The organism is Nocardioides sp. 503, assembly GCF_004522095.1.
Lineage (GTDB): Bacteria > Actinomycetota > Actinomycetes > Propionibacteriales > Nocardioidaceae > Nocardioides.
This window is the reverse complement of record NZ_SPUI01000004.1, coordinates 167,786-225,456: the sequence shown is the minus strand read 5'-3', so window position 1 is coordinate 225,456 and position 57,671 is coordinate 167,786. Positions and strand designations below refer to the sequence as shown.

Below are 57,671 nucleotides of genomic sequence, written 5' to 3'. Positions count from 1 at the left end.
GTTGTTGAAGTCGGTGCGAGCGTCCGCCACCATTCCAGCGGCGCGGGTGAGTACACCTTCGCCTTGGCCGAACTCGTTGGAGTTTTCCGACATGTCGCCTGCTCCTTCATGTGTGGCGGCATGTCGCCGCGCATCGTGGGTTCTCTTCGTGTGGCAGTGGTGCCAGGTGGTTCGTGGTCCTTCTCGGCGTGCGATCCGGACAAGCAGGTGTCTACCCGGAGGCAGGACCCCTAAACCTCAGCCTGTCAATTCCCACAGCTGCCGGAAGAGCCCCACGGCGACGACGAGCGAGCCCACGGCGAAGGACCCGCAGACCGACTCGGCGACCTCGCCCCGGCGCGACCACCAGGCCGAGCGCCACCCCCTGCCGAGAGCCACGGAGACCAGCAGCAGCAGGGCGGCGACCACGACGGCCAGGATCCCCACCACCAGCAGCGTGTCGGTCTGCAGGACGTCGAAGAGGAGGACCAGCAGCGCGAGCCCGCACACCAGGCCCGCCACGCGCAGCAGCGCTCGGGCCGCGACGTGACGGTAGGTGCGCGCGACGAACAGCAGGGAGCAGCCGGCGAAGCCCACGAGGCAGCGCGCGCCGAGGGCGTCGGGGCGCTGGGTGGCGGTGGCCAGCAGCAGGGGCGCCGACACCACGGTGACCGCGAGGATCGCGGCCGACGACGCGGTGACGATGCGGGTGCCGCGCACGGCCACGACCTCCACCGCACGCGGGGGTACGACGATCCGGCCACGGCGTCCGGTGGGTCGGTCGCGCGCCGACCAGGCCGTGACGGCCAGCCGCTCCAGGTCGATCAGGAACTGGTCCGGCACGTCGATCGCCAGCATCGGCACGAACCGCGCGGCGAGCATGGCCGCGACCAGCAGCACGGCCCACGCCACCTGGGGCCGGAGGTCGAGGAGCGCGGCGCCGCAGGTCACCACGAAGACGCCGATGCCCACGGACACCCAGACCCGCAACGCCTCCTCGGAGTGGCGGTCGAGGGCGCGCGCCACCGCGGCGGTGACCGCGCCGGTGAGGGCGGCGACACCGACGATCGTGGGCAGCCGCTCGGGTGCGGGGTCCCACGCCACCACGAACGCCGCCGCCGCGGCGAAGGCGGGCGCGGCGAGGATCCGGTGCGCGGCGTAGCGACCGACCGGCAGCACCCCGATCGCGGCGGCGACGCCGAGCAGGACGACGGTGGCGGTGCGCTGTTCGGAGGGCTCCTGCTGCGAGGCGAACCAGCCGGCGAGCAGCGCGGCGGCCGTGCTGACGCAGAACCACAGCACCGAGAGCGCGCCCGGCGGGCTCTGGCGTGGCGCCGGTCCTGTCGTCGCCCGGCGGCGGCGGCCGGTCACGGTGGGGCGGGCGGCGGACTCCGCCAGGGCGACCACGAGGGAGCCGGCGCCGATGCCGGCGCTCTCGAGGGTGGCGTCGGGGGCGAGCGGGTCGCCCACCCGCGTGTGGATCGTCGGCGGGGCGCTGACGCCGGCCTGGGCGGCGTACTCGAGGGCCACGTCGTGGGCCGAGGCACCGGCCGGCACCAGGAGGTCGAGCGCGCCGGAGGGACCGAGCACGGTCAGCGCGACCGCGTCGGCCGCACCCGCGGCCGCCCCGTTGCCCGACCCGCTCACGTCGCCTCCCGAAGGGTCCGGACGAGCCCGTCCGGTCGTGGGCAGCCTAATCGTTGACGTACGCCTATCATCAAGCCACCGCTGAGAGCGGTGCCCGGCCCTCTCGGGCACCACCGGTCGACGGCAAGGGGACGGTTGAGCGTGAGCACGACGCTTCGCGGGGCACGGGTGGACGAGCCGGAGATGCCCACCGGGCAGCTGGTCCTGCAGCCGCCGCCCCAGATCCAGCCCGCCGAGGGCGCCGCCGGCGTCATGATGAACGCCATCCCGATGCTGGGCAGCCTCGGCTCGATCGTGCTGGTCGCGACCATGGGCGCGCGGACCGGCAGCAGCAACGGCATCCGCTTCATCGCCGCCGGCATGTTCCTCTTCGCCACCGTCGGCTTCATCCTCGTGCAGGTCGACCGTCAGCGGAAGCAGCGCGCGCAGCAGGTCACCGGCTCCCGCACGGAGTACCTGCGCTACCTCAGCAACGTCCGCAAGGTCGCGCGCGAGTCCGCCGACCAGCAGCGCCGCGCGCTGACCTGGCACCACCCCGACCCGGCCTCCCTGCCGGCGATGGCCGAGGAGCGCTCCCGCATCTGGGAGCACGTCTCGAGCGACCCGCAGTTCCTGCACGTGCGCTACGGCCTCTGCGCGCAGCCGCTCGCCCTCGAGCTGGTGCCGCCCGAGAGCGCCCCGATCGACGAGGTCGACCCGGCGGCCGCCTCCGCGCTGCACCGGCTGCTCGTCGTCCACCGGCTCCAGCCGGACCTGCCGGCCTCGATCGACCTGCGGGCCTTCGACCGGGTGGAGATCTGCGGCGACGAGGAGGAGGCGCGCAGCCTCGCGCGCGCCATCATCTGCTCCGCCACGGCGTTCCACTCCCCCGACAACCTGGTCCTGGCCGTGCTGTCCTCGGAGATGCACCTGGCCCACTGGGACTGGATCAAGTGGCTGCCGCACGCCCTCAGCGCCGAGCAGAGCGACGCCGTCGGGCCGATGCGGATGGTCACGACGTCGCTGGCCGACCTGGCCAACCTGCTGCCGCCCGACCTCAGCGACCGTCCGCGCTTCGGCGCCGACGAGCGGCCGGCCACGCCCCACATCCTGCTCGTGACCGACGGCGTCGAGCTCCCGCCGGGCAACCACGTCATCCCGCCGGACGGCCTGCACGGTGTGACCGTGCTCGACCTGCCCGCGCGCTGGGGCGAGCTCGACGACCCCAGCCGCCTGCGCATCCAGCTCGACGGCCCGGCGATCGACGACGAGAACAAGGTCCCCGTGGTCGCGCTGCGGCTGCGCGAGGAGGAGATCCGCGCCAAGGGCGACCAGTGCGACCTCGCCACCGCCGAGGCGTTCGCGCGCCGGCTGACGCCCATGCACACCGTGAGCTCCGGCGCCCCGGAGGCGGTGAGCACCGGCGAGATCACCGGCCCCACCGACTTCATGGACCTGCTGGGCCTGGGCGACGTACGCCGCTTCGACCCCGCCGCCGCCTGGCGTCCGCGCCCGGCGCGCGACCGGCTCCGGGTGCCGATCGGCCTCGGCGAGGGCGGCGGCCTGGTCCACCTCGACATCAAGGAGTCCGCCCAGCAGGGCATGGGCCCGCACGGCCTGGTGATCGGCGCGACCGGCTCCGGCAAGTCGGAGTTCCTGCGCACGCTCGTCCTCGGGCTCGCGATGACGCACTCCCCCGAGCAGCTCAACATGGTGCTCGTCGACTTCAAGGGTGGCGCCACCTTCGCGGGCATGTCCGAGATGCCTCACGTCTCGGCCGTCATCACCAACCTCGCCAACGAGCTCACGCTCGTCGACCGCATGCAGGACGCCCTGTCCGGGGAGATGGTGCGCCGCCAGGAGCTGCTGCGCGACGCAGGCAACTACGCCTCGATCCGCGACTACGAGAAGGCACGGGTCGCCGGCGAGGAGCTGGACCCGATGCCGTCGCTGTTCCTCGTCGTCGACGAGTTCTCCGAGATGCTGTCGGCCAAGCCGGAGTTCATCGACCTGTTCGTCGCCATCGGTCGCCTCGGCCGCTCGCTCGGCCTGCACCTGCTGCTCGCCTCGCAGCGCCTGGAGGAGGGCCGGCTGCGCGGGCTGGAGTCGCACCTGTCCTACCGCGTCGGTCTGCGCACCTTCAGCGCCCAGGAGTCGCGGGCGGTGCTGGGCGTGCCCGACGCCTACGAGCTGCCGGCCGTGCCGGGCCTGGGCTTCCTCAAGCCCGACCCGACCTCGATGACGCGGTTCAAGGCGGCGTACGTCTCGGGGCCGCCGGCCACCGGGCGCGTGCGGGTCCGGCGCGACGAGGGCGGGCACCTCCAAGGCATCTTGCCGTTCACGATCTCCGAGGTGCACAAGCTCGAGGTCAACGAGCCCGAGCCGGAGGTCCAGCCCGAGGTCGAGCCGGACAGCCAGGAGACGCTGCTCGACCTGGCCGTCGAGCACATGGTCGGCCACGGCCCGGCGGCGCACCAGGTCTGGCTGCCGCCGCTCGACGTCCCCGACACCCTCGACGAGCTGATGAGCGACCTCGGCGAGGACCCCGAGCTGGGCCTCGTCTCGCAGCAGTGGCGCGCCCTCGGCGGGCTGGTCGTCCCGCTCGGCACGGTGGACCGCCCGCGCGAGCAGCGCCGCGACACCCTGACCATCAACCTGAGCGGCGCCTCGGGGCACGTGGCCGTCGTGGGCGGCCCGCGCAGCGGCAAGAGCACGATGCTGCGCACCATCGTCACCAGCATGGCGCTGACCACCACGCCGCAGGAGTCGCAGTTCTTCGTGCTCGACTTCGGCGGCGGCACGTTCGCGCCGCTGACCCGGCTGCCCCACGTCTCGGGCGTGGGCACGCGCTCGGAGCCCGACGTCGTACGCCGGATCATGGCGGAGGTCTCGGGCGTGGTGGACCGGCGCGAGGCCTACTTCCGCGCCAACGGCATCGACTCGATCGAGACCTACCGGACCCGCCGCGCGCAGGGCCGCGTCGACGACGGCTACGGCGACGTCTTCCTGGTGATCGACGGCTGGAGCACGCTGCGCTCGGACTTCGACGACCTCGAGCTGGAGATCCAGCAGCTCGCCTCGCGCGGCCTGACGTTCGGGCTCCACATCGTCACCGGCGCCGCGCGGTGGGCCGACTTCCGCGCCGCGATGCGCGACCTGTTCGGCACCCGGCTGGAGCTGCGCCTGGGTGACGCGCTCGACTCCGAGATCGACCGCAAGATCGCCCAGCTGGTCCCGACCGGCCGGCCCGGACGCGGCCTGGTGCAGAGCAAGCTGCACTTCCTCGGCGCACTCCCGCGCATCGACGGCGACCCGGACGCCGCGTCGTTGGGCGACGGCGTCGACGAGCTGATCAGCCGCGTCGCCACCGCCTGGCGCGGCCCGGCCGGACCCAAGCTGCGGCTGCTGCCCGAGCGCATCGAGCTGGCGCAGCTGCGTGAGCTCGCCGGCGTGGCCGCAGGCCCCGTGGCCGACGAGGAGCGCGACGGCACCGAGGACCTGCGCCTCGTGCTCGGCATCAACGAGAAGGAGCTGGCCCCGGTCGCCCTCGACCCGGACGCCGAGCCGCACCTGCTGATCTTCGGCGACGGGCAGTCCGGCAAGAGCTCGATCCTGCGCACCTACATCCACGAGGTGATGCGGACGCGCTCGGCCAAGCAGGCGCAGCTCGTCGTGGTCGACTACCGGCGCTCGCTGCTGGGCGAGGTGCCCGAGGACTACCTGCTCAACTACCTCACGTCCGCGACGCAGGCCACGCCGGCGATCAAGGACCTGGCGACGTACCTCGAGAGCCGCATCCCGGGCCCGGACGTGACGCCCGAGCAGCTGCGCAACCGGACCTGGTGGACCGGGGCCGAGGTGTTCGTGGTGGTCGACGACTACGACCTCGTCGCGACCCAGCAGACCTCGCCGGTCGCGCTGCTCCAGCCGCTGCTCGCGCAGGCGCGCGACGTCGGGCTGCACGTCGTCGTGGCCCGCCGCTCCGGTGGCGCGTCGCGCGCGCTCTACGAGCCGGTCATCCAGTCGATGCGCGACCTCGCCATGCCGGGACTGCTGCTCTCCGGCAGCCCCGACGAGGGTCCCCTGCTCGGCAACCTGCGCCCGATCCCGCTGCCCGCCGGCCGCGGACGCCTCATCACCCGCGACCGCGGCACCGAGGTCATCCAGACCGCCTGGACCGACCCCACCCTCTGAGTCAGCCCTCGAGGTAGTCCCTGACGTTCGTGTCGTCTGAGGGCGCTCTTGATGACACGAACGTCAGGGACTACCGCTCAGGTGTGGGTGTGCACGCCCGGGCCGTTGATCTTGAGGCTGGGCAGGTCGTCGAGGTTGTAGGAGAGCTCGAAGGTACGGCGGTAGCCGGTGTGCGCGACCCGCCAGCCCTCCGGCGTACGCACGTAGCGATCGGAGTAGAAGGCCGCGCCCTCGAGCATGAAGCGGAAGGCCTCGACGATGACGCGGTCCTCGAGGTACCAGCGCGCCGTGGCCTCGTCGCCCTCGACGGTGATCTCGGGGTGGTGCACCTGGTGCATGGTGATCATGCCCTCGCCGAGGTTCTCCTTCATGTAGGAGACCAGCGCCGCCCGGTCGTCGAAGACCAGGCCGTTGTAGTCGCCCGTGGCGTCGGGCTGGAAGCAGGCCTCGAAGGCTTCCCAGTCCTTCGTGTCGAGCGTGCGCAGGTAGCGGTACTTGAGCTGGCAGATGTCCTCGTAGTCGGTCACAGCGAGCAATGTAAGCCGGATCACGTCGCCGCGGGGCTCATGAGACCTCGTTGTAACTCGGGGTCAACCTCCCGGGCATCTTGCGCAGCCACAGTGGTCTCACCACCCGCAGCACCGAGAGACAGAGGGAGACCCCCGATGGCAGACAACATCGTCACCGCCGAAGAGACCGATGCCGCCCGCGAGCGCCGCGACGCCTTCAAGCTGCGTCACGCACGCGGCCTGACCGCCCTGATGGGCGAGCGCGAGGACCTGCGCGGCGTCCACGCCCTGGCCGACCTGGTCGACGACGCCGTCCGCTGGACCGCGTGAAGCGACTTCGTCGCTTCATTGGAAGTACTCGCTAGCGCTCGTACTTCCGGTGAAGGGGGAGCGACTTCGTCGCTCCCTTGGGAGTGCTCGCTGGCGCTCGTACTCCCGTCCCGGCTTGATCTCCGGGGCTAGCGCCGGCCGGTCTTGAACATGCCACGGGCGATCTCGCGGGCGGCCGTGCGCATGAAGTCCTTGAACGCACCCGACTGCACCACGTCCCGGACCAGGCCGCCCTCCTCCTGCTGAGAGGTACGGCGTGAGGTCCGGGCGGGTGCGTCGGGGCGCGGGCGGGTCGACCGGCCCGCCCTCTGCTGGGTCTTCTCCTCGGCCTGCTGGGCCTTGGCCGCCGCGGCGGCCTCCTGCTCGGCCTCGCGCTTGCGCGCTCCCTCCTCGAGCCGGACGGCGAGCTTCTCGCGGGCCGACTCGCGGTCGACCGCCTCGGCGTACTTGGCGTGGCGGGGGCTGGCCGCGACCGCGGCCTGCATGGCGGCGGGGTCGCTGGGACCCATGAGCGACTCCGGCGCTCGCAGCCGGGTCCAGGCGACCGGCGTCGGGGCGCCGCGCTCGTTCATCACGGTCACGACCGCCTCGCCGATGCCGAGGCTCGTGATCACGCCGCCCAGGTCGTCGTAGGCGCTGGTGGGGTAGGTGTTGACGGTCGCCTTGAGCGCCTTGGCGTCGTTGGGCGTGTGGGCGCGCAGCTGGTGCTGGACGCGCGAGCCGAGCTGGGCCAGCACCTCGTCGGGCACGTCGGTGGGACTCTGGGTCACGAAGAAGACCCCGACGCCCTTGGACCGGATCAGCCGGACCGTCTGGGCGACCTGCTGCAGGAAGTCCTTCGAGGCGTCGGCGAAGAGCAGGTGGGCCTCGTCGAAGAAGAAGACGAGCTTGGGCTTGTCGATGTCGCCGACCTCCGGCAGGTCGTGGAAGAGGTCGGCCAGCAGCCACATCAGGAACGTCGAGAAGACCGCGGGCCGGTCCTGCAGGTTCGGCAGCTCGACCAGCGAGATCAGCCCCCGGCCGTCGGCCGCCACCTGGAGCAGGTCGGCCGACTCGAACTCCGGCTCCCCGAAGAACGCATCGGCGCCCTGGTCCTGGAACGAGATCAGCTCGCGCAGGATCACCCCGGCCGTCGAGGAGGACAGCCCGCCGAGGTCCTTGAGGTCGGCCTTGCCCTCGTCGCTGGTGAGGTGGCCGACGACGGCGCGCAGGTCCGCGAGGTCGAGCAGGGGCAGCCCGGCCCGGTCGGCGTAGTGGAAGACCAGCCCGAGGCTCGACTCCTGGGTGTCGTTGAGGCCCAGCACTTTGCTCAGCAGCGTGGGCCCGAAGGCACTCATCGTCACGCGCAGCGGGATGCCCGTGCCCTCGCCGCCCAGGGCGTAGTACTCCACCGGGAAGCCCGTCGCCTGCCACTGCTGCCCCACGGAGGCGGCCCGGGCGGTGATCTTGTCCCCGGGCGCACCGGGGGTCGCGAGCCCGGACAGGTCGCCCTTGATGTCGGCGGCGAAGACCGGCACCCCCTGGGCGCTCAGCTGCTCGGCGAGCAGCTGGAGCGTCTTGGTCTTGCCGGTGCCGGTGGCGCCGGCCACCAGGCCGTGGCGGTTGACCATGGCGAGCGGGATCCGGATCCGGACGTCCGAGAGCGTCTCGGCGTCCAGCATGAGCCCTCCCAGCTCGAGCACGGCCCCCTCGAACGCGTAGCCGGGCGCCACTGCCTGGGCCACCGCTCCGTCGACGGCACTCGGCGGGGCGGCGTCCTCGGGGGTCTGCGTCATGCCGCCAATCTAGGGCGTGGCTCGGCGCCGTTTATAGTCGCGGCGTGATCTTCAAACGCGTGGGCGACGGGAGGCCGTACCCCGAGCACGGCCTCTCGACCCGCGCGTGGGCGGCCGTGCCACCGCGCCAGGTGCGCCTCGACGAGCTGGTCACCACGAAGGACACCCTCCAGCTCGCCACGCTGCTCGACGAGGACTCCACGTTCTACGGCGACCTGTTCGCGCACGTCGTGGAGTGGCACGAGGAGTACTACCTGGAGGACGGGCTGCACCGCGCCCTGCGCGCGGCCCTCCAGCAGCGCAACGTCCTGCACGCCCGCGTCCACCGTCTGGAAGGCTGAGATGCCCGCCTTCGCGCTCGCGCGCTTCCGCACCGCGATCACCCTCGGGGTGCTCGCGCTCCTGCTGCTGCTGGGCGTCGCCTGGGGCTGGGGGGCGGTCACCGAGCCGTTCACCACCTCCGAGGAGGTGCCGGTCTGCCGGCCCACCGACATCCCCGCCGAGACCAAGGTCTACCCCGACCAGGTCACGGTGAGCGTCGCGAACGCCGGCACCCGCGAGGGCCTGGCCGGGCGCACCATGCAGCTCTTCACCGAGGGCGGCTTCGGGCAGGGCGGCATCAGCAACGCCCCCGACGGCACCGACGTCCCCTTCGCCGAGATCTGGACCGACGACCCCGACAACCCGGCCGTGCGCCTGGTCAAGAGCTACCTCGGCAAGCGCGCCAAGGTCGTCCGCACCGAGAGCGGCCTGCCCGGGGTCAACGTCATCGTCGGCGACGACTTCGTCGAGCTCGCCCAGGGCCGCAAGGCCGTCCAGTCCGACCAGGACAGCGAGATCTGCAGCCCGCCCGCCGAGGCCGACGCCGACACAGGCGTGGTCGAGTAGCTTCGTCCGTCCCGGGGGTTGAGGAGGTTGCGCAGCAACCGTCTCGAAACCCGGTGACCCGGCCGACGACCTAGTCCCGGACGTCCGGCTCGTCGAGCCACTGGGCCAGGCGGCCGCCCCGGCTGACCTGGCGCAGGCGCTCCTCGGTGCGCTCGCGCAGCTTGCGCGGGGTCACGACGAGCACCTCGTCGCCGTGGCGCAGGACCGAGCGGCGCTCGGGGACCTTGGCCTCGCCCTCGCGGATGATGAGTGACACCGAGGCCCCGGGCGGCAGTCGCAGCTCGCCCACCTCGACGCCGTGCATGAGCGACGCCGGGCTGATCGTGATCTGCAGCAGGTCGGCCGCGACCCGGTCGAGCGGTGCCGCCTCGAGCTCGAGGTCGCGGGGCTCCGACCGCCGGGCCACGCGGAGCACCCGCGCCACCAGCGGCAGGGTCGGTCCGGTGAGCAGGGTGTAGATCACGACCATCACGAAGACGATGTCGAAGAGCTGCTCGGCGTCGGCGACGCCCTCCGACAGCGGGATCGTGGTGAAGACGATGGGCACCGCGCCGCGCAGGCCCGCCCAGGACAGGAAGCCCAGGTCCCGCCACGGCATCGGTTGCACCACCGCACTCGCGAGCACCGAGAGCGGGCGGGCGACGAAGGTGAGGATCAGGCCGGCGGCCACGGCCAGGCCCACCGTCTCCAGCGAGATGCGGCCGGGTGACAGCAGCAGCCCCAGCATGACGAACAGCCCGATCTGGGCCACCCAGGCGATCCCCTCCGAGAACGAGCGCGTCACCCCGCGGTGCGGGAGCTCGGAGTTGCCGAGCACCAGCGCGGCGACGTAGACCGCGGCGAATCCGGAGACGTGCACGGCGGCGCCACCGGCGTAGGCGAGCATCGTGAGGCAGATGACCGCGATCGGGTAGAGACCCGACGAGGGCAGCGCCGCGCGCCGCATGACCCAGGCGCCGCCGAAGCCCACGGCGAGCCCCAGCAGCACGCCGCCGGACAGCTCGAAGAGGATCTCCAGGAGCATCCGCCAGATGCCCTCGTCGGCGGCCGCGCCCGTCGACACCAGCACCACCAGGACGACGGTGGGAGCGTCGTTCAGCCCGGACTCCGCCTCCAGCGAGCCGGTCAGCCGCCGTGGCAGCGGCACCGTGCGCAGCACCGAGAACACTGCGGCGGCGTCGGTCGCGGACGTCACCGCGCCGAGCAGCACCGCGGTCTCCCAGGACAGCCCGAGCAGGTAGTGCGAGCCGAGGGCGACGACGCCGACCGACACCGCGACCCCGATCGAGGCCAGGGAGACGCCGATGCGCATCGACGGCTTGATCTCGCGCCAGCTGGTCGTGAGCCCGCCCTCGGCCAGGATCAGGACCAGCGCGGCGAAGCCGAGTGCGTGGGCGAGCTCGGCGTCCTCGAAATCGATGCCGAGGCCCTGCTCGCCCAGCAGGACGCCCATGAGCAGGTAGATCAGCAGGCTGGGCAGGCCGGCGCGCGAGGAGAGCCGCACCGCGAGGACGGCCAGCAACGTGACGCCCGAGCCCAGCAGCAGGAACGTGTCGAGCTGGTGGACGTCGAAGCTCATGTCACCTCGTCCTGCTTTGGCGGGGCGGCGGAGACGCAGTCTATCGGTGCGGCGCCCCTCGCCCGGACCGGTCGCCGTCGCGTGAAACTGGAACATGTTCTACCTTTGCTCCATGAGCACCAAGGGCACCGCCGTCCCCGACGTCCTGCCTGCGGGCGACCTGCCCGCCGACGTCGCGTCGTACGACGTCGTGGTGGTCGGCTTCGGGATCGCCGGTGGCTGCGCGGCGCTGGAGGCGGCCCGCGCCGGTGCCTCCGTGCTGCTGCTCGAGCGGGCGGCCGTGCACGGCGGCACGTCGTCGATGTCCGGCGGCCACTTCTACCTCGGCGGGGGCACCGCGGTGCAGCAGGCGACCGGCCAGGAGGACTCGGTCGAGGCGATGTACGACTACCTGCTCGCCGTGTCGAAGGACCCCGAGCCGGACAAGATCCGGGCCTACTGCGACGGCTCGGTCGAGCACTTCGACTGGCTGGAGGCGCTGGGCTTCGAGTTCGAGCGCAGCTTCTACCCCGAGAAGGCGGTGATCCAGCCCGGGACGCAGGGGCTGATGTTCACCGGCAACGAGAAGGTCTGGCCATTCCGCGAGCAGGCGCGCCCGGCTCCACGTGGCCACAAGGTCCCGGTGCCCGGCGACACCGAGGGCACCCGGATCGTCATGGACCTGCTTCGCGACCGGGTCGCGGAGGCGGGCGTCACCGTGCGCTACGAGACCGGCGCGACCAACCTGGTGGTCGACGACGCCGGCGCGGTCGCCGGGGTCGCCTGGCGCTCCTTCGACGAGACCGGCTTCGTCGCAGCCGCCGCGGTCGTCATCGCCGCGGGCGGCTTCGTGATGAACCCCGACATGGTCGCAGAGCACACCCCGGCCCTCGGGTCCAAGCTCTTCACGCTCGGCTCGACCTACGACGACGGGCTCGGCATCCGGCTGGGCCAGTCGGTCGGCGCCGAGCTCAAGCACATGGACGAGCCGTTCATCACCGCGCCGCTCTACCCGCCGTCGGTGCTCGTGAAGGGCCTGCTGGTCAACCAGGAGGGTCGGCGCTTCGTGGCCGAGGACAGCTACCACTCGCGCACGTCGCAGTTCGTGATGGAGCAGACCGGCTCGGCGGCGTACCTCATCGTCGACAGCGAGCACGTGGAGTACCCCAAGATGCCGCTCGTCCCGCTCCTCGACGGGTTCGAGACGGTCGCGGAGATGGCCACCTCCCTCGGTGTCGCGGAGACGACGCTGCAGGAGACGCTCGACCGCTACAACGAGCACGCCGCGCGCGGCGAGGACCCCGACTTCCACAAGGCGCCCGACTGGCTGGCGCCGCAGTCGGTCGGCCCGTGGGCGGTCTTCGACGTGCGCCTGGGCCACGCCCTCTACGCCGGCTTCACCCTCGGCGGCATCCGGGTCACCGTCGACGGGGAGGCCCAGCGCCCCGACGGCTCGGTCGTCCCGGGCCTGTACGCCGCCGGCGCCTGCGCCTCCAACCTCGCCCAGGACGGCAAGGGCTACTGCTCCGGCACCCAGCTCGGCGAGGGGTCGTTCTTCGGTCGACGGGCTGGTGTGGCCGCCGCCCGTCGCGCCGCCTCCGGCGGTTGAGGAGGTTGCGCAGCAACCGTCTCGAAACCCGGTGAGACGAACGCGGCGTCGGGGACACCTCCGGGGGTTTCGAGACAGGCGCCAGCGCGCCTTCCTCAACCCACGGGGGGTTAGCCTCACCTCCGTGACCGACCGCCTCCTGGTGGCGCAGCGCGCCAACGTGCCGCCGTTCCACGTGATGGACCTGCTGGAGGCCTCCGCGCGGCGCCAGCGCACGCACGGCGACGTGCTCAACCTCCTCGCCGGGCAGCCGAGCAGCGGGGCGCCGGCGCCGGTGCGCGACGAGGCGGTGCGGCTGCTGGGCAGCGGCGACCCGCTCGGCTACACGCCGGCGACCGGGATCCTCGAGCTGCGCGAGGCGATCGCGGGTCACCACCGCCGCACGCACGGCATCGAGGTCACCGCCGACGACGTCGTGGTGACCACGGGCTCGAGCGGTGGCTTCCTGCTGGCGTTCCTGGCGGCGTTCGAGGTCGGCGACCGCGTGGCGATGGCGCGGCCGGGATACCCCTGCTACCGCAACGTCCTCAGCGCCCTGGGCTGCGAGGTCGTGGAGATCGCGACCGGTCCCGGGACCCGCTTCCAGCCGACGGTGGCCCGGCTCGCCGAGGCCCACGAGCGCACGCCGCTCAAGGGGGTCGTGGTCGCCAGCCCCGCCAACCCGACCGGGACCATGCTCCTGCCCGCCGAGCTCGCGGCGATCGCGCGGTGGTGCGACGACAACGCCGTCCAGCTGATCTCCGACGAGATCTACCACGGCATCGAGTACGCCGGCCTCGACGGCGGCGAGACGCTCGCGCGCTCGGCGTGGGAGACCAGCCGCGAGGCGGTGGTGTTCTCGAGCTTCTCCAAGTACTTCTCGATGACCGGCTGGCGGATCGGGTGGATGCTGGTGCCCGAGCGGCTGCGGCGCGCGGTCGACGTCCTCACCGGCAACTTCACGATCTGCCCGCCGGTGATCGCCCAGCGCGCCTGCCTGGCGGCCTTCGACGACGCGACGTACGCCGAGCTCGACGGCCACGTGCGCCGCTACGCGGAGAACCGCCGGCTGCTCCTGGACGCCCTCCCCGGCCTCGGCGTCACCCGGCTCGCGCCGGCCGACGGCGCGTTCTACGTCTACGCCGACGTCGGCCACCTCACCCAGGACTCGATGACCTTCACCCACGACCTCCTGGCCCGCACCGGCGTCGCGCTCGCCACCGGCGTCGACTTCGACACGACTGAGGGTCACCACTACGTCCGGCTCAGCTTCGCCGGCCCCCGCACCGACATCGAGCAGGCCCTCGACCGCCTCCGCCGCGACTGGACCTAGCTCGCCTCGTCGGGATAGTCCCTCACAAATTCGTGGGTAGGAGGTCTCTCAAAGCACTCGGACGTGAGGGACTATCCCGGCGGCGCGCTCATCCGCCCGCAGGGCGCTCCCAGGCGGAGAGGGGAGAGGTGCGGGTGGGGGCCGACGAGGTGGCGTGGCCGAGGCGGGCGAGGAGGCCACGGCGGACGACGCCGTTGCGCACGCGCTGGGGGTGGTCGCCGACCTTGGTGGTGCTGACGACGCGGGCGGTGCGGTAGCTGATCCGGGAGACCGTGTCGGAGCCGGACCAGGAGATGTAGCAGTAGCGCCCGTCCCAGCTCGGGGTCACCCAGTAGGGCTTGAGGCCGCGCTTGATGAGACGGCTGTGCCGGCCCGTGCGCGGGTCCACGACCGTCGCGTAGTCCGACATCGTGCCGGCCACGCACAGCCGTTTGCCCGTCGGGTCCATGGCGATGCCGTGGTGGGCGGAGTCGAGCAGGTACTGCTCGCGCGGGGTGTTCGGGACCAGGTTGGGCAGGCGGCGTACGCGGGTGATCCGGCCCGTACGGCGGTCCAGCTGGACGAAGCCGTGGAAGAAGGACAGCTGCAGGTAGATCTTCCTCTCGTTCGGCGAGAGCGTCATCGGGCGGACCGCCGTGCTGACCTGGTCCAGGCCGCGCGCGTCGAGCGCCTTGCGCAGGTCGTAGCGGCGCACGACCTTGAACGTCGTGGCGTCGACGACCTGCAGCACCCGGTCGTCCTTCGTGGCGTCGAGCGCCGGGTCGTCGAGCGGGCTGTAGACCATGCCGATGCTGGCGTGCAGGATGCGGCGGCCGCCGTCGATGAAGACGCTCTCGTGGGGGGAGCCGCCCGAGGGGAAGCGGCCCACCTCCTTGCCGTCCGCCACGCGCAGCACGTGCACGACGTTGCCCGTGGACGCGCTCACCACGACGCGCCGGCCGTCCGGTGAGATCGCCATGTGGTCCGAGCGCACCCCGGCGACGGCGAAGCGCCAGACGATCCTCTTCGTGCGCAGGCTGATCGCGACCACGTCACCGAAGGACGGGCGCGAGACCACGACGAGGCGGCCGTCGCGTGAGGAGTACATGTCGTCGACGAGCTGGTCGTTGCCCTCGCCGATGAGCTCGCGGATGGCCAGGAAGTAGGCGAGCCGGTAGGGGTTGGTCGCGATCTCCTGCATGCGGGCGGCGTAGTCGGGCACGACGTCGATCCGGGCGACCCGGCGGAAGGTCCTCGGGTCGAGCACGTCCGCCGTGCCCTCCCAGTTGTTGCCGACGAACACGACGCGCCGCACGTGCTTGGACACCGCCGCGGGTCGCGGCTCGGCGGCGACGGCCGCCGCGGCCTCGGCGGGCGCGGACAGCGGCCCGAGGGCGGCGCCCAGCGTGAGGACCAGCGCGAGGACCAGCGCGCGAGCGGGTGCGGAGCGCAGCATGGGGACTCCTTCGTGACGGGCGACACCATGATCGGGCGCGCAGAAGCGTTTCGGGAGAGTTCAACGAGGGAAAGCGCAGAACGACACGAACAGGCAGAGCACCAACCAGGCGGAGCCAGGCGGAGGGCGTGACGATGTACGGCGACACCGACGTGCTGCGCAGGCGCGCCGACCAGCTGCGGGAGCAGGCCGTCGACGTGCGGATGCTGGCCGACCAGCTGGTCGCGCAGACCGAGAGCCTCGGCTGGACCGGCCGGGCGGCCGAGAGCATGCGGCTGCGCGTGCAGGAGCGGGCCGGCCACCTGCGGGCGGTCGCCGGCGCCCACGACACCGCCGCCGACTCGCTGGACCGGCACGCCCAGGACGTCACCACGCTGCAGGACGCGATCGCCGAGCGGGAGCGCACCGCGGCCTCGCTCGTCGCCGACGCCCGCACCCGGGTGGCCCAGGTCGAGGCCGCCAACGAGGAGGCCGACGCCGCCGTACGCCGCGTGGCCGACGCCGACGACCTCGCCCTGGCCGCCGTCACCCTGCCGCCCCCGGGCCACCGGGACTGGCTGACCGTCGAGCTGCCCGGACTCCGCGACGACTCGAGGACCACATGACCACCATCGACCTCAGCACGCCTCCGCCCCCGCCGGTCGGGACTCTCGAGGCCCTCCCCCGCCGGGCCACGCTGACGCTGGCCGAGCTGCGCCTGGTCGCCGAGCACGCCGGCGGCGCACCGCTGCCGTTCGACCTCGCCGCCCCGCCCGAGGCGCCGCCCCTGGAGGGCCGCCTCGGCCAGACGCGCGGGACCTCCGAGGACCAGGCGTACGCCGACGCGGTGGCCACGCTGCACGAGGGCTCCGACTCGCTGGGCCGGCGCGGGCTGATGGTCGGTGGCGTGGTCGACGAGGGCCTCGTCGGCGCCGTGGGCCTGCTGGCCACCCCGACCCTGGCGCTGGACCTCGACGTCACCGCCGACTCCGTGCAGGCCAAGTCCTGGCACCGGCAGGCCGGTGACGCGGTGGCGACCCTGGCCACCGTCGACGGGATCGTCTTCGAGCTGGCGTGGTTCCCCACCGCCCACTGGCCCTCCGAGCTCGCCCGGGTCGCCGTGGTCCCCGAGGACCTCGCGCTGCGCGACTCCGTCGTGCCCGACGAGGTCGACCTTCCCTACGAGCTGGTCGACGCCGCCGTCGAGGCGGCCGCGGCCTCGCGCAACGACCTGCTGCCCGTCCTCGCCTCCCAGCACTCGCAGGCCGCCCGCGACGCGGCCGGCCGCGCGCTGGGCGAGTCCGAGCTGGTGGCGATCCTGACCGCGCTGGTCGGCGAGACCCAGGGGCGCCTGCGCGGCATGGTCGCCGACGTCTCGACCGAGTCCACCACCGTGGTGGGGGTGGTCTCGTGGGTGCTGCTGGCCGACGGCTGGCGCGCCCTGTGTCCCCACCTGGAGCACGAGGTCCTGCGCGTGCGCGTCCAGCGCGTCGACGCGGCCGACCTCGCCCCCCACCTGGCCCCGGTCCTCGCGGAGGTGTCCCGATGAACGACGACGAGACAAGCCAGGAGTCGGTCACGGCCGCCGCCGCCCGGGAGGAGCGCGAGGTCCCGACCACGCAGGCCGAGGCCCTCGACCTGGCCGACAAGTACGACCGCATGATGCGCCTGGCCGACCACTTCGACTCGGCCGGCGAGGAGATGCGGGAGCGCGCCAGGCTCGGCTCCGACATCGTCGACGACCCCGAGCTCGTGGCGTCCGCCGAGCTCTCGCCCGCGACGCACGCCCAGGCGGAGGAGGACATCCGCACGGCGACCACCGGCACCCGCGGCCTGCTGACCCGCTCCATCGAGCTCGACGCCGACGCCCTGGTCCTGCGCGCGACCGTGCTGACCTACCGCTGGATCGACGAGCTGCAGGTCGCGGCCTACCAGACCCTCGGCTCCATCGCCGGGCGCGCGATCGGCTACCTCGCGCCCGAGGTGGCGCTCGGCGGCGCGATCGTGTCGGCCGGCCTGATCGAGACCGACGCGCTCGACCGCGACGGCGTGGCGGCGTACCTCAACGAGCTGGCGGAGAAGAACCCCGAGCTCATGGAGCACGTCACCAGCGGCGGCGGCGGGCTGCTGGACGGCCTCCAGATGCGCTCGCTGCTCACCTCCGGCGTGTTGTCGGGCGAGGAGGGCCGCCTCGCCGGCCGAGGCGGGCTGCGGGCCATGGGCGTGCCGACCCTGGCGGCCGACTTCGGGGCCGCGCTCCGCGACACCGCCGGCGGCCTCGTCGAGGCCACGCCGACGGCCGAGCCGCTCGTCGCCGACGCGGCGGCTCCCCGCACGCTGGCCGACCTGATGTCCGCGCTCGAGCACGCCGCCACCAGTGTGGTCGTCCACAAGGTCACCGAGGGCCGCTACATCGCCTACCTCCCCGGCCCCTCGACCGGCGACGGGCGCCGGCTGCGGCTGGTCGGCGGCGACCGCACGGAGTACGCCGCGCAGGTGCTGCAGGCCATCGAGTCCGCCGTGGAGGGCGACACCGCCGCCCACGTCATGCTGGTCGGGTCCGCCCAGGGCGGGGTGACGGCCGCCGAGGTCGCCGCCGGGCTGCCCTCGACGGCGTTCGTGATCGACCAGGTCGTCACCGCCGGGGCGCCGTCGGCCCACGTGCCGCGGATCCCCGACGGCACCCGCGTGCTGTCGTTGGAGGACCGCTCCGACCCGGTCGCCGTGCTCGGCTCGCTCATGAGCGCGGGCGCGAGCAACCGGCTCACGGTGGTCTTCGACAGCGCCGGGCGCAACGGCGAGAGCATCTACGTCACCGGCGGCCGCGCGGCCGACACCGCCACGCACCCCGAGCTCCGCGCCGAGATCTCCCGCATCCAGTCGCTCGGCTACCTCGCGGGCTAGGGCCTCGATCAGATCGCGAGGTCGTGCACGAACTCGGCGAGCTGGGTGAGGTTGCGGCACTCGACCATCGGCACGATCTCGCCGTACGTCGGCGCCGCGGAGTCGCCGGTCCCCCAGTGCCGCCGCGCCTCGGGGTTGAGCCACCAGGCGTGCCGGGTGGAGTCGGCGAGGCGCTGCAGCACGTCGGCGTGGAGGTCGCTGTAGTTGGAGCGGGCGTCGCCCAGGATCAGCAGCGACGACTTGGGACCCAGGGCATCGGGGTGCGACTCCTCGAACTTCGCGAGCGCCCGGCCGTAGTTGGTGCGGCCCCACAGGGCGGCGTGCGAGGTGCTCGCCGCGAGGTCGGCCATCACGTCCACGACGTCGGCGCCGGGCCGGAAGTGGTGGGTGACCTCGTGGACGTGGTCGATGAAGGTGAACGCACGCACCTTCTGGAACTGGTCCTGCAGGGCGAAGACCAGCAGCAGCGTGAACTGCGCGAAGTTGGCGACCGAGCCGCTGACGTCGCACAGGACGACGAGCTCGGTGCGGTGCGGCCGCTTGGGCTTGTGGTGGGTGACCAGGGGGACCCCGCCGGTGGACATCGAGGCCCGGACCGTACGCCGGAAGTCCAGCGGCCCGCGTCGGCGCGCGTGGTGCTCCTGGGTCAGCCGCGTCGCGAGCCGGCGCGCGAGCGGGTAGATCTCCCGGCGCATCTCCTCGAGGTCGGACTTGCGGGCCGCGGTGAAGTCGAGCCGGTCGATGCTGGGCTTGATCGCCACGGTGGCCACGTGGTCGGGGCCCTTCTCCTCCGCGATCCGGCGCCGGGCGTCGTCCTCGACGCGACGCGTGAACGCGCCGATGCGGCGGCCCGAGGTGCGCTGCGCCTCCTCCTCGGTGCGGCCCTCGGCGAGCAGCGCCGCCATGATCCGGTCGAGGAGCTCCTGCGGCGCGACCCGCTGCATCGCGGTGTACGCCGACCAGGACGACAGGCCCGGGCCACGCCCCGGCATGGCGCCGAAGCGCCCGACCATCTCGGCGGCCAGCCGTAGCAGCCGCTGCTCGTCATCGGCGGTGAGCGCCTCGACGAGGTCCTCGCGGAACGACGCGAGCGCCTGGGCGTTGTCGCGCGCGCCCGGCCCCTCCCCCGCCGCGTCCTCGTCGCTCGGCGCCGCGCCCGCGCCGACGAGGCGCGGGAAGTAGATGTCGAACAGCGCCTCGAACGTCGGGCGCTGCACCTGCCGCTTGACCAGCGTGGCGGCGTAGGCGTCGCGGATGACGACGCGCTCGGACCAGTCCAGCGCGGTGAGCGCCGCGATCGCGTCCAGGTCCTCCGCCAGCGAGACGGGCAGGCCGGCCCCTCGTAGCGCCTCGAGGAAGGCGATGTGGCGGTCGACCAGCCCCGAGGCGGCCGGCGCCGGACCGGTGCCGGGAGTCATCGCTTCAGCCGGAGCTCGCGGATCGCCCGGTCGTGGTCGGAGGCGTGCTTGAGCACGACGCCGAGGGTGTCGTTGACGGCCTTGTCGTCCAGGTCGCGGATCTCGAGGGCGATCAGCGTGCGTGCCCAGTCGACGGACTCCGCGATCGACGGCGCCTTCTTCAGCTCCAGCTCGCGCAGCCGACCGACGGTCGCGACCAGCTGCCCGGCGACCTTGTCGTCCAGCCCGGGCACCTGCGAGGCGACGATCTCGCGCTCCCGCTCGGCGTCGGGGTAGTCCAGGTGCAGGTAGAGACAGCGCCGCTTGACGGCCTCGGAGAGCTCGCGGGTCGCGTTGGAGGTCAGGAAGACCAGCGGGCGACGTACGGCGGCGACCGTGCCGAGCTCGGGGATCGTCACCTGGAAGTCCGAGAGCACCTCGAGCAGCAGCCCCTCGACCTCCACGTCGGTCTTGTCGACCTCGTCGATGAGCAGGACGGTCGGCTCCTCGCGGCGGATCGCCGTGAGCAGCGGCCGCGTGAGCAGGAACTCCTCGGTGAAGATGTCGTCGTGGGTGGCCGACCACTCCTGGTCGCCCGACGAGGCCTGGATGCGCAGCAGCTGCTTCTTGTAGTTCCACTCGTAGAGCGCGCGCGCCTCGTCGAGCCCCTCGTAGCACTGCAGCCGCACCAGCTCGGCGCCCGTCGCCCGCGCCACGGCCTTGGCCAGCTCGGTCTTCCCCACGCCGGCGGGCCCCTCGATGAGCATCGGCTTCTCGAGAGCGCCGGCGAGGAAGGTGGTGGTGGCGGTGGCCGCGTCGGCGAGGTAGCCCGACGCGGTCAGTCGCTCGGCGGCATCGGCGGGTGAGGCGAACCAGGTCATGCCTCATCCTCGCCTACGACGGCAGCGACGGCGGGTCGGCGTCGGTCCGTGACCCCCGTGACCCCGCCTCGGATCCCTCGTTGGACTGCAGAGCGAGCGGCGGGAGGTGCCGACATGGGACGCAGACCGCCCCCACGCCACGCCGTCGCGCTGACCGTGGTCAAGTCCGTCGTGCTGGTCGCCGTCGTCGCGCTCGGCTTCGGTCTCGTCGGGGGCACCGGCCCGGAGGGGCCTGCGGGGCAGCCGCCGGCGAGCACGGTGGAGGCGCGCCGGCCCACCGGCGCCCTGCTGCGCGCCATGGACCGCCACGACTGCGTCGAGGTCGACTTCGACGCCGACGTCCAGCCCCGCTCCGCGCTCGTCCGCCGGCACGGACGGCTGCTCCAGGTGTCCTTCGAGGAGGGCTGGGAGGTCTTCACCGAGCGCCGCCCGGGCCGGTTGCTCGCCCTGTGCCTGGACGACCTCCCGCCGGTGGGCTAGTCCACCGGCGGCGCGCCGACCCGCATCTTGCCTGGTCAGAGGCCTCTATCGATGTTTCACTGGACGGGCGACCGGGTATCCGGCCGGGGTTGGTCCCACGGAAGGGACCACGGAGCAAGGGAGCTCGACATGGGATACGGACTCGGAGCTTTTCTCCTCGTCGTGGGACTCGTCCTGGCGCTGGCCGTCCAGGACAGCATCAACGAGGTCGACCTGCAGATGGTGGGCTGGATCTGTGCGCTGGTGGGACTCGGCGTCATCATCCTCTCGGCCGTCACGATGAACAGCGGACGCCGCGCCCGCAGCACCGCCACCACCGTCCACCCCGACGGCAGCCAGACCGTCAGCGAGCGCCGCACCGAGATCTGAGCCCGGAGCGACACGTGCCTGACCAGGCGATGGCCGCCGCCGTCGACGTCCGCGGACACGAGCACCAATGGATGCTCAGCACCGTGGACTACGACGACGGCGGCCTGTCGGTCTCCCAGTTCGACTGCAGCTGCGGCGGGGTCACCTTCCGCTGACCCGTCCGCTCACGACGACGGCGACGGCGACGCCGGCGGCTCGTCCGGCGGAGCCAGGTAGAAGCCCGTCGCCGTCCCGATGACGACGTACGCCAGGGCGCGGGTGAGCGGGCGCAGCCCGGCCCCCTCGGACGGGAGCGGGATGTCCCCGGTGTCCTCGGCGGCCACCACCAGCGACAGCGCGCGCGTGGCCTCCGTGGCCAGCGTCGCCCCCGGCGCCTGCGGCAGTCCCGCACCCTCGACCAGCTCGACGCCGTCCAGCGCCTCGTCGAGGTCCTCGAGCTGGCCCTCGGTCCGGGTCTGGAGGACGACGGCCACCAGCTCCCCCGACGACCTCCGCTGCCCGCCCTCGTCGTAGCGGCCTGTCGCCGACACCAGCAGCGCCTGGCGACAGCCGGCGAGCTCGGGCACGTCGCCGGCGACTCGCAGCGCGGACGCGGCGGTGTCGCAGTCGACCACCTCCAGCACAGAGGCGTCGATGCCGATGGGGAAGTCCCCGGTGAGCCCCTCGTCGCCACCGTCGACCTGCGCCGCCGTCCGATCCAGCCAGGCGCCGCGCGGCTCGGTGTCACCGACGATCTGCAGCACCAGCAGGCCGATGCCCGACCAGGCGACGACCAGCACCGCCGCCGCGACGGACCGCCGCCACCACGATGGGCGTGAGCCGAGGATCGACATCGCGAGCAGCACGATCGCGAAGTTGCCCAGCAGCCCGGCCAGCGCCATGGACGTGAACACCTCGCCGGTGTCGGCGAGGCCACCGCCGACCGCCTCGTTCAGGGAGCGGGCGAGACGACCGCCGTTGTTGCGGCCAGGCATCGTGCCCCAGAGGAACAGGGCGACCGGCGACAGCGCCACGACCGCGGCCCAGCCCCCCACCCGCCCGTGGCGCTTGAAGACTCGAGCGACTCCCAGGCACCCCAGTGGGAAGACCGCCCAGAGGGTCACCAGGATCGCCACCAGCCGCGCGTGGTCGGCGTCCGCGGCGAGGTAGAGCCACGGCGCCACCGTCATGGCCCACCAGCGGCCGGCGACGGCCAGCCCCACCAGGCCGGCGAGCAGGCCCACGACCATGAGGAGTGCGACCCACCACCTCGTCTTCGGCGCGTCCGGGGACCGGCGCCTCTTCACCTTGATGGCCACGGGGATCTCCTGGTCGGGGGCGGTCGGGCGAAGCCTAGGGACCCCGCGGACGCCGCAGGGGAGGGGCCCTGTCGGACCCCTCCCCCGCAGCACTCTCGGACCTGCGTCGCGCTACTTCTTGATCAGCAGCACGACCTTCTTGCGGGTCACGGCCCCGCCCGACGCCGCGCGGAACACCACCGTGACGGTGGTCCGGTAGCGGCCTCGGGTGTTGAGCACCTTGCGCGCCGCCGGCTTGAGCCGCACGGGCACGGCGAACGTGCCCGCCCCGGCGGTCCGACGCAGCACACCGATGACCTTCGGGCCGGACAAGGCGACGGCGCCGGCCGTGTTGACGCTCACGCGCACCGTGGCGGTGCCCTTCTTCTTGTCCTTCGTCACCGCGCCCAGCGCCAGCGTCGGGCGGACCGGCGGCACCTCCTTCGTGGCCACCTCGATGGTGAGCCCCTCGGAGGTGGTCTCCTGGCCCGAGGAGTCGGTGACGACCGTCGTGAAGGTGATCTCCTTCCCGGCGTCCGCCGTGCCCGGCGTCCAGGTGAAGGAGTACGGCGCCGTGTCGGCCACCGCCACCTGCTCACCGTCGACCAGCAGCGCCGCCGAGCGCACCGCGAAGTCGTCCGCGGCCCGGACCAGGGGGAACACCGTCTCCCCGACCTTGACCTGCGAGCCACCCAGCGGGTCGACGAGGGAGGCCACCGCCTCCTCGTCGGTCACCTCTCCGGCCGTGGTCGGCACGCTCCCCGGCGGCGTCGAGAGACGCCCGGGGGTGGTGACGGTCGCCGCCGAGGTGGTGTCGGGCCCCGAGACGGCCTCGGTGCCGGCGGAGGGGTCGGCCGGTCCACCCGGGACCGGGTTGCCCTGGCCCACGAAGCTCGCCTGCAGCGCGAACGGCGCGCCCTCGCGGACCGCCGTCCCGTCGGCGTTCGCGTTGTAGGCGGCGAACCCGTTGCCGGTGATGATGTCGCCGGTCGCGGTGACCGAGCCCGCGTCGCGCAGCAGGATGCCGAACGACTGGGCGGGGGCGGGCCTGAAGTAGTTGCCGGTGACGCGGCTGTTCCTCACGAACCCGTCCGACCCGCTGGTGTACTCGATCCCGGTCTGCGGGAACAGGCCGTTGGCCTTGCCCTTGACGACCGTGTCGGCGACGTAGCCGTGCTGCTCGATGCCGGTCCGGACCACGTTGTCCGCGCCGCCGTCCTTGCCGCGGGCACCGTCGAACAGGATGCCGCCCGACTGGTAGCCGGTGACGACGCTGTCGGTGACGGTCAGCTCGGTCTCGACCGTCCCCGGACCGGAGCCCAGGATCGTGCCGGTCTTGACGATGCCCCAGCCGTGCGGGCTCTCCTCGAGCTCGTCGGCCGACGTCGCGACCCGCATCGGGCCGACCACGCTCTCCGAGACCCGGCCGGCCGCGTTGAAGTAGCCGATGCCGGCCTCGGCGTAGGTGCTGCCGGCGGTCACCGTCACACCCGAGATGTCGACGAACAGCTCGTTGGTGTCGGTCGAGCCCAGCGACTGCCGCGACACCGTGATGACGTTGCCGCCCCCGTCACGCAGGTACGGCGTGACGCCGGCCAGCGAGTCGAGGGACTGGTCGGGCAGGATCGTGACCTTGTCGGCGCCGGCGCCCTTGATCTTCAGGGGCTTGGTGATCGTGAGGCCGTTCATCGCGCCCGTGGCCACAGGGTTTCCGGGGCCGAAGACCGGGGTCGAGGACTCCTCGTAGCGTCCCTCGCACACCACGACGGTGTCCCAGGGGGCGGCGAAGTCCACCGCTTCCTGGATCGAGCCGAAGCTCGCGGTCGGGCACTGGGCCTTGTCGTCGTCGACCACCCAGGAGGTGGCGGAGAACGGGTCGCCCACGGTGTCGTTGAGCTTCACGTTGCCCGGGGTGTTGTCGTAGGCCGTGAGGAACGCGGCCGGGTCCGGGCCGGTCGCCGGCGCGCCGTGACCGGCGCCCTGGTCGACCGCCGTGCCGTCGGAGAGCACGAGCGGCTCGTCGACCGCCGCCTCCTGGAAGCGCAGGTCGGCCAGCTGGATGGAGCCCGACTGCGGGGTCCCCTCCTCGCCGAAGCGCAGCTCGACCTCGTCCACCTTGGTGAGGTCGACGCCCTGGGCGGCGAACTCGCTGAGCGGGACCCGGATCTGGTCCAGCACGATGTGCGTGTTGGCGGTGTTGGTGCCCGTCGACATGTGCAGGGCGTTGCCCCAGCGCTCGTCCCCGGCCTTGACCGTGGCCTCGTGGCCGGCGGTGTCGGTGAGTGCGATGACGAAGTCCTGCGTCGTCGACGTGGTGTCGTACGACGTCGGCTTCTCGTTGGGCCACGCGAAGTCCGGCGACGTGCCGGTGCGGGTGTTGTCGCCGCGGTTGTCGGCGCCGGGGTTGCGCAGGTCGAAGAAGTTGACGTCCGCACCCATCGTCAGCGCCTTGAGCCCGCTGACGTCCTGCGACGCGGCGGGGATGTCGGCGGTGAGCCGCGCGTCCTGGCCCGGCTCCCAGGCGAGCGCCAGCTGGCGACCGTAGGAGTGGTTGACCGGGGCGTTCTCGCGGATGGCGTTCTGGCCGCCGAGCTCGGCCTTGCCCGGCAGCGGGCACGCCTTGGCGCCGGTGGGCTGCGTGCCGAGACCCAGCTGCGCGGGCGCGAAGTGGTCGGGCTCGGGGTTGCACCAGTCGTAGCCGCCGGCCGTCTTCTTCGGCAGGGCGACCGCGCCGTTGTCGAGGTAGGGGTAGGCGAATCCGCTGCCGCTCAGGGTCCCGCCCAGGGCGTTGAGCCCGAGCGGGTTCGCGACCTCCGGACGGATCACGTCGACGCGCTCGTCGGCCCCGGGGAAGTAGCTGGTGGACACGTACTCCTTGCAGGGGATCCGGGTGCCGGACGTGCTCGTCGGGCAGGCCGTGGCCGGGAGCTGCAGGTGGGAGTCGGTGTCGGAGAGCTCACCGGTCAGGTAGGGGTCGAACGCACCCTCGCCGCCGACGTAGCGCCGGAAGAAGGCCGACATGGTGGCCAGCCCGATCTTCTCCTGGTCGCCCATCCGCGCCGGGTCGCCGGAGATCTTGGTGTTGACCAGCGGGTCGTAGGTGGCGCTGTTGTCCTTGACGTAGTTCTTGGCCGGCACCGCGGGGTCGGCCGCACCGCTGAGGCGGATGTTGTTCGGGTGGACGTTGGTGGCGGAGAACGGCGCGCTGTTGCCGCACGCCGCGTCGTTGTTGTTCGTCCCGTCCGCGTCACCGTCGGCGTACCAGACGGAGTTGTACCAGTTGTGGATCGCACCGAGCTGGGAGGACTGGATGCGCGGGAACGGGTCGTCACCGTTGATGTACTGGCTGCGCTCGTAGAAGCGGGCGCCCTGCAGGTTGGAGACGTCGCCGTCGCAGAACGGCAGGATCGTCATGTAGGGCACGCCGTACGGCGCCTTGCGCTCGTAGTCGACCGGCGCCAGCGAGATCACGCCGCGCAGGGGGTAGCGCGGCCCGTCGGTGCGGATCCGGTTGTAGTCGATGAAGCTGGTGACGCCGTCACCACCGCGCGAGTGGCCCATGAGGCCGATCCGCGTCAGGTCGAGCTTGCCGACGAGGGTCGTGCCGATCGTGGTGTGCTCGTCGACGGGTAGCCCGCCCGCGGCGTTGGCCGCGCTGAGAGCGTCGAGCGTGGCGGCGATGAGGAGACGGCGCTGGTGCATGCCCTTCCCCTTGGCGGTGTCCTGGCGCATCATCATCTGGTCCTGCGAGACCGAGAAGGTCGTGTAGCCCCAGGTGGCGAGGTTCTCCGCGAGGTAGGCGTAGCCGGCCTCGTTGCGCTTGTACGCCGAGCAGGTCGCGGTGGTGGAGTTCTGGCCCGCGTCGCACGATCCGTGGTTGCCGTGCACGAGCACCAGCACCGGCGAGGGCTCCGCGCGGTCGGCCGGGTAGTACAGCTGTCCGCGGATCTCCAGCTGCTCCGGCGCCTGCGCGGAGCCGGCGGTCGGCGCGTTGCCGGCGGAGTTCGGCTCCTGGAGCGAGGCCAGCCCGAGCTTGCTCTCCTGGATGACAGCCGGGGTGTAGCCGCCCCGGCCCATCGGGTCCGGCAGCTCGCCGCCGGGGGCGGCGGCGACCGGGGCGATCGGCGCGGCCGCCTGGGAGGCCGCCGTCACCCCCGCCACCGGTGAGATCAAGGCCGCGATCAGCGGCAGCAGCGCCAGACGGCGCCAACGCGTGGAGGGCGGTACCCGCACGGTTACTCCTCGTTGTCCCTGTGGCCGGGAGTCGGCCAGCCGGCTCAGGTTAGGGATGCGGAATTACGCCCGAGGAGCGCCGAGGTTTCCGCCACCGACGGGTTCCGCGGCGTTGTATGCCGGGCGTGTAAACACGTCGATGCGGTGCTGGAGACGTGTCCGGTCACCCCACACGGGCGACGGGTGCAACGTTCTCCACCTCCTCGGCGACAGAGTGGGCGTGATGACGACATCCGCGCAGGACCCGGGCCCCGACCTGGAGGAGACGTACCGCCAGCACCGGCTCACGCTGCTGCGTCTGGCCTACCTGATGTGCGGCTCCCACGACGCGAGCGAGGACGCCGTCCAGGCGGTGTTCGCCTCGGCCCACGAGCGGTGGGACCAGGTGCGGGACCCCCTGCCGTACCTCAAGCGCGCGGTCGTCAACCAGGTCAAGGACGGACAGCGTCGGCGCTTCCGTCTGTTGGCGCGGCCACCCGAACGCCCCGCCGTGGACCTGCCGCCCGAGATCGACGAGACCTGGGCCGAGCTCGCCCGGCTCTCGTGGACGCAGCGCGCCGTCGTCGTACTGCACTACTACGAGGACCTGCCCCTGACCGAGGTCGCTGCCGTCCTGGGGCGCCCGGCCGCCACCGTGCGCTCCGACCACCGCCGGGCTCTGGACCACCTCCGAAGGGCACTCTCATGAACACGCTCCTGGATCCCGACCTCGTCGAGCAGCGACTGCGGCGCACGCTCCGCACGGTGGCCGGCACGGTCACCGAGGATCAGGCCTTCGGTGCCGGGCGAGCCCCGGTCGTGCGGAGGTCGCACCGCGGGCGATGGATCGGCCTCGGCATCGTCGCCGTCGCCGTCCCCGTGACGCTCGCTGCGGCAGCGGTCGTCCGGCAGGGACCGGAGTACGTCGACACCATCCCGCCCGAGCAGGTCGTGATGTCGGGCAGCGTGGACGGGAGCCGCTACCTGCTCGCCGAGACCACTCGTACCAGCTGCGGGGAGCCGCTCACCGGCGTCGAGCTGATCGAGGAGCGGGAGAACCTGCTCGGCAGCGAGTGGAACACCACGCTCTACGAGTACGGCGACACCATCGGCCTCCCGTGCGGCCACCGCATCGACCCCACGCGCTACCTCGCGCGGCCGGCGCTCTACACGGACTCCGGCGTCGCGGTCGGCGACTCCTTCGTCTGGGTCTACGCCGTCCACCCGGACGTCACCGGGGTGCGCATCACGGCCGACGACTACTCCGAGACGTTGGCTGTCTACCCGGTCGACGGCGCGGGGTTCGCCCCCTTCGAGATCCCACGAGACCTGCGCGAGTACACCTCCGAGCTCCTCATCGACGGCCAGGTGGTCCCGGGGTCGGCGGAGACGCACCGGGTGCCTCGGGACGAGTGACCCCCACCGCGTCGCCCCTCTGGCCGGGAGTCGGCCAGCCGACTCGGGTCAGGGATGCGCGGGTCACAGGGAGTGGGCGTGCTCGTCACCTTGGCCGAGGTGGTGCGGGCGCCCACCTCACCAACCCGCGACGCTCCCCCGCCAGTTGGGGCAGATCCGGACCCGGGACGACCGGGACTTCGCGCTGTTCGTCGTATTGCCCACCGTGATCTGGAAGCCGAAGTTCACGCCGTAGCACTTCCAGGCGATCTTCTTGTTCGGCTTCAGGAAGGTGCGCTCCTGGCCGACGTAGGAGAGCACCGCGTCGTCGTTGCGCAGCAGAGCCGCGCGGCGCTTCGTCTCTGAGCTGAACTTGAGGAAGGTCTTGGCCTTCGTGTCACAGCTGGGCCAGATCTCCAGCCCCAGGTCGAAGCTCGCCGGGAAGCCGATGAAGCTGCTGACCGAGGGGTTGAAGCTGCACTTGTACCCGCGCGTATGCGCCTCGATGCTGATCTGCGACCAGGCCTTGCGCACCTTGTTGGGGCACGAGGCACCGTCGGGCTTGAAGCCGGCCAGCCGGAGACTGTTGTAGCGCAGCTTCATGGAGACCAGGTAGGTGTAGGTGTCGCTCGTCGAGGCCGGGTCGCGGTGGTTGTAGACGGCGAGATAGTCCTTGACGCCGTTCACCGTCCACTTGATGCAGATGCTGGGACTGTGCAGACGGATGGTCCCGGAGGTCGAGTAGCCCTCCTTGAAGTACTTCGACTTCTCGGTGTCGGCGCTGGCCGGGCTCGCGGGGACCGCGACCAGCACGGCCGTCACCAGCGCGAGCAACAGCATGAGGACTCGTCCGTGACGGGGCATCGACGTACCTTCCGAGAGGCGTTGCGCGTGGGGTGGAGTATGCGCTCGGGCCCAGCGGGAGGCAACGCCCTCGGACACTGAAGACGAAAGAGACCCCCGACACCGGAACGGTCGGGGGCCACTCTCATCGGCGGTGGCGGAGGGATTTGAACCCTCGGTCGGCTTGCACCGACAAACGCTTTCGAGGCGTTCTCCTTAGGCCGCTCGGACACGCCACCGCGGGGAAGGTTACCGGAGCGCGTCGGGGTCGGTGAAATCTGGGTGACCCCCGCCCCTGAGCTGTCTGGCCGGGTAGTCCCTACAACCGCGTCGCTCTTCACGGTGTGTCGCGACGCGGATGTGAGGGACTATCCCGACAGGCAGGAACGAAACGACCGCAGCGGACTGCGCTACTCGACGGTGACGGTGGCGGTGTTGCCGGAGATGTCCTCGCGGACCTCGTAGGTGCCGGGCTCGTCGAAGCGGAAGGACTCGTCGAGGCCGGTCGTGACGGTGTAGCCGTCCAGGTCGCCGACGATGACACCGAAGATGCCCTCGCCCCCGCCCGTCGTGAACGCGACGATGTCGCCGACGGCCACCGAGGTCTCGGCGGGCTCGAAGCCGGCGTCGCTGACGGTGACCGTCGCGGCGGGCGCGGCCACGTTGTCGACGAACACGACCCCGCCTGCCGGAGCGCCTTCCCCCGGCTCCTCGGCCGGCTCCTCGGCCGGCTCCTCCGCAGGCGGCGCGGACTCCTCGGGGGTGGAGCCCGCGTCCGCCGACGGTGAGGAGGTCTCCGCCGGCTCGTCGTCGCCGGAGCACGCGCCGAGGCCCAGGGCCAGCGCGAGCGCGAGGGCGGCGGCAGGGAGCGGCCGGGGCCGGGGAGGGGTCATGCGCCGGACGCTAGTGCGGCCGGTCGCCCCGGCGCGTGCGTGATTCGGCTTAATCGAGCCGCGGCGACCGACGCGTCAGAGGCCCTGGGCCAGGCGGTGGTAGGCGGCGTTCCAGCGCAGCTCGCGCTGGAAGGACCGGGGCGTGGTGTCGGCGTCGATGGTGACCATCTCGACCCCGGTCATCTCCGCGAAGTCCTCGAGGATCTCGACGCCCACGGCCTGCGAGAGCACGGTGTGGTGGGGGGCGCCGGCCATCAGCCACGACTCCGCCGACGTCGACAGCGACGGGCGCGGCTTCCAGACCGCGCAGGCCACGGGCAGCCGCGGCAGGTCCTCGTCGGGCTCGACGCAGTCGATCTCGTTGACGGTCAGGCGGAGCCGGTCGCCGAGGTCGGCGAGGCCTGCGACCACGGCGGGGCCGGCGTCGCCGGTGAAGCGCAGCCGCACGGGGTCCTCGCGGCCGCCGATCGAGAGCGGGTGGACCTCCAGCGACGGACGCTCGCTGGTGATGCTCGGGCAGACCTCGAGCATGTGGGCGCCGAGGATCTTCTCCTCGCCCGGGACCAGGTGGTAGGTGTAGTCCTCCATGAACGACGTGCCGCCGGGCAGCCCCGAGGCCATCACCTTGGTGGCGCGCAGCAGCACCGACGTCTTCCAGTCGCCCTCGCCGCCGAAGCCGTAGCCGTCGGCCATCAGCCGCTGCACGGCCAGCCCCGGCAGCTGGCGCAGCCCGCCCAGGTCCTCGAAGTTGGTGGTGAAGGCGCCGAACCCGCCCTCGCCGAGGAAGGCGCGCAGGCCCAGCTCGACCCGGGCGCCGTAGCGCAGCGAGTCGTGGCGCTCCCCGGAGGGCAGGAGCTCGGGGGCGACGCGGTAGGTGTCGGCGTACTCGGTGACGAGCTTGTCGATGTCGGTGTCGGCGACCTGGTCGACGACCGCGACGAGGTCGTTGACGCCGTAGGTGTTGACCGAGACCCCGAAGCGGCGCTGGGCCTCGACCTTGTCGCCCTCGGTGACGGCGACGTCGCGCATGTTGTCGCCGAAGCGGACCAGCCGCAGGGTGCGCGTCTCGTGCCGGCCCACGGCGGCGCGGGCCCAGTGGGCGATGCGCCGCGTGACCGCCGGCGACTCGACGTGCCCCGCGACCGTCTTGCGGGCGATGCCGAGGCGGGACTGGATGTAGCCGAACTCCCGGTCGCCGTGGGCGGCCTGGTTGAGGTTCATGAAGTCCATGTCGATGGTCGACCACGGCAGCGCCATGCCGGCCTGGGTGTGCAGGTGCAGCAGCGGCTTCTGCAGGGCGTCGAGCCCGGCGATCCACATCTTGGCCGGCGAGAACGTGTGCATCCAGGCGATGACGCCGACGCACTGCGGGGCGCTGTTGGCGTCCAGCATCTGGCGGTGGATGGACGCGGCGTCGGTGAGCACCGGCTTCCAGACGACGGTGGTCGGGAGCTCGCCGGCGGCGCCGAGCCGCTCGACGATCCCCTGCGACTGGGCGGCGACCTGGTCCAGCGTCTCGGGACCGTAGAGGCCCTGGCTGCCGGTGAGGAACCAGACCTCGGGGAGGGGCGTGGTGGTCGTGGTCATCGTGGGTCCTTCTGCTGTCCGTAGACGTGCTGGTAGCGGTCGAAGAGCGAGTCGACGTCGGCCTGGGCGATGGGGAGCGGGGTGCCGAGCTGGCGCGAGACGTGCACCGTGCGGGCGACGTCCTCGCACATCACCGCCGCCTTCACGGCGGCCCTCGCGGTCGCTCCGATGGTGAAGACGCCGTGGTTGCGCATGAGCACCGCCGGCGAGCGGCTGCCGCGCAGGGTGTCGACGATCCCGCGGCCGATGGAGTCGTCGCCGATGACGGCGAACGGGCCCACCGGGATCTCCCCGCCGAACTCGTCGGCGCCCATCGTGAGCACGCACGGCACCGGCTCGCCGCGCGCCGCCCACGCCGTGGCGTACGTCGAGTGCGTGTGCACCACGCCGCCGACCTCGGGCAGCTCGCGGTAGACGTAGGCCTGGGCCTCGGTGTCGGACGACGGCGCGTGCTCGCCCTCGACCACCCGGCCCCTCAGGTCGCAGACGACCATGTTGTCGGGCGTCAGGTCGTCGTAGGAGACGCCGCTGGGCTTGATGACCAGCAGGTCGTGCCCGGGCACCCGCGCCGAGACGTTGCCGGCGGTCCACACCACCAGCGCGTAGCGGGTCAGCTGCTCGTGGAGGGCGCACACCTCGCGGCGCAGCGCCACCACCGTGTCGCGGACGTCGGCGGTGACGGTCATCGGGACTCCCTTCGCGCGACGGCCTCGCGCCGCAGCGCCTTCAGCCGGCGCATCGTGGGCTGCTCGCGACCGAAGTGGTCGTGCAGCTCGAGGTAGATCTCGAACAGCCGGTCGTAGGCCTGCGCCCGCGCCTCGTCCGGGAGGTGGACGTCGTGGCGGACCTTCCCCATCGACGTGGCCGCGGTCGGGACGTCGGGGTAGCAGCCGGCCGCCACGGCCGCGTGGATCGCGGCCCCCAGCGCCGGGCCCTGGTCGGAGTCGAGGATGGAGAGCGGGAGCCGCGTGACGTCGGCGTAGACCTGCATGAGCAGCGCGTTGCGGGCCAGGCCGCCGGCGACGGTGAGCCCCTCGACGGGGATCCCGCTGTCGCGGAACGTCTCGACGATCACCCGGGTCCCGAACGCGGTCGCCTCCAGCAGGGCCCGGTAGGTGTCCTCCGGTCTCGTGGCCAGGGTGAGGCCGACCACGAGGCCCGAGAGCTCGTGGTCGACCAGCACCGAGCGGTTGCCGGAGTGCCAGTCGAGGGCCACCAGCCCGTGCTCGCCGATCTCCTGCTGCGACGCGAGCCGGGTGAGGTGCTCGTGCAGCGACTCCCCCGCGGCGGCAGCCGCGTCGGCGTACGCCGGCGGCACGCCGTGCTGCACGAACCAGCCGAAGATGTCGCCGACCCCGCTCTGGCCGGCCTCGTAGCCCCAGGACCCGGCGACGATCCCGCCGTCGACGACCCCGCACATGCCGGGCACCTCGCGCAGCTCCTCGGAGCTCATCACGTGGCAGGTCGAGGTGCCCATGATCGCGACCATCTGGCCGGGTCCCACGGCCTGGGCCGCCGGTGCGGTCACGTGGGCGTCCACGTTGCCGACGGCGACCGCGATGCCCTCGGGCAGCCCGGTCCACGCGGCGGCCTGAGCGGTCAACGAGCCCGCGCGGTCGCCGAGCCGGCCGATCGGCTGGTCGACCTTGTCGGCGACGAAGCCCTCGAAGCCAGGAGCGAGCGCGCCGAGGAACCCCGGGGAGGGGTAGCTGGCAGCGTCGCCGTCGAGGCGTTGGAGGTTGCCCTTGTAGCCGGCCGAGCAGGCGTTGCGGACGTAGGCGCCGCACAGCTGCCAGACGATCCAGTCGGCGGCCTCCACCCAGCGCTCGGTGCGGTCGTAGAGCTCGCGGTCCTCCTCGAAGAGCTGCAGGCCCTTGGCCAGCTCCCACTCGGAGGAGATCAGGCCGCCGTAGCGCGGCAGCCAGGCCTCGCCCCGGGCCTCGGCGAGCCGGTTGATCCGGTCGGCCTGGCCCTGCGCGGCGTGGTGCTTCCACAGCTTCGCGTAGGCGTGCGGCCGGTCAGCCAGCCCGTCGAGCTCGCAGAGCGGGGTGCCGTCGGCGAGCGTCGGCACCATCGTGCAGGCGGTGAAGTCGGTGGCGATCCCGACGACGTCGGTCGGGTCGATCCCGGCGCTCGCCACGGCCGCGGGCACCGCCGTGCGGAGCACCTCGCGGTAGTCCTCCGGGACCTGGAGGGCCCACTCCGGGGGCAGCCGGCGCGTCGCCCCCGGCAGGCTGTCCTCCAGCACCGCGTGCGGGTAGGCGTGCGTCGCGGTGCCGACCTCGGCGCCGTCGGACACGCGCACCACGAGGGCGCGGCCCGAGAGGGTGCCGAAGTCGACCCCCACGACGTACTGCTGCTCGGTCATCTCTCCTACTTCCTGCGCGGGGTGGCGGAGCTGGCGCGGACGACCAGCTCGGGGCGGATCAGGCGGGCCGGCTCGGGGCGGTCGGGGTCGTGCGCGATGGCGCCGCGCAGGATCTCGATGGCGCGGCGGCCGACGGCGGTGAAGTCCTGGCGGACGGTGGTCAGCGGCGGGATCAGGTACGCCGCCTCGGGGATGTCGTCGAAACCGACGACGCTCACGTCGCCCGGCACCGAGCGCCCGGCCTCCGACAGCGCGCGCAGCAGGCCGAGGGCCATCTGGTCGTTGGCGCAGAAGACGGCGGTCACGTCGGCTCGCTCCGCGATCTCGCGGCCGGCCTCGTAGCCGCTGCGGGCCGACCAGTCGCCGACCAGGTGGCGCGAGGGCCGCAGCCCGGCGGCGTACATCGCGGTCTGGAAGCCCAGCAGGCGGGCCCGGGCCTCGGTCCACTCCTGGGGGCCGGCGAGGTGGGCGATGTCCTCGTGGCCGAGGTCGACGAGGTGGCGGGTGCCGAGCTCGGCGCCCGCGACCTGGTCGACGCCGACCGTCCAGCGCGCCCGGTCGGGGTCGCCCTCCACCACGACGACCGGCGTGCCGCCGGCCTCCTGGGCCCGGGCCACCTCCAGGGCGTCGTCGTTGGCCGCGATGAGCACGATGCCCTCGACGGCGTGGTCGCGCAGGTGGTCGATGGCGTCGGTCAGCGAGGCGCGCGTGTGGTTGGGCAGGTTGACCGAGCTGACGAAGTAGCCGGCCTCGCGGCCGGCCGCCTGGATGGTGCGGTGCACCGTGCTGGGTCCCCAGTAGCCGCTCTTGGAGCCGATGACGCCGATGGTCGCGGAGCGGCGGGTCACGAGCGCGCGGGCCGCGGTGTTGGGGCGGTAGCCGAGCTGGCGGATGGCCTCCTCGACGCGCTCGCGGGTCGCCGGGCGCAGGTTGCTCTGGCCGTTGACCACGCGAGAGACCGTCTGGTGCGAGACCCCGGCCAGCCGGGCCACGTCGGCCATCACCGGGACGCGCGCGGCGGCGGGCCGGGCCGGCGGCCCGGCCGGAGCCGACGTCGTCACGACTGCCGCCGCGTCATGACCCGCTGGATCACGACGAACACCAGCACCAGCAGGCCGATCGTGATCCTGGTCCACCACGAGCTCAGGGTGCCGTCGAAGGAGATGAAGGTCTGGATCGTGCCCAGCACCAGGACGCCGAGCATCGACCCCACGACCAGGCCGCGCCCTCCGGTCAGCAGTGTCCCGCCGATGACCACCGCGGCGATCGCGTCGAGCTCCATGCCGACGGCGTGCAGGCTGTTGCCCGACAGTGTGTAGAAGGCGAAGAGCAGACCGCCGAGGGCCGCGCAGAACCCGCTGATCGTGTAGACGCCGACCTTGACCGCGGCGACGCGGAGCCCCATCAGCATCGCGGAGCTCTCGCTGCCGCCGATGGCGTAGACGGTGCGACCGAACCGGGTGCGGGCCAGCACGTAGGCGGCGACCGCGACGGCGACCAGCGCGACCACGACGGTCCACGTCGTGTAGTAGCCGCCGGGCAGGGTGATGGTGGAGAACGCGACCTGGGAGAACGTCGAGTCGCTGATCGAGATCGACTCGACGCTGATCAGGTAGGTCAGGCCCCGGGCGAGGAACATCCCGGCCAGCGTCGCGACGAACGGCTGGATGTCGAAGTAGTGGATGAGCAGCCCCATCAGGGTGCCCAGCACCGCGCCGACGACGAGGACGGAGGCCATGGCGAGGTAGGGCGACCAGCCCATGTCCAGCGTCTTGGCCGCGATCATCGTGGACAGCGCCACCACGGAGCCCACGGACAGGTCGATGCCGCCGGTGAGGATCACGAACGTCATGCCCACGGCCAGGACGATGAGGAAGGCGTTGTCGAGCAGCAGGCTCAGGAAGACCTGCGGGTCGGCGAAGCCCTCGTAGCGCAGGCCGCCGACGCCGAAGAGCCCGACGAAGAGGGCGAACGTCGCCAGCACGGGCAGGTAGCGCGAGGGCGGGCGGAAGCCGCGGACGCGGTCCCAGGCGGAGACGCCGGCGACGGGGACGGTGGCGGTGCTCATGAGACGGCTGCCTTCGCGACGAGGGGGGCCGGGCGGCGTACGCGCAGGGCGGCGCGGGCCTGGGGCGACTGGACCAGGCACACCGCGACGACCACGACCGCCTTGAACAGGTAGTTGGCCTCCGAGGGGATGCCGATGTTGGGGATGGTCTTCTCGAGGGTGGTGATGAACAGCGCGCCGACCAGGGTGCCGGTCAGCGAGAAGCGGCCGCCGGCCAGGGAGGTGCCGCCGATGACGACGGCCAGGATCGCGTCGAGCTCGATCCACAGCCCGAGGCTGTTGGCGTTCACCGAGTTGGTGTTGGCCGCGATGATCAGGCCCGCCAGCCCCGCGCACAGGGCGGCGAAGACGTAGACGGTCCAGATGATCGTGCAAGCGCGGACGCCGGCCAGGCGGCTGGCCTCCGGGTTGATGCCCACCGCCTCGATCAGCATCCCGAGCGCCGTACGACGGGTGACCAGCGCGGTCAGCCCGAAGACCAGGAGCGCCACGAGCATGGCCACCGGCAGGGTGAGCACGAAGCCCGAGGCCAGGTCGCTGAAAAGCTCGTTGTTGACCGTGGTGATCTGGCCGTCCGTGACCAGCATCGCCAGGCCACGGCCGGCCACCATGAGCACGAGGGTGGCGATGATCGGCTGGATCCCGAGGACCGCCACGAGGAAGCCGTTCCACAGCCCCAGCAGGACGCAGACGCCCAGGGCCGTCGTGGAGGCCACGATGGCGGTGCCGGCGGCGCCCTCGTCGCTGCCCACGATGTAGGTGCAGGCGACCGCGCCGGCGATGGCCGCGATCGCGCCGACCGAGAGGTCGATCCCGCGGGTCGCGATCACCAGGGTCATCCCGAGGGCGACCAGCAGCACGGGCGCGCTGTTGCGGAGGACGTCGACGAGGCTGCCGAACAGGTGGCCGTCCTGCATGCGGACGTCGAAGAACGACGGGGTCGCCACGACGTTGATGACGAGCAGCACGACGAGGGCCAGGACGGGCCAGACGAGCTGGTGGGCGAGGACCTTACGCACGGGACTCCTCCTGCTGGGTGCGGGCCTCGCCGGCGATGATCTCGAGGAGGTCGCCGACGCTGACGTCGTCGTTGGGACGCTCCGCGATCTTGCGGCGGTCGCGCATCACGACGAGCCGGTCGCTCAGGCGTAGGACCTCCTCGAGCTCGGCGGAGATGAAGACGACCGACATGCCGCGGCGCGCGAGCTCGGCGACGAGCTGCTGGATCTGGGCCTTGGCGCCGATGTCGATGCCGCGGGTGGGCTCGTCCAGGATCAGCACCTCGGGCTGGGTGATGAGCCACCGGGCGAGCAGCACCTTCTGCTGGTTGCCGCCGGACAGGTTGCGCATCAGGGCCTGGGGGTCGGGCGGGCGGATGTCGAGGGTCTCGATGTACTCCGTCACCAGCCGCTGGCGGGTGCCGGAGGGGATCGGGCGGAGCCAGCCGCGCGAGGCCTGCAGCGCCAGGAGCATGTTGTCGGCGACGGAGAGGTCCTCGATCACGCCCTCGGCGCGGCGGTTCTCGCTGGAGAAGGCGACCTTGCGGTCGATGGCGTGGCGCGGGCTGCGCAGGCGGCGCCGCTCGGAGCGGATGTGCAGCTCGCCGTGGTCGGCGGTGTCGGCGCCGAACAGCAGGCGGGCCATCTCGGTGCGCCCGGAGCCGAGCAGCCCGGCGATGCCGACGACCTCGCCGTCGTACAGCTCGAGGTCGAAGGCCTCCAGCGAGCCCTTGCGGCTGAGCCCCAGGGCCTTCATCACCGGCGCCCCGCTCTCGCGGGCGCTGGTGGCCGCCACCTCGCGGTCGAGCCGCTCGAGCACCTCCAGCTCGCGGCCGATCATCAGCTGCACCAGCTCGAGCTGCGTGGTGTCCGCCACCATGCGCTCGCCCACGAGCCGGCCGTTGCGCAGGACCGTCATCCGGTCGGCGATCTCGTAGACCTGGTCCAGGAAGTGGGAGACGAAGACGATCGCGACGCCCTGGGAGCGCAGCGTGCGCATCACCGTGAAGAGCTTGGCGACCTCGTCGGCGTCGAGGCTCGAGGTGGGCTCGTCGAGGATCAGGACCCGCGCGTCGACGTCGACCGCGCGGGCGATGGCGACGAGCTGCTGGACGGCGATGGGGTGCTCGCCCAGCGTGGAGGTGGGGTCGACCTCGATGCCGAGCCGGTCGAGGGTCTCGCGGGCCCGGCGGTTCATCGCGCGGACGTGGATCCCGCCGAAGCGCCGGGGCTCCCGGCCGAGCAGCATGTTCTCGGCGACGGTGAGGTTGGGGACCAGGTTGACCTCCTGGTAGACGGTGCTGATGCCCGCCGCCTGCGCGGCCGCCGGGGAGGAGAAGTGCTGCTCCTCGCCGCCGACGCGGATCGTCCCGCCGTCGATCGTGTAGACGCCGGTGAGCGCCTTGATCATCGTCGACTTGCCGGCGCCGTTCTCGCCCATGAGCGCGTGCACCTCGCCGGGGAACAGCCGCAGCCCGACGCCGGAGAGCGCGCGCACCGCCCCGAAGGTGATCGAGATGTCCTGCATCTCGATGACCGGCGTGGTCGCGGCGGGCTCGGCCACGTCGGGCGGCTGGAGGTCCATCTGCGTCATCTCGTTCCTCTCGTGCGGTGCGGCGTCGGGCCCGACCGGGACAACAACCGGTCGGGCCCGACGGGCAGGGGCTCAGTACTGGCGGTCGGCCAGGACGTCGGCCGCCTGCTCCTGCGTGAAGGTGCTCTCCTCGGTGACGACGCGCTCGGGCACGTCCTCGCCGTCGACGACCTTCTTGGCCAGGTCCATGAGCTGGGGACCGAGCAGCGGGTTGCACTCGACGATGTAGCTGATCTTGCCCTCGGCCAGCGCCGCCATCCCGTCCTTGACCGCGTCGACGGTGATGATCTTGATGTCCTTGCCGGGCACCAGGCCGGCGGCCTCGATCGCCTCGATGGCGCCCAGGCCCATGTCGTCGTTGTGGGCGAAGACGACGTCGATGCCCTTCTCGGAGCCGAGGAAGGTCTCCATCACCTTCTTGCCGCCGTCGCGGGTGAAGTCGCCGGTCTGGGACGCCACGACCTCGACGGTGTCCTCCGCCTTGATCGCCGACGCGAAGCCCTCGGCCCGGTCGAGGGCCGGCGCGGCGCCGGTGGTGCCCTCGAGCTGGACGACGTTGATCGCGCCGTTGCCGTCGACGTCCATCTCGGCAGCGTTCTCGACCAGCCACTGGCCGGCCTTCTCGCCCTCGAGGATGAAGTCGGAACCGAGGAAGGTCTCGTAGAGCGAGGTGTCCTCGGAGTCGACGGCGCGGTCGGTCAGGATCACCGGGATCTTCGCTCGCTTGGCCTCCTGCAGCACCGCGTCCCAGCCGGTCTCGACGACCGGGCTGAACGCGATCACGTCGACCTTCTGCTGGATGTAGGAGCGGATGGCCTTGATCTGGTTCTCCTGCTTCTGCTGCGCGTCGGAGAACTTGAGGTCGATGCCGGCCTCCTCGGCCGACTCCTGGACCGACTTCGTGTTGGCCGTGCGCCAGCCGCTCTCGGCGCCCACCTGCGCGAAGCCCATCGTGATCGAGCCGTCGTCCTTGCCTGCGGCGGAGTCGGAGTCACTGCCGCACGCGGTGAGCATCATCGAGCTCAGCGTGATCGCACTCGCGGCGATCAGGGTCTTCTTTCCCACTGTCATTCCTCCAGATCAACGGGCGTCGCGCCCTTGTGACCGGTGTCACTGTGGTGAGTGTGAGCGCTAACATTCGACCGCGTCAAGAGATTCCGGGCAGATCGCCCGGAAAAATGTGAACGCTCACTTCAGCGCGGTGAACTCCCACTCCAGCGCGGAGCGGTAGGTCTCGCCCGGACGCAGCACGGCCGAGGGCCACGCGGGGTGGTGCGGGGTGTCGGGGAACAGCTGCGGCTCCAGGGCGACGCCGTCGCCCTGGCGGTAGAGGCCACCGGCGGCGTCGCGGCGGGTGCCGTCGAGGAAGTTGCCGGTGTAGACCTGCAGCCCGGGCTGGTCGGTGCGCAGCACCGCCCGCGTGCCCGAGGCGCGGGACTCGAGCACGGCCGCGTCGCGCCACCCCTCGCCGTCGAGGACGTAGTTGTGGTCGATCCCCCGCGCCCAGGTCACCTGCTCCTCGTCGCGCCGGACCGCCGGGCCGATGGCCGCGGGCGAGCGGAAGTCGAAGGCCGTGCCGGCCACCGGCGCGTGCTCGTCGGCCAGCGGGATGCCCTCGGCGTCGACGGGCGTGTAGCGCTCGGCGTGCACCGTCAGCTCGTGCCGGTCGATGCTGCCCGCTCCGTCGCCGTCGAGGTTGAGGTAGGCGTGGCTGGTCAGGTTGACCAGGGTCGGGGCGTCGGTGGTCGCCTCCAGGTCGAGGCGCACCCGGTCTCCGGTCACGGTGAACGTCGCCTGCGTGGTGAGGCCACCCGGGAAGCCCTGGTCGCCGTCGGGGCTCTCCAGCCGGAGCACCGCGCGGTCGTCGTCCTGCTCGACGACCTCCCACATCCGGCGGTCGAAGCCGTCGGGTCCGCCGTGCAGGTGGTGGCCGCGGTCGTGGGTGCCCAGCACGAGCTCGCGGCCGTCGAGCGGGGCGCGCCCGTGGGCGATGCGGTTGGCGTAGCGCCCGATGGTGCCGCCGATGTAGTCGGTGGAGGACAGGTAGTCGGCCGGGTCGCGGTGGCCCAGCGCGACGTTGCGACGGGGGCCGCCCGCCTCGACCTCGAGCCGGTGCACGGTCGCGCCGAGGGTGAGCAGGTGCAGCACCGCCCCCGACTCCGACCCGAGGACGAGCCGGTGCACGGTCTCGCCCGACGGGGTCGTGCCCCACGTGCTGAAGCGGTCCATGTGAACGTTCACATCCTGATCGTAGGGAGGGCGGGAGCCGGGCCGGTCGAGGCCCGGACGACGAGCTGGGGGCGGACCAGCGCGACGGCGGCGCCCGGCTCGCCGCCGAGGGCCCGCACGGTGAGGTCGACGGCGTGCCGGCCGAGCTCGGAGAACTGCTGCGCCACGGTGGTCAGGCCCGGCCAGAAGTACGCCGCCTCGGGGACGTCGTCGAAGCCCACGACGCTCACGTCCTCGGGCACCCGCCGGCCGTGCTCGTGCAGCGCGCGGAGCACGCCGAGCGCCATGGCGTCGTTGGCGACGAACACCGCGGTGACACCGGGGTCGGCGGCGATCCGGTCGCCGGCGGCGTACCCGCTGGCCGAGGACCAGTCGCCGGACACCTCGGGCCCCGGCCGCAGCCCGCGGTCGGCGTGGGCCTGCTGCCACCCGCTGCGCCGCTGGACGGCCTCGACCCAGTCGAGCGGGCCGGTGACCTGCGCGACGCGCTCGTGGCCGAGGTCGAGCAGGTGCTCGGTCGCCAGCCGCGCGCCGAGCTCCTGGTCGATCCCGGCGGCCATCGGCTGGCCCGCGGTGACGCCCTGCACGATGACCACCGGCAGGGGCAGGTCCAGCGAGCGGGTCCGCTCGAGCGCCTCGCGGTGGGCCACGGCCACGACGATCGCCTCGACCGCCTGGTCCAGCAGCCGGTCGACGGCGCCGCGCAGCGAGTCGGCGGAGAAGTCGGAGAGGCCGACCAGGGACACCTCGTAGCCGGCGTCGTGCCCGGCCTCCTGCACGGCGACCGCGATCATGCTCGGCCCGTGCAGCGCCAGGTGCGCGGAGATCATGCCGATGCGTCCCGAGCGGTTGGTCGCCAGCACCCGCGCGGCGGCGTTGCGGCGGTAGCCCATGTCCTCGATGGCGGCCAGCACCCGGGCGCGGGTGGCGTCCTTGACAACGGAGGAGTTGTTGAGCACCCGCGAGACCGTCTGGTGGGAGACGCCCGCCTGCGCCGCGACGTCGGCCATGCTCGGCGAACGGTGCGCGCCGTTGCGGTCGCGGGGCGGTCCGGACATGGCGCCATGCTAGGCGTCGCGGCGGCGACCGCCCGACCCGCGCCCGGCACTCAGCCGATCGTGGCGGGGTGCAGCCGCGCGCCCTTGGTCACCTTGTCGACCGCGTTCTTCGGCCCGTGCAGCGCCAGCCCCACCAGGTCCAGGGCGTCGCCGGCGACGGCCGCGACGGCGGCCCGGTTGGCCTCGTCGTGGCCGGTGGCGAACATGTCGGCGGTGTAGACCGCCACCGGCAGCTCCCGGCGCAGCGCGCGCTCGCGGGCGGCCCGCAGGACCTCGGCGTCCGCCGCGAAGACGAGCACCGGCATGCCGAGCATCGCGAGGTACGGCGTGCCGTCGGCGTCGGCGTACGGGTCGCCGACGAGGTGCGGCGAGGCGGCGGTGATGCCGCTGGCGAGGAAGGCGGTCACGTTGAGGCGCTGCCAGGCCGCGAGGTCGTCGCGGACGAGGACGGCGATCTTGGTGTCGAAGGGCGGGGTGAGGGCGTCGTGCATGCCTCGATCCTGGCCGTCGGCGCGACGCGGGTCTTGTACGTTCGTGACATGGGGGCCACCACGGACGTCCGGGCCTGGCGTCCGCCCGTGCCCGGCGTGGCGGAGGTCCTGCACGCGCACTTCCCGCACCACGCCTACCCCTCCCACACCCACGACACCTGGACGGTGCTGCTCGTCGACAGCGGCACCGTGCTCTACGACCTCGGCGGCCGCGCGCACGCCACGCGCCGCGAGTCGGTGACCCTGCTGCCGCCGCACGTGCCGCACGACGGCCGCGGCGCCACGGTGGAGGGCTTCCGCAAGCGCGTGGTCTACCTGGAGGCCGGCACGCTCGACGAGTCCGGCGCCGGCCGCAGCGTGGACGAGCCGACCAGCGACGACCCTGCCCTGGTGCGCCACGTGCGGTCGCTTCACCACGCCCTGCGGCACCCCGGCGACGAGCTCGAGGCGACCTCGCAGCTGGCGCTGGTCGTCGAGTCGCTGTCGTGCCGGCTGCGCGGCGTACCGGTCGAGAGGTCGCGCAGCGACGCCGCGCTGGCCGGACGGCTGCGCGAGCTGCTGGACGCCTCGGTCGTCGAGGGGGTCACGCTCGCCGCCGCGGCCGCGGCGCTCGGCGCCCCCGAGGCCCGCCTGGTCCGCACCTTCCGCCGCGAGCTGGGCATCTCCCCGCACCGCTACCTCACGGGCCGCCGCGTCGACGCGGCCCGGCGTCTGCTCCTCGACGGGATGCCCGCCGCGCAGGTCGCCGCCGAGGTCGGCTTCCACGACCAGTCCCACCTCACCCGCCACTTCAAGCACGTCCTCGGCGTCCCTCCGGGGAGGTACGCCCGGGATAGTCCCTAACGAATTCGTGGTCGGCACGCCGCCTCGACCACGAATTTGTTAGGGACTATCCCGGCGGACGGACCTCAGGTGGTCGCGGGTACGTCGTGGCGCTCGAGGAGGCGGGCGTCGACGGCGGCGGGGTTGAGGACCTGGTCGAGGGCCATGGAGGCGCAGCCGACCAGGCCGGCGCGGTCGCCGAAGGTGGACGGCAGGAACTGCAGGTCGCGGGTGGCCAGGGCCGAGGCGCGGGCGTAGACGCTCTCGCGGACGCCGGCGGCGTAGACGTCGAAGGCGGCGGCCATGTCGCCGCCGAGGACGACGGCCTGCGGGTTGAGCAGGTTGATCGCGACGGCGAGCACCTCGCCGAGCTGGCGGCCACTCTCGCGCAGCAGCTGCTTGGCCTCGGGGTCGCCGGTCTGCGCCAACGCCACGAGGTCGCGCACGTGGTCGACGGGCTGGCCCGACTCGCTGAGCCGCGAGACCAGCGCCCACCCGCCGGCGAGCGTCTCGAGGCAGCCGGTGTCGCCGCAGCGGCAGGGCCGGCCCTCGGCCGCGTCGACCTTGGTGTGGCCGATCTCGCCGGCGCCGCCGAGGTGTCCCGACACGACCCGGCCCTCGGCGATGATGCCCAGCCCGAGACCCGTCGAGGCCTTGACGACGAGCAGGTCGCGGAAGCGGGCGGCGTGGCCGAGGCGCTCGGAGCGCGCGAGCACGTCGGCGTCGTTGCCGACGTAGAGCGGGGCGGCACCGATCTCCTCGAGGTACGGCGCGAGGTCGGCGCCGTCCCAGCCGCCCATCACGGGCGAGTCGACGCTGACGCCGCGGACCGGGTCGACGGTGCCGGGCAGGCTCACGCCGACGGCGAGGACGGTGCGGGCGGCGGCCGTCTCGTCGAGCAGGCGGCACAGGTGCTCGGCCACGGGCGGCATCACCGCGTCGGGGCCGGCGCCGACCTCGTGGTCGACCGAGGCCGAGCCGAGCTCGTCGCCCATCAGGTCGAAGACCGCGAGCTGGGAGCGCGAGCGTCCGATCGCGGCGGCCAGGACCACCCCGGCGTCCTTGTGGAACAGGATGCTGCCGGGAGGGCGACCACCGGTGGAGGCAAGTTCCTCGCCCACCAGCAGGAGGCCCGCCTCAGCCAGGGCCGAGACCCGGGCGACGACGGCGGTGCGCGACAGCCCGGTGAGCCGGCGCAGCTCGGAGCGGGTGCTGGCCCGCCCCGACCGCACCAGCTCGAGCACGTCACCGGCGGAGGTCATGCCGCGATTCTAGGGTCTTGAGCCCCCGCAGATCCGGGTCGTGGATGACTTGTGTACGAGAAATACCTAAGTTGTGCTTGTTGAAAGCACCCTTGTGTCCTTACCGTGGTGTCGTGACCCTGCCTGCCACCGAGCTCTCCCCCGGCCTCCCGACCTCGGACTTCACCGTCTTCGGGGGCACCGGCGACCTCGCGCTGCGCAAGCTCCTGCCGGCGCTCTACCAGCGCGAGCTCGAGGGCCAGCTGCCTGAGGGGACCCGCATCATCGGCGTCTCCCGCTCCGAGCTCGACGACGAGGGCTACCGCCACCTGGTGCAGGACGCCCTGCACCGCCACGTGGTCGCCGACGAGCTCGACGAGGACGCCGTACGCCGCCTGCTGGCCCGCGTGCGCCACCTGACCCTGGACTCCCACGAGCCCGAGGGCTGGCACCTGCTGCACGACCTGCTCAAGGACCGCCCGTGCGGCCACGACGGCGACGAGGCCGTGCGCGTCTTCTACCTCGCGGTGGCGCCGGCGCTCTTCGGCCCGACCTGTGAGCGCCTCGAGGCCGCCGGCGTCGTCGAGCCGACCTCGCGCGTGGTGCTCGAGAAGCCGGTCGGGCGCGACCTCGCGTCCGCGCTGGCGATCAACGACGCCGTGGGCCGGGTCTTCGACGAGCAGCAGATCTTCCGCATCGACCACTACCTCGGCAAGGAGAGCGTCCAGAACCTCCTGGTGACGCGCTTCGCCAACACCTTCCTCGAGCCGCTGTGGAACTCCCGCTGGGTCGACCACGTGCAGATCACCGTGGCCGAGACGCTCGGGGTGGGCGAGCGCGGCGACTACTACGACACCTCCGGCGCCCTGCGCGACATGGTCCAGAACCACCTGCTCCAGCTCCTGTGCCTGGTGGCCATGGAGCCGCCGACGTACGTCGGTCGCGAGACGGTGCGCGACGAGAAGCTCAAGGTGCTGCAGGCGCTCAAGCCGATGACACCCGAGGACGTCGACCGCGACACGGTGCGCGGGCGCTACGGCCAGGGGCTCGTCGACGGGGTGCCTGCCGCGTCGTACACCGAGGACCTCGGCCGCCCCGGCAGCGGCACCGAGACCTTCGTCGCCGTGCGCGCCGAGGTGCAGAACTGGCGCTGGGCCGGCGTGCCGTTCTACCTGCGCACCGGCAAGCGCATGGACCGCCGGATGTCGGAGATCGTGGTGGTCTTCAAGGAGCCGCCGCACGCGATGTTCCCGCACAGCGAGGGCGCGACCTCGCCCAACCGCCTGCACATCCAGGTCCAGCCCGACGAGGGGATGCGCCTGCACATGACGGCCAAGGAGCCGGGCCCCGGCGGCATCCGGCTGCGGCCGGTCTCGCTCGACCTCAGCTACGCGACGACGTTCACCCAGCGCAGCCCCGACGCCTACGAGCGGCTGCTGATGGACGTCATCCGCGGCAACCCGACCCTCTTCATGCGCCGCGACGAGGTCGAGGCCGCGTGGACCTGGGTCGAGCCGATCCTCCGGCGCTGGGCGACGTCGCCCGACCGCCCCAAGCGCTACCCGGCCGGCACCAGCGGGCCGACCGCCGCCGCCACGCTCATGGAGCGCGACGGCCGACAATGGCAGGAGTCCGACCAATGAGCCGACCCCCCACGAACCCCGTCGTGGCGGAGGTGACCGCCCGCATCGTCGCGCGCAGCGCCGTCAGCCGCCGCGCCTACCTCACCCGCATCCGTGCCGCCGCCGACCAGGGCCCGGCCCGCGGCAAGCTCGGCTGCGCCAACATCGCCCACGGCTTCGCCGCGTCCGAGCCGGCCGAGAAGACCGCGCTGCGCGGGCGCACCAAGCCCAACCTGGCGATCGTCACCAGCTACAACGACATGCTGTCGGCCCACCAGCCCTACGGCGAGTACCCGCCGGTCCTCAAGCAGGCCACCATCCGCGCGGGCGGGATCGCCCAGGTCGCCGGCGGCGTGCCCGCGATGTGCGACGGGATCACCCAGGGCCGCGCGGGCATGCAGCTCTCCCTCTACAGCCGCGACGTGATCGCCATGTCGGCGGCGATCGCGCTGAGCCACGACATGTTCGACGGCGCCCTGATGCTCGGCGTCTGCGACAAGATCGTGCCTGGCCTGCTGATCGGCGCGCTGTCCTTCGGCCACCTGCCCACCGTCTTCGTGCCGGCCGGGCCGATGGCCTCGGGCCTGCCGAACGGCGAGAAGGCTCGCGTGCGCCAGCTGCACGCCGAGGGCAAGGTCGGACGCGAGGAGCTGCTCGAGGCCGAGGCGGCGTCGTACCACTCGCGCGGGACGTGCACCTTCTACGGCACCGCCAACTCCAACCAGCTGCTGATGGAGGTCCTCGGGCTGCACCTGCCGGGCTCCTCCTTCGTCAACCCCGGCACCCCGCTGCGCGAGGCGCTGACCCGCGCCGCCGCGGCCCGCGCCGTGGCGATCACCCGCCAGGGCGGCGAGCCCACCCCCATCGGCGAGGTCGTCGACGAGAAGGCGATCGTCAACGCCTGCGTCGCGCTGCTCGCCAGCGGCGGCTCCACGAACCACACGCTGCACCTCGTCGCGATCGCCCGCGCCGCGGGCATCGCCCTGACCTGGCAGGACCTCTCGGACCTGTCGGCCGTCGTGCCGCTGCTGGCGCGGATCTACCCCAACGGCTCCGCCGACGTGAACCACTTCCACGCCGCCGGCGGCATCGGCTTCCTCATCCACACCCTGCTGCGGCACGGGCTGATGCACGAGGACGTCGAGACGATCATGGGCCACGGCCTGAGCCGCTACACGACCGAGCCGGTCCTGCGCGGCGACGACCTCACGTGGGAGGAGGGCCCCAAGGCCAGCCTCGACCTCGACGTGCTGCGGCCCGCGGACGAGCCGTTCGCGGCCGACGGCGGGCTCAAGGTCCTCACCGGCCCGCTGGGCACCGCGGTCATCAAGACCTCCGCGGTCAAGCCCGAGCACCGTGTCGTCACCGCCCCGGCGCTGGTCTTCGACGACCAGGCGGAGTTCCTGGAGGCCTTCCAGGACGGCCGACTCGACGGCATCGACCTGATCGCCGTGATCCGCTACCAGGGCCCCGCCGCCAACGGCATGCCCGAGCTGCACAAGCTGACGCCCGCCCTCGGCGTGCTCCAGGACCGCGGCCAGAAGGTCGCCATCGTCACCGACGGCCGGATGTCCGGCGCCTCGGGCAAGGTCCCGGCCGCCATCCACGTGACGCCGGAGGCGGCGCTCGGCGGTCCGCTCTCGCGGGTGCGCGACGGCGACCTGATCACGGTCGACGCCCTCACCGGTCAGCTGCTGGTCGACGACGTCTTCGCCCTGCAGCAGCGCGTGCCCACCGGCCGCGCGCCGGAGGGCGAGGAGTGGGCCGGCACCGGTCGCGAGCTGTTCTCGGCGTTCCGCGCCACGGTCGGACCCGCCGACGCGGGCGCGAGCGTCTTCCCGGCGTACGGCTTCCCCCAGACGGAGGTGCCCGTTGTCCAGCCTGCCTGAGTCCCTGACCACATCGCTGCTCGACGTCGTGCCGGTGCTGCCGGTCGTCGTCATCGACCGCCTCGAGGACGCCGTCCCGCTGGCCCGCGCCCTGGTCGCCGGCGGCCTGCCGGCCATCGAGCTCACGCTGCGCACGCCGGTCGCGCTCGACGCGATCCGCGCCATCGCCGACGACGTGCCGGAGATCCTGGTCGGTGCCGGCACCATCGTCACGCCCGGCCAGGCCAAGGAGGCCCAGGACGCCGGCGCGCGCTTCCTGGTCTCCCCCGGCTCCACGCCGACGCTGCTCGCGGCCATGGCCGACACCGGCCTGCCGTTCCTGCCCGGCACCTCGACGGTGTCGGAGGCGCTGGCGGTCCTCGAGGCCGGCTTCACGCAGATGAAGTTCTTCCCGGCGGAGGCGTCCGGCGGGGCGGCGTACCTGAAGTCGGTGGCCTCCCCGGTCCCCGCGGCGCGCTTCTGCCCCACCGGCGGCATCACCGCCACCACGGCGCCGGACTACCTGGCGCTGCCCAACGTCGGCTGCGTCGGCGGCTCCTGGCTCACCCCGCCCGCCGTCCTCGAGGCCGGCGACTGGGCCCGCGTCGAGTCGCTCGCGAGAGCGGCCGCCGACCTCCGCTGAGCCTGTCCGCCGGGATAGTCCCTCACAGATTCGTGGGTGAGAGGGCTCTCAAACCACTGGTTCGTTAGGGACTATCCCGGCGGGGGGTGCTCTCAAGTCACCTTGACCACCCGCACCGGGGAGGTGGAGGGGGCTACCGTCGCGGAGCCTTGGTAGGCGGCGGTGACCTTGTGGCGGCCGCGCTTGGCGATCTTGACGGTCACCACGGCCTTGCCGTTCCTCACCGCCACCCGCCGGACCACCTTGCCGTCGACCTTCACGGCTACCGTGCCGGTCGCGGTCGGGCTGGAGGTCACCTTGACCGTCACCCGCAGCGGCTTGCCGCGCCCGACCTTGGTCCGGTTCGTCGAGACCTTGGTCGAGGACGTCGCCCTGGTGACCGGCGCGGTGGCCGTGGAGGTCGAGACCCCCGGCGCCTTGCCGGCCTTGGTGGCGGTCACCCGCACCGAGAGCCGCCGCCCGACGTCCGCCGCACCGACCTTGTACGTCGGTCCGGTCGCGCCGGCGATCGGCGAGCCGTTGCGCAGCCACTGGCGGGCGAAGCCGAGCCCCTTGGTGTTCCAGGAGCCCGTCGTCGAGGTCAGCGTCGACCCGACCCGCGCCGGTCCGCTCACCTGAGGAGCCACCAGCGCGGCGACCGTCTCGACGTCGGCCAGCGTCACGGTCTCGTGACGCACCGCCTCCGGGTTGCCCGCCACGTCGGTGGACGCAAAGTCCACCAGGTGCGGGCCGTAGCCCGTGACCTCGACGGGCGCCTCGCCGGCGACCTGCCACTCGCCACCGTCGACGCGGTAGGCCGTCCGGCCCACCCCGCTGGTCGCGTCCTGCGCCGTGAAGGCGAGGGTGGCCCGGTCGGAGAACTCCACGCCCGGCTTCTGCGTGACCGCCAGGGTGGTCATCGGAGCGACGGTGTCGATCCACACCGGGAGCGTGCCCACGGCCGAGGTGTTGCCGGCCAGGTCGCGGGCCCGGAAGGTCAGCTCGCGCTTGCCGTCACCGGTGACCGGCACCGGTCCGACGTAGGCCTCCCAGCCCGCGCCCGCCCCGGTCTCCACGGTCGGCGCACCGTCGCGGTTGTCCGCAGCATCCACCCCGACCAGGACGTCGGAGCGGAACCAGCCGTCGTCGCCCACGGTCCCCGAGGAGACCGCGGCCGAGACGTCCGGCGCCTGGGTGTCGGCGGGGACCGGCAGCACCCACAGGTCGGCGATCGACGGGTCGAAGAAGCCCGACGCGTCCGTCGGGTACTCGAACCTCACCCGCACGCTGCCGTCGTTGTCGAGCACGGCCGGGTCGTCGACCAGGGCGTCGTAGACCTTGGTGCCCGCACCACCCTCGCTGCGCGGCACCAGCTGCGTCTTGACCAGGACGTCGTCGACGTAGACGTGGTACTTCTTCGTCCGCGCGCCGTCGAAGGTCTCGATGTCGCGCAGCACGAACGGCTGCCCGGCGGGGACGTCGACGACCACCGAGTACCACGAGCCCGGGGTCCCGGAGTTGGCGTACCGGCGGGTGAGGCCGGCCTCGGTGTTGGTCCCGCTGGAGGGGGAGGCCTGCAGCGCGTGCGCCGACTCCGAGGGCCCGTTGCCGAAGTCGACGTGGTCGACGACACCGGCGCTGGGCGGGGTCACGAGGCCGAACGTCGCCGCGGACTCCTCCGAGGCCAGGACCGCGCCCGCGCGGAGGACGGAGACCGTCACCGGCACGCTGCCGGCCACCCGGTCGAGGGGCACGATCACCGGCACCTCGGCGACGGCCGACCCGCCGGCGGGGACGAGGACCTCGCGCGAGGGCACCGCCCTCCAGCCCGCGGGCAGCTCCACCGCGACCCGGGCGCGGACCGCCGACGTCCCGGTGTTGGAGACCGGCACGTCCAAGGTGGCCCGCTCGGCCGGCTCACCGGTGCCGAGCTCGGCGACCAGGTCGCCGATCTCCAGCCCGGAGGTGACCTTCGCCCAGCCGGCGGTGGTGTCCTTCACGGTGAAGGTCTCCCCGCCGAGGGTGAAGCTCAGCGACAGCGTGGCGTCGTAGGAGCCGGGCGCCTGGTGCTTCGGCACGGCCACCGTCACCGGCAGCTGCACGCTCTGACCCGCCGCCACGCTCGCGGCGGAGACCTCCACCGGGTCCCAGCCGTCCACCGTGACCGTGCCCGAGAGACCCGTGATGGCGGAGGTGGAGGTGTTGGTGACCTCGACGGTCCCGGTCACCGCACCACCCGGCAGGGCGGGGGCCGCGACCGGCGGCAGCGTCACGGAGAACCCCAGCGACGAGGTCACCGCCAGCACGAGCTGGTTCTCGACCGCGGCGAGCCGCGAGTCGAGGTCCGCCTTGACCGGGGCGGCGACCTCGGAGCCCGTCAGCCAGGCGCGCAGGTCGCGCACCTCGCCGAGCGCGGAGCGCAGCGCCGACGTCACGTCTGCGTCGTCGCCGGCCAGACGGGCGAGGAGGGCGTCGGTCACGTCGCCGCGAGCCGCCGCGAGACCGGCGTCGAGCTGCTCGCGGTCGCCCGCGGCCAGGTCGCCGGCCTCGGCCAGGCCGCCGACGTGGGCGCTGAGGCCGTCGACGGCGTCCAGGATGGCGCCCAGCTCGGCGCTGCCCTGGGTCACGGCGAGCTCGTAGTGACCCGACCCGACGGTGACGGTCACGAGGCCCGACTCGGCGGTCGCGCCGGTGACGCCGTCCGCCTGGTCGAGCAGCGTGCCGCTCTCGGTGACGGCCCACGTGGTGTCGGCGGGCAGCACCACCTCGGCGGTGGTGTTGACCGGGACGTCGACGGTGAGCGACAGGTCCTCACCCTCGAGCTCCCAGTCGGTGGCGATGGTGCCGTAGACCGACTCCATGTCACCGCCACCGTGGGTCAGCCCGCCACCTACGACCGGCGCCACGCGGATCTTCTTGTAGCCGGGCTCGAGGGCCTTGATGCCACCGATGTTCTGGTACATCCAGTCACCCACGGCGCCGTAGGCGTAGTGGTTGAAGGAGTTCATGCCGACGTCGCCGAAGGTGCCGTCGGGCTTGATGGAGTCCCAGCGCTCCCACATCGTGGTCGCGCCCTTCGCCACCTCGTAGCCCCAGGACGGGTAGTCCTTGTGCATGAGCAGCGTGTAGGCGAGGTCGTCGCGGCCGATGCTGCTGAGCGCGGGGAGCAGCCACGGGGTCCCGAGGAACCCGGTCGTCAAGTGGTTGTCGCTCGCGGCGAGCTTGGCGACGAACCTGGCCGCCACCTTGTCGCGCAGGGCGGCGTCCGGCACGAGGTCCATGCCCAGCGCCATCGCGTACGCCGTCTGGCTGTTGCCGTCGACGGTCCCGTCGGGCTGGACGAGGCTGTCCGCGAAGGCGGCGCGCACGTCGGCCGAGAGCTGCGCGAACTCCTCGGCGTCGGCGTCCTCGCCGACGGCGGCTGCCATCTCGGACATCATCCGGGCGTTCTCCGCCAGGTAGGCCGTCCCCAGCACGCTGGTGGGCGTGTTGTCGTTGAGGTTGAGCCAGTCGTCCCAGTTGCCGCGGGCGGTGTCGATCAGGTCGGCCCCCGCGCCCTGCTCGGTGAAGCGGAGGAACTTCTCCATGGCGGCGTAGTTCTCCCGCACGATCGCGGTGTCGCCGTGCGCGTGCCACACGGCGTACGGCACGGTCACGGCGGCGTCGGACCAGCCGAGACCGCTGCCCAGGTCGATGCCCGGCGGCACCGGCGCGATGCCGTGGAAGTTGCCGTTCTCACGCGCGGAGTCCTGCAGGTCGACCATCCACTTGCCTAGGAAGGCACGGGTGTCGCGCAGGTAGCTCGCGGTCGGCGCGAAGACGTTGATGTCGCCGGTCCAGCCCAGGCGCTCGTCGCGCGCGGGGGTGTCGGTGGGGATGGACAGGAAGTTGCCGCGCTGGCCCCAGGAGATGTTGCTGACCAGCTGGTTGAGCATCGGGTCCGAGGTCTCGAGCGTGCCCGTGGCGGCCAGGTCCGAGCCCCAGACCACGCCGGTGACGTCGGCGGTGGCCGGCGGCGTGGAGGCGCCGACGATCTCGACGTAGCGGAACCCGTGCTGGGTGAACGTCGGCTCGTAGGTCACGGCGCCGGTGGTCGCGAACGTGTAGCGGTCGGTCACCTTCGCCGCGCGCAGGTTGGCGGTGTAGAGCGTGCCGTCGGGGTTGAGCATCTCGCCGTAGCGGATGGTCACGGTCTGCCCGGCGAGGCCGGAGAGCCGCATGCGAGCGCCGCCGACCATGTTCTGGCCGAGGTCGTAGACGAAGGCGCCGGGGGTCGGCTCCGTGCGGGCGAGGGTCGCGACCTCCTGGGTGACCCGCACCGGCTCGTCGCGCTGCGGCACCAGCTTGGCGGTGTCGGAGGGCACGACGGCCACGTCGGACCAGCCCGCGTCGTCGAACTCCGGCAGCTCCCAGCCCGTCTGCTCGGCGCGTGCGTCGTAGGTCTGGCCGTCGATGTTGTCGGTGAAGACGTAGGGGCCGTAGTGGGACTTCCAGCTGTCGTCGGTGTCGACCCACTCGCTGGTGCCGTCGGTGTAGTCGACCCGCAGGCGGGCGACGAGGGCGAGCTGGTCGCCGTACATCGTGGGTCCCCACATGCCGACCTTGCCGGCCCACCAGCCGTCGGCGAGCTCGGCACCGAAGGCGTTCTCGCCCGAGCGCACCAGCTCGGTGACGTCGTAGGTCTGGGACTGGATCCGCTTGCGGTAGTCGGTCCACCCGGGAGCGAGGAGCTGGTCGCCGACCTCCTCGCCGTTGAGGTTCAGCTCGTAGATGCCGTGGGCGGAGGCGTAGACGCGGGCGCTCTCGACGGTCTTGCCCTCGTCGGTGGCGAACTCCGTGCGCAGCAGCGGCCGGTTGGCGTCGGGCGAGCGCCACAGCGCCTCGAGCCGGCCCGCCAGCTGGAGGCCGCCGGGCACCAGGGTGCCGCCGCTGAACGGGTTGCCGGCGGTGAAGTCGGTGTCCAGCAGCGTGTCGCCGCCCTCGGCGGTCACGCGGACGGCGTGGACGGTGGCCCGCTCGGTGCCCTCGTTGGCCTGGTCGGACCGGAAGCCGACGAAGCCCCGGTCGAACGTCGAGTCGGTGCGGGTGTCGATCGTGGTGCCGTCCAGCCTGGTCGTGATCGTCGGCCCGTCGAAGGTGACGCTCATCGTGTGCTCGCCGGCGACGAGGTCGGCGGCCGAGATGACCGAGGCGATGCTCTTGTTGTCCAGGAGGGTGTAGTTGCCGTTGACCCGCAGGTGCGGGCGGAAGCGGGGGGTGCCGTCGGCGACGCTGAGCTGCCACATGTAGCCGTTGGCGGCGCTGCTGGCGCGGACGAACGTGCCGAAGGTCAGGTTGTCGATGTCGAAGTCGAAGTCGACGGTGTAGTCGGTCCAGCGGTTGATCTCCGTGCCGGCGGGCTTGCCGACCCAGGCGGCATCGCCCCAGTCGGCGGGCTCCAGCAGGCCGGTCTCGAAGGTCGCGGGCGCGCTCCAGGCGGACTCCCGACCCTCGCCGTCCCAGACCTTGACCTGCCAGACGTACGACGTGCCGGAGGTCAGCTCGGGGCCGCCGTAGACGACGTCGACCTGCCGCGCCGACTCCACCTGGCCGCTGTCCCACACGTCGGCGTCCTCGAGCGCGTCCTCGTCGGAGGCCACGCGGACCTGGTAGGCCGACTGCACGACACCGCGCCCGGTGGACTCCGAGACCCAGCCCAGGCTGGGCGGTGCTCCGGGGATGCCGAGCGGGTCGACGCGGCCGTTGGCGGTGAGGTGGCCGACCGTCAGCGCCTCCCCGGCCGCAGCCGACCGCGCCGCGTGCGCGGGCGCGGCGGCGTGGGCGGGGACCCCCAGGGCGAGGGGGGCGAGGGCGCCGGCGGACAGCGCGACCGCGAGTCCCGAGGCGAGCGAGCGCAGGCGGAGCGAGGAGGCAGACGGCATGGGGAGAGGTCCTGACTCGAGAGGCTTTGAAACGTTGCAACCAGCAACGTAGGCCCTCGTGACGCCCGTCACAATGCGGTTGTCCGCATCCGGTCACGCCGAATGCGTGGACACCTCAGATCAGCCGCGAGCGGACCGCGTGAACGACCGCCTCGATCGTTGAGTCGACGCCGATCTGGTCCGCGATCGAGCGCAGCCGTCGTCGTACCGTGCGCTCGGAGACCCCCTGCCGACGGGCCACCGCGTCCACGGTGAGCCCGCCCGCGAGCAGGCTGAGCACCTCCAGGTCGGCTGGCTCGGGCCGCCACGTCGCGCGCGCGACCACGTGGCCCTGCGGGATCTCCTCGGGCATGCCTGCCTCAGTCCCGGGCGGACAACCGTCGCAGCGCCGTGACGTGACGGGGCTCGAGCTCGTCGAGGGACGTGACCCCGAGCAGCCGCATGGTCCGCTCGATCTGTCCGGTCAGGATCTCGATGGTGCGGTCCACGCCCTCGCGACCGCCCGACATCAGGCCGTAGAGGTAGGCGCGCCCGATCATCGTGAAGTGGGCCCCGTGGGCGAGGGCCGCCACGATGTCCTGGCCGGACATGATCCCGGTGTCGAGGTGCACCTCCAGGTCCGAGCCGACCTCACGGACGACGTCGGGCAGCAGGTGGAAGGGCACCGGAGCCCGGTCCAGCTGGCGGCCGCCGTGGTTGGACAGCACGATCGCGTCCACGCCGAGGTCGGCGAGGCGGCGCGAGTCCTCGACGTTCTGCACGCCCTTCACCGAGATCTTGCCGGGCCACTGCGACCGGATCCACGCGAGGTCGTCGAAGGTGACGGTGGGGTCGAACATCGTGTCGAGCAGGTCGGCCACGGTGCCCGACCAGGAGTCCAGCGAGGCGAAGGCGAGCGGCTCGGTGGTGAGGAAGTTGATCCACCACGCCGGTCGCGGGATCGCGTTGACGACCGTCCGCGGCGACAGAGTCGGCGGGATGGTCATGCCGTTGCGCACGTCGCGCAGGCGCGCGCCGGCGACCGGGACGTCGACGGTGACCAGCAAGGTGTCGTAGCCGGCGGCGGCCGCACGGTCCACCAGGGCCATGGACCGCTCGCGGTCCTTCCACATGTAGAGCTGGAACCAGTTGCGCCCGCCCGGCGCCGCCGCGGCGACGTCCTCGATCGAGGTCGTGCCCATCGTCGAGAGCGCGAACGGGATGCCTGCGGCCGCCGCGGCCGTGGCGCCCGCGATCTCGCCCTCGGACTGCATCATGCGGGTGAAGCCGGTCGGCGCGATCCCGAACGGCAGCGCCACCCGGCCGCCCAGCACCTCGCGCGAGGTGTCGACGCGCGACACGTCGCGCAGGATCGAGGGGTGGAACTCCACGTCGGCGAAACCCTGCCGGGCCCGGGCCAGCGAGACCTCGCCGTCCGCGGCGCCGTCGGTGTAGTCGAAGGCCGCCTTGGGCGTACGACGCTTGGCGATCCGGCGCAGGTCCTCGATGGTCAGCGCCGAGGCCAGGCGCCGCTCCTTGGGCGAGAGGACCGGCCTCTTGAACTTGAGCAGCGGCGCCAGGTCGTGGCGCCGGGGGAGCTGACGCTTCATGAGGTCCCTCTCGTCGGTGGCGCAGCGGTGACGGCGCCCAGGCGGCGCTCGGCGGCGTCCCAGTCGACGCCGGGGCGCGGCTCGTAGCGGCGCACCTCGTGCGTGGTGCGGACCAACGTACGCATCGCCCCCAGGTCCGGCAGGTCGGCGCCGAGGGCGCGCGCCTGCACGAGCACGTTGCCGAGCGCCGCGGCCTCGACCGGCCCGGCGAGCACGGGCAGGCCGGTGGCGTCCGCCGTGAGCTGGCAGAGCAGCCGGTTCTGCGAGCCGCCACCCACCACGTGCACGACCGACACACGCCGCCCGGCGAGCTCGGCCGCCGTGCGCAGGTGCCGGCGGTAGGCCAGCGCGAGGCTGTCGAGGATGCACCGGGTGATCGCCTGCGGGGTCCGCGGGACCGGCTCACCGGCCTCCTCGGCGAGGAGCTGCAACCGCCCGGGCAGGTCCCCGGGGGCCAGCAGCCGCGGGTCGTTGATGTCGACGACCGTGCGCAGCGCGGGCGCCTCGGCGGCGGCCGCCAGCACCGAGGCGAGGTCGGCGCCGGCCAGGCGGCGCTCGCTCCACGTGCGCAGCGACTCGGACAGGACCCAGAGACCGGTCACGTTCTTGAGGAAGCGCACGGTCCCGTCGACCCCCGCCTCGTTGGTGAAGTCGGCGAGCCGGGCCGCCTCGCTGAGCACCGGCTTCTCCAGCTCCAGCCCCACCAGGGACCAGGTGCCGGAGGAGATGTAGGCGACGTCGTCGTCCGCGGCGGGGACGGCCACCACGGCCGAGGCGGTGTCGTGCGAGCCCACGGCGACCACCGGGACGGGGGAGGACACCCCGAGCTGGTCGGTGACCTCGGGCAGCAGGGGGCCGATCACCGTGCCGGGGTCGCGCAGGGGCGGTAGCAGGCCCCAGGGGATGCCGACCGCCCGGGCCAGGTCCACCGCCCACGCGCGGGTGTTGACGTCGTAGAGCCCCGTGGTCGAGGCGTTGGTGCGCTCGGCGCCGGCGTGGCCGGTGAGCCAGTAGCCGAGCAGGTCGGGCAGCAGCAGCAGGGTGTCGGCCGCCTCGAGCGCGGCCGTGCCCCGCGCGGCGACGAGCTGGTGGATCGTGGCGAAGGGCAGGTCCTGGAGGCCCGTGGTCGCGTAGAGCGCGGCGGCACCGACCTCCTCGGCGATGCGACCGGACACGCCGTCCGTGCGCGGGTCGCGGTGCGAGTAGGGGTTGCCGAGCAGGACCCCGTCGCGGTCGAGCAGGCCGTGGTCGATGGCCCACGAGTCGATGCCGATCCCGTCCAGCGGGCCGGTGCCGGCGACCATCCTGAGCCCGGCGAGCATCTCGCGATGGATGCCGAGGATGTCCCAGAAGAGCGACCCCCGCGCGCGCACGGCGGCGTTGGGGAAGCGGTGCGCCTCGTCGAGCCGCAGGGTGCCGGGGCCCACTCGCGCGGACATCACCCGGCCGCTCGTGGCCCCGAGGTCGACGGCCGCGAGGCGCAGCGGGGCCGATGCGTGGCTGCCCATGTCAGACGACGGTGATCCCCAGGCCGAGGAGGTCCGCGACGGCGCGGAGCTCCTCGACCCGGTGACCGGTGCCGAGCGCCCAGTGGTGGGCGATGCCGGTGCCGGACCACTCGTCGGTCCACTCCCCCGGGTCGCGACCGAAGTCCACGCGCGAGGTGGTGTTGCCGATCTGGAGGACCGGCCCGGCCACGGTGGTGCCCTCCGAGGCGACCAGCGAGAAGCGCCCGTCGCGGTCCTGGG

Annotated in this window: 47 protein-coding genes and 1 tRNA gene (2 of these 48 running past the window's edge); 18 read left to right on the top strand and 30 right to left on the bottom strand. The window is 72.6% G+C overall.

The window, feature by feature from the left end; genetic code table 11:
- Window positions 1–93, bottom strand: the 5' end (the start) of a protein-coding gene (locus E4622_RS14865; protein WP_134741006.1) for a WXG100 family type VII secretion target. Its footprint begins 228 nt before the window's first position; 93 of the gene's 321 nt are visible here — the first part of the coding sequence; the start codon lies at window positions 91–93; the stop codon falls past the left edge of the window.
- A gap of 144 nt (window positions 94–237) precedes the next feature.
- Window positions 238–1,626, bottom strand: coding sequence for a hypothetical protein (locus tag E4622_RS14860; RefSeq protein ID WP_134741005.1), 1,389 nt, complete (start codon window positions 1,624–1,626; stop codon window positions 238–240).
- A gap of 141 nt (window positions 1,627–1,767) precedes the next feature.
- Between E4622_RS14860 and eccCa the strand changes: the two genes are divergently transcribed.
- Window positions 1,768–5,799, top strand: a complete 4,032-nt coding sequence (gene eccCa, locus E4622_RS14855; protein ID WP_245156046.1) for a type VII secretion protein EccCa — start codon at window positions 1,768–1,770, stop codon at window positions 5,797–5,799.
- Window positions 5,800–5,876: 77 nt separating this feature from the next.
- On the opposite strand, the gene E4622_RS14850 is transcribed toward eccCa, so the two are convergent.
- Entirely contained in the window at window positions 5,877–6,326 is a 450-nt protein-coding gene (locus E4622_RS14850) for a nuclear transport factor 2 family protein (RefSeq protein WP_134741004.1), read from the bottom strand.
- Window positions 6,327–6,464: 138 nt separating this feature from the next.
- Between E4622_RS14850 and E4622_RS22850 the strand changes: the two genes are divergently transcribed.
- Window positions 6,465–6,638: a hypothetical protein gene (locus tag E4622_RS22850; RefSeq protein ID WP_167736100.1), complete on the top strand. Its 174-nt coding sequence runs from the start codon at window positions 6,465–6,467 to the stop codon at window positions 6,636–6,638.
- Between the two features lie 128 nt (window positions 6,639–6,766).
- On the opposite strand, the gene E4622_RS14845 is transcribed toward E4622_RS22850, so the two are convergent.
- The gene (locus tag E4622_RS14845) at window positions 6,767–8,413 is read right to left on the bottom strand and encodes a helicase HerA-like domain-containing protein (protein ID WP_134741003.1); all 1,647 of its coding nucleotides are present in this window, start codon (window positions 8,411–8,413) and stop codon (window positions 6,767–6,769) included.
- A 44-nt stretch (window positions 8,414–8,457) separates the two neighbouring features.
- Here E4622_RS14845 and E4622_RS14840 point away from each other — a divergent pair, with 44 nt between their 5' ends.
- Together E4622_RS14840 and E4622_RS14835 are read left to right on the top strand one after the other, a co-directional pair.
- On the top strand, window positions 8,458–8,754 hold the full coding sequence (locus tag E4622_RS14840; protein WP_134741002.1) for a type II toxin-antitoxin system VapB family antitoxin: 297 nt from the start codon (window positions 8,458–8,460) through the stop codon (window positions 8,752–8,754).
- 1 nt (window position 8,755) lies between these two features.
- A complete protein-coding gene (locus E4622_RS14835; protein ID WP_134741001.1) occupies window positions 8,756–9,301 on the top strand; it encodes a LytR C-terminal domain-containing protein in 546 nt (181 codons plus the stop codon).
- A 70-nt stretch (window positions 9,302–9,371) separates the two neighbouring features.
- Here E4622_RS14835 and E4622_RS14830 read toward each other — a convergent pair whose 3' ends face one another.
- A complete protein-coding gene (locus tag E4622_RS14830) occupies window positions 9,372–10,880 on the bottom strand; it encodes a potassium/proton antiporter (protein WP_134741000.1) in 1,509 nt (502 codons plus the stop codon).
- 112 nt (window positions 10,881–10,992) lie between these two features.
- Between E4622_RS14830 and E4622_RS14825 the strand changes: the two genes are divergently transcribed.
- Both E4622_RS14825 and E4622_RS14820 read left to right on the top strand, forming a co-directional pair.
- Window positions 10,993–12,468, top strand: coding sequence for an FAD-binding protein (locus tag E4622_RS14825; RefSeq protein ID WP_134740999.1), 1,476 nt, complete (start codon window positions 10,993–10,995; stop codon window positions 12,466–12,468).
- A 124-nt stretch (window positions 12,469–12,592) separates the two neighbouring features.
- The gene (locus tag E4622_RS14820; RefSeq protein WP_134740998.1) at window positions 12,593–13,780 is read left to right on the top strand and encodes a pyridoxal phosphate-dependent aminotransferase; all 1,188 of its coding nucleotides are present in this window, start codon (window positions 12,593–12,595) and stop codon (window positions 13,778–13,780) included.
- 88 nt (window positions 13,781–13,868) lie between these two features.
- Here the strand turns inward: E4622_RS14820 and E4622_RS14815 are convergent, their stop codons facing one another.
- Window positions 13,869–15,215: a YncE family protein gene (locus tag E4622_RS14815; RefSeq protein ID WP_209021961.1), complete on the bottom strand. Its 1,347-nt coding sequence runs from the start codon at window positions 15,213–15,215 to the stop codon at window positions 13,869–13,871.
- Between the two features lie 128 nt (window positions 15,216–15,343).
- Between E4622_RS14815 and E4622_RS14810 the strand changes: the two genes are divergently transcribed.
- Genes E4622_RS14810 through E4622_RS14800 form a run of 3 tightly spaced genes read left to right on the top strand, consistent with a single transcriptional unit; the run spans window position 15,344 to window position 18,098 of the window.
- Window positions 15,344–15,820, top strand: a complete 477-nt coding sequence (locus E4622_RS14810) for a hypothetical protein (RefSeq protein ID WP_134740997.1) — start codon at window positions 15,344–15,346, stop codon at window positions 15,818–15,820.
- A complete protein-coding gene (locus tag E4622_RS14805; protein ID WP_134740996.1) occupies window positions 15,817–16,743 on the top strand; it encodes a hypothetical protein in 927 nt (308 codons plus the stop codon). Before E4622_RS14810 ends, E4622_RS14805 begins: the two co-directional genes overlap by 4 nt.
- Window positions 16,740–18,098, top strand: coding sequence for a hypothetical protein (locus E4622_RS14800; protein WP_134740995.1), 1,359 nt, complete (start codon window positions 16,740–16,742; stop codon window positions 18,096–18,098). The genes E4622_RS14805 and E4622_RS14800 overlap by 4 nt, the downstream gene beginning before the upstream one ends.
- A gap of 8 nt (window positions 18,099–18,106) precedes the next feature.
- Here the strand turns inward: E4622_RS14800 and E4622_RS14795 are convergent, their stop codons facing one another.
- Window positions 18,107–19,516 (bottom strand): VWA domain-containing protein, encoded by a 1,410-nt coding sequence (locus tag E4622_RS14795; RefSeq protein WP_134740994.1) that lies wholly within the window; start codon window positions 19,514–19,516, stop codon window positions 18,107–18,109.
- Entirely contained in the window at window positions 19,513–20,376 is an 864-nt protein-coding gene (locus E4622_RS14790; protein ID WP_134740993.1) for a MoxR family ATPase, read from the bottom strand. The genes E4622_RS14795 and E4622_RS14790 overlap by 4 nt, the downstream gene beginning before the upstream one ends.
- A gap of 114 nt (window positions 20,377–20,490) precedes the next feature.
- Between E4622_RS14790 and E4622_RS14785 the strand changes: the two genes are divergently transcribed.
- The 3 genes from E4622_RS14785 (at window position 20,491) to E4622_RS22845 (ending at window position 21,380) form a co-directional block, all read left to right on the top strand.
- A complete protein-coding gene (locus E4622_RS14785) occupies window positions 20,491–20,856 on the top strand; it encodes a hypothetical protein (protein WP_134740992.1) in 366 nt (121 codons plus the stop codon).
- A gap of 129 nt (window positions 20,857–20,985) precedes the next feature.
- Complete coding sequence (locus E4622_RS14780) at window positions 20,986–21,225, top strand: DUF6458 family protein (protein WP_134740991.1); 240 nt, start codon at window positions 20,986–20,988, stop codon at window positions 21,223–21,225.
- Window positions 21,226–21,239: 14 nt separating this feature from the next.
- Window positions 21,240–21,380 (top strand): hypothetical protein, encoded by a 141-nt coding sequence (locus E4622_RS22845; protein WP_167736099.1) that lies wholly within the window; start codon window positions 21,240–21,242, stop codon window positions 21,378–21,380.
- A gap of 9 nt (window positions 21,381–21,389) precedes the next feature.
- Here the strand turns inward: E4622_RS22845 and E4622_RS14775 are convergent, their stop codons facing one another.
- A complete protein-coding gene (locus tag E4622_RS14775) occupies window positions 21,390–22,523 on the bottom strand; it encodes a hypothetical protein (RefSeq protein WP_134740990.1) in 1,134 nt (377 codons plus the stop codon).
- Window positions 22,524–22,634: 111 nt separating this feature from the next.
- Entirely contained in the window at window positions 22,635–26,735 is a 4,101-nt protein-coding gene (locus tag E4622_RS14770) for an Ig-like domain-containing protein (protein ID WP_209021960.1), read from the bottom strand.
- Window positions 26,736–26,958: 223 nt separating this feature from the next.
- On the opposite strand from E4622_RS14770, the gene E4622_RS14765 reads away from it, so the two are divergent.
- Together E4622_RS14765 and E4622_RS14760 are read left to right on the top strand one after the other, a co-directional pair.
- Window positions 26,959–27,423, top strand: coding sequence for a sigma-70 family RNA polymerase sigma factor (locus E4622_RS14765; RefSeq protein ID WP_167736098.1), 465 nt, complete (start codon window positions 26,959–26,961; stop codon window positions 27,421–27,423).
- Window positions 27,420–28,130, top strand: a complete 711-nt coding sequence (locus tag E4622_RS14760) for a hypothetical protein (RefSeq protein WP_134740988.1) — start codon at window positions 27,420–27,422, stop codon at window positions 28,128–28,130. The genes E4622_RS14765 and E4622_RS14760 overlap by 4 nt, the downstream gene beginning before the upstream one ends.
- Before the next feature lie 117 nt (window positions 28,131–28,247).
- Here E4622_RS14760 and E4622_RS14755 read toward each other — a convergent pair whose 3' ends face one another.
- From E4622_RS14755 to E4622_RS14690, 14 genes are all read right to left on the bottom strand, one after another.
- Entirely contained in the window at window positions 28,248–28,949 is a 702-nt protein-coding gene (locus tag E4622_RS14755; protein ID WP_134740987.1) for a hypothetical protein, read from the bottom strand.
- Window positions 28,950–29,104: 155 nt separating this feature from the next.
- Window positions 29,105–29,191 (bottom strand) — tRNA-Ser (locus E4622_RS14750).
- 171 nt (window positions 29,192–29,362) lie between these two features.
- Entirely contained in the window at window positions 29,363–29,845 is a 483-nt protein-coding gene (locus E4622_RS14745; protein WP_134740986.1) for a hypothetical protein, read from the bottom strand.
- A 75-nt stretch (window positions 29,846–29,920) separates the two neighbouring features.
- Window positions 29,921–31,432, bottom strand: a complete 1,512-nt coding sequence (araA, locus tag E4622_RS14740; protein ID WP_134740985.1) for an L-arabinose isomerase — start codon at window positions 31,430–31,432, stop codon at window positions 29,921–29,923.
- Window positions 31,429–32,118 (bottom strand): L-ribulose-5-phosphate 4-epimerase, encoded by a 690-nt coding sequence (locus E4622_RS14735; RefSeq protein WP_134740984.1) that lies wholly within the window; start codon window positions 32,116–32,118, stop codon window positions 31,429–31,431. The genes araA and E4622_RS14735 overlap by 4 nt, the downstream gene beginning before the upstream one ends.
- Window positions 32,115–33,800, bottom strand: a complete 1,686-nt coding sequence (gene araB / locus E4622_RS14730) for a ribulokinase (RefSeq protein ID WP_134740983.1) — start codon at window positions 33,798–33,800, stop codon at window positions 32,115–32,117. The genes E4622_RS14735 and araB overlap by 4 nt, the downstream gene beginning before the upstream one ends.
- A gap of 5 nt (window positions 33,801–33,805) precedes the next feature.
- On the bottom strand, window positions 33,806–34,861 hold the full coding sequence (locus tag E4622_RS14725) for a LacI family DNA-binding transcriptional regulator (protein ID WP_209021959.1): 1,056 nt from the start codon (window positions 34,859–34,861) through the stop codon (window positions 33,806–33,808).
- Window positions 34,858–35,868, bottom strand: coding sequence for a galactofuranose ABC transporter, permease protein YjfF (yjfF, locus tag E4622_RS14720; protein WP_134740982.1), 1,011 nt, complete (start codon window positions 35,866–35,868; stop codon window positions 34,858–34,860). Before yjfF ends, E4622_RS14725 begins: the two co-directional genes overlap by 4 nt.
- On the bottom strand, window positions 35,865–36,887 hold the full coding sequence (locus E4622_RS14715) for an ABC transporter permease (protein WP_134740981.1): 1,023 nt from the start codon (window positions 36,885–36,887) through the stop codon (window positions 35,865–35,867). The genes yjfF and E4622_RS14715 overlap by 4 nt, the downstream gene beginning before the upstream one ends.
- Window positions 36,880–38,460: a sugar ABC transporter ATP-binding protein gene (locus tag E4622_RS14710; protein ID WP_245156044.1), complete on the bottom strand. Its 1,581-nt coding sequence runs from the start codon at window positions 38,458–38,460 to the stop codon at window positions 36,880–36,882. The genes E4622_RS14715 and E4622_RS14710 overlap by 8 nt, the downstream gene beginning before the upstream one ends.
- Before the next feature lie 72 nt (window positions 38,461–38,532).
- Entirely contained in the window at window positions 38,533–39,525 is a 993-nt protein-coding gene (locus E4622_RS14705; protein WP_134740980.1) for an ABC transporter substrate-binding protein, read from the bottom strand.
- A 123-nt stretch (window positions 39,526–39,648) separates the two neighbouring features.
- The gene (locus tag E4622_RS14700) at window positions 39,649–40,701 is read right to left on the bottom strand and encodes an aldose epimerase family protein (protein WP_134740979.1); all 1,053 of its coding nucleotides are present in this window, start codon (window positions 40,699–40,701) and stop codon (window positions 39,649–39,651) included.
- Entirely contained in the window at window positions 40,698–41,747 is a 1,050-nt protein-coding gene (locus E4622_RS14695) for a LacI family DNA-binding transcriptional regulator (RefSeq protein ID WP_209021957.1), read from the bottom strand. Before E4622_RS14695 ends, E4622_RS14700 begins: the two co-directional genes overlap by 4 nt.
- 50 nt (window positions 41,748–41,797) lie before the next feature.
- Complete coding sequence (locus E4622_RS14690; RefSeq protein ID WP_134740978.1) at window positions 41,798–42,238, bottom strand: DUF2000 domain-containing protein; 441 nt, start codon at window positions 42,236–42,238, stop codon at window positions 41,798–41,800.
- A 48-nt stretch (window positions 42,239–42,286) separates the two neighbouring features.
- On the opposite strand from E4622_RS14690, the gene E4622_RS14685 reads away from it, so the two are divergent.
- Window positions 42,287–43,081 carry an AraC family transcriptional regulator gene (locus tag E4622_RS14685; RefSeq protein WP_134740977.1) on the top strand — a complete coding sequence of 265 codons (795 nt, stop codon included), beginning with the start codon at window positions 42,287–42,289 and terminating at the stop codon, window positions 43,079–43,081.
- Window positions 43,082–43,146: 65 nt separating this feature from the next.
- Here E4622_RS14685 and E4622_RS14680 read toward each other — a convergent pair whose 3' ends face one another.
- Window positions 43,147–44,322 (bottom strand): ROK family protein, encoded by a 1,176-nt coding sequence (locus tag E4622_RS14680; RefSeq protein ID WP_134740976.1) that lies wholly within the window; start codon window positions 44,320–44,322, stop codon window positions 43,147–43,149.
- A 113-nt stretch (window positions 44,323–44,435) separates the two neighbouring features.
- Between E4622_RS14680 and zwf the strand changes: the two genes are divergently transcribed.
- The 3 genes from zwf to eda are packed head-to-tail and all read left to right on the top strand — an operon-like array spanning window position 44,436 to window position 48,434.
- A complete protein-coding gene (zwf, locus tag E4622_RS14675; protein ID WP_245156043.1) occupies window positions 44,436–45,944 on the top strand; it encodes a glucose-6-phosphate dehydrogenase in 1,509 nt (502 codons plus the stop codon).
- Window positions 45,941–47,812 (top strand): phosphogluconate dehydratase, encoded by a 1,872-nt coding sequence (edd, locus tag E4622_RS14670; RefSeq protein ID WP_134740974.1) that lies wholly within the window; start codon window positions 45,941–45,943, stop codon window positions 47,810–47,812. Before zwf ends, edd begins: the two co-directional genes overlap by 4 nt.
- A complete protein-coding gene (eda, locus tag E4622_RS14665; RefSeq protein ID WP_245156042.1) occupies window positions 47,796–48,434 on the top strand; it encodes a bifunctional 4-hydroxy-2-oxoglutarate aldolase/2-dehydro-3-deoxy-phosphogluconate aldolase in 639 nt (212 codons plus the stop codon). The genes edd and eda overlap by 17 nt, the downstream gene beginning before the upstream one ends.
- A gap of 92 nt (window positions 48,435–48,526) precedes the next feature.
- Here the strand turns inward: eda and E4622_RS14660 are convergent, their stop codons facing one another.
- The 5 genes from E4622_RS14660 to E4622_RS14640 all read right to left on the bottom strand — a co-directional run.
- Window positions 48,527–54,334: a family 78 glycoside hydrolase catalytic domain gene (locus tag E4622_RS14660; RefSeq protein ID WP_134740973.1), complete on the bottom strand. Its 5,808-nt coding sequence runs from the start codon at window positions 54,332–54,334 to the stop codon at window positions 48,527–48,529.
- A gap of 115 nt (window positions 54,335–54,449) precedes the next feature.
- Window positions 54,450–54,686 carry a helix-turn-helix domain-containing protein gene (locus E4622_RS14655; protein ID WP_134740972.1) on the bottom strand — a complete coding sequence of 79 codons (237 nt, stop codon included), beginning with the start codon at window positions 54,684–54,686 and terminating at the stop codon, window positions 54,450–54,452.
- 7 nt (window positions 54,687–54,693) lie between these two features.
- A complete protein-coding gene (locus tag E4622_RS14650; protein WP_134740971.1) occupies window positions 54,694–55,923 on the bottom strand; it encodes an alpha-hydroxy acid oxidase in 1,230 nt (409 codons plus the stop codon).
- Window positions 55,920–57,431, bottom strand: coding sequence for an FGGY-family carbohydrate kinase (locus tag E4622_RS14645; protein ID WP_134740970.1), 1,512 nt, complete (start codon window positions 57,429–57,431; stop codon window positions 55,920–55,922). Before E4622_RS14645 ends, E4622_RS14650 begins: the two co-directional genes overlap by 4 nt.
- 1 nt (window position 57,432) lies before the next feature.
- A protein-coding gene (locus E4622_RS14640; protein WP_134740969.1) for an L-fucose/L-arabinose isomerase family protein crosses the window boundary here: on the bottom strand, window positions 57,433–57,671 show its 3' portion. The gene runs 1,207 nt beyond the window's last position; only the last 239 of its 1,446 coding nucleotides appear in the window; the start codon falls outside the window, past its right edge; it ends in the stop codon at window positions 57,433–57,435.

Coding starts and splice junctions, on each gene's coding strand:
- E4622_RS22850 (WP_167736100.1), top strand. CDS start 6,465: ATGGCAGACAACATCGTCACCGCCGAAGAGACCGATGCCGCCCGCGAG.
- E4622_RS14845 (WP_134741003.1), bottom strand. CDS start 8,413: ATGACGCAGACCCCCGAGGACGCCGCCCCGCCGAGTGCCGTCGACGGA.
- E4622_RS14835 (WP_134741001.1), top strand. CDS start 8,756: ATGCCCGCCTTCGCGCTCGCGCGCTTCCGCACCGCGATCACCCTCGGG.
- E4622_RS14830 (WP_134741000.1), bottom strand. CDS start 10,880: ATGAGCTTCGACGTCCACCAGCTCGACACGTTCCTGCTGCTGGGCTCG.
- E4622_RS14825 (WP_134740999.1), top strand. CDS start 10,993: ATGAGCACCAAGGGCACCGCCGTCCCCGACGTCCTGCCTGCGGGCGAC.
- E4622_RS14815 (WP_209021961.1), bottom strand. CDS start 15,215: ATGCTGCGCTCCGCACCCGCTCGCGCGCTGGTCCTCGCGCTGGTCCTC.
- E4622_RS14805 (WP_134740996.1), top strand. CDS start 15,817: ATGACCACCATCGACCTCAGCACGCCTCCGCCCCCGCCGGTCGGGACT.
- E4622_RS14800 (WP_134740995.1), top strand. CDS start 16,740: ATGAACGACGACGAGACAAGCCAGGAGTCGGTCACGGCCGCCGCCGCC.
- E4622_RS14795 (WP_134740994.1), bottom strand. CDS start 19,516: ATGACTCCCGGCACCGGTCCGGCGCCGGCCGCCTCGGGGCTGGTCGAC.
- E4622_RS14790 (WP_134740993.1), bottom strand. CDS start 20,376: ATGACCTGGTTCGCCTCACCCGCCGATGCCGCCGAGCGACTGACCGCG.
- E4622_RS14785 (WP_134740992.1), top strand. CDS start 20,491: ATGGGACGCAGACCGCCCCCACGCCACGCCGTCGCGCTGACCGTGGTC.
- E4622_RS14780 (WP_134740991.1), top strand. CDS start 20,986: ATGGGATACGGACTCGGAGCTTTTCTCCTCGTCGTGGGACTCGTCCTG.
- E4622_RS14765 (WP_167736098.1), top strand. CDS start 26,959: ATGACGACATCCGCGCAGGACCCGGGCCCCGACCTGGAGGAGACGTAC.
- E4622_RS14760 (WP_134740988.1), top strand. CDS start 27,420: ATGAACACGCTCCTGGATCCCGACCTCGTCGAGCAGCGACTGCGGCGC.
- E4622_RS14755 (WP_134740987.1), bottom strand. CDS start 28,949: ATGCTGTTGCTCGCGCTGGTGACGGCCGTGCTGGTCGCGGTCCCCGCG.
- E4622_RS14745 (WP_134740986.1), bottom strand. CDS start 29,845: ATGACCCCTCCCCGGCCCCGGCCGCTCCCTGCCGCCGCCCTCGCGCTC.
- araA (WP_134740985.1), bottom strand. CDS start 31,432: ATGACCACGACCACCACGCCCCTCCCCGAGGTCTGGTTCCTCACCGGC.
- E4622_RS14735 (WP_134740984.1), bottom strand. CDS start 32,118: ATGACCGTCACCGCCGACGTCCGCGACACGGTGGTGGCGCTGCGCCGC.
- araB (WP_134740983.1), bottom strand. CDS start 33,800: ATGACCGAGCAGCAGTACGTCGTGGGGGTCGACTTCGGCACCCTCTCG.
- yjfF (WP_134740982.1), bottom strand. CDS start 35,868: ATGAGCACCGCCACCGTCCCCGTCGCCGGCGTCTCCGCCTGGGACCGC.
- E4622_RS14710 (WP_245156044.1), bottom strand. CDS start 38,460: ATGACGCAGATGGACCTCCAGCCGCCCGACGTGGCCGAGCCCGCCGCG.
- E4622_RS14695 (WP_209021957.1), bottom strand. CDS start 41,747: ATGTCCGGACCGCCCCGCGACCGCAACGGCGCGCACCGTTCGCCGAGC.
- E4622_RS14690 (WP_134740978.1), bottom strand. CDS start 42,238: ATGCACGACGCCCTCACCCCGCCCTTCGACACCAAGATCGCCGTCCTC.
- E4622_RS14685 (WP_134740977.1), top strand. CDS start 42,287: ATGGGGGCCACCACGGACGTCCGGGCCTGGCGTCCGCCCGTGCCCGGC.
- E4622_RS14680 (WP_134740976.1), bottom strand. CDS start 44,322: ATGACCTCCGCCGGTGACGTGCTCGAGCTGGTGCGGTCGGGGCGGGCC.
- edd (WP_134740974.1), top strand. CDS start 45,941: ATGAGCCGACCCCCCACGAACCCCGTCGTGGCGGAGGTGACCGCCCGC.
- E4622_RS14660 (WP_134740973.1), bottom strand. CDS start 54,334: ATGCCGTCTGCCTCCTCGCTCCGCCTGCGCTCGCTCGCCTCGGGACTC.
- E4622_RS14655 (WP_134740972.1), bottom strand. CDS start 54,686: ATGCCCGAGGAGATCCCGCAGGGCCACGTGGTCGCGCGCGCGACGTGG.
- E4622_RS14650 (WP_134740971.1), bottom strand. CDS start 55,923: ATGAAGCGTCAGCTCCCCCGGCGCCACGACCTGGCGCCGCTGCTCAAG.
- E4622_RS14645 (WP_134740970.1), bottom strand. CDS start 57,431: ATGGGCAGCCACGCATCGGCCCCGCTGCGCCTCGCGGCCGTCGACCTC.